The 56,728-nt window shown below is 63.5% G+C and carries 53 protein-coding genes and 1 pseudogene (1 of these 54 cut by a window edge); 26 read left to right on the top strand and 28 right to left on the bottom strand.

The genetic code is table 11. The features are described from left to right. From L0U82_RS32915 to L0U82_RS32885, 7 genes and pseudogenes are all read left to right on the top strand, one after another. Positions 1-235: the 3' end of an RraA family protein gene (locus L0U82_RS32915; RefSeq protein WP_233837688.1), read on the top strand. Its footprint begins 431 nt before the window's first position; 235 of the gene's 666 nt are visible here — the last part of the coding sequence; the start codon falls outside the window, past its left edge; the stop codon is at positions 233-235. Positions 236-240: 5 nt separating this feature from the next. After that, the gene (locus L0U82_RS32910; RefSeq protein WP_233837687.1) at positions 241-891 is read left to right on the top strand and encodes an RraA family protein; all 651 of its coding nucleotides are present in this window, start codon (positions 241-243) and stop codon (positions 889-891) included. 62 nt (positions 892-953) lie between these two features. Beyond that, positions 954-1,955 carry a hypothetical protein gene (locus L0U82_RS32905; protein WP_233837686.1) on the top strand — a complete coding sequence of 334 codons (1,002 nt, stop codon included), beginning with the start codon at positions 954-956 and terminating at the stop codon, positions 1,953-1,955. A 14-nt stretch (positions 1,956-1,969) separates the two neighbouring features. Then, the gene (locus tag L0U82_RS32900; RefSeq protein WP_233837685.1) at positions 1,970-2,914 is read left to right on the top strand and encodes a Gfo/Idh/MocA family oxidoreductase; all 945 of its coding nucleotides are present in this window, start codon (positions 1,970-1,972) and stop codon (positions 2,912-2,914) included. Then, positions 2,911-4,095 carry a Gfo/Idh/MocA family protein gene (locus tag L0U82_RS32895; RefSeq protein WP_233837684.1) on the top strand — a complete coding sequence of 395 codons (1,185 nt, stop codon included), beginning with the start codon at positions 2,911-2,913 and terminating at the stop codon, positions 4,093-4,095. The genes L0U82_RS32900 and L0U82_RS32895 overlap by 4 nt, the downstream gene beginning before the upstream one ends. A gap of 251 nt (positions 4,096-4,346) precedes the next feature. Further along, positions 4,347-4,511: pseudogene (locus tag L0U82_RS32890) on the top strand (4Fe-4S dicluster domain-containing protein); the annotation flags it as partial. A gap of 383 nt (positions 4,512-4,894) precedes the next feature. After that, on the top strand, positions 4,895-5,953 hold the full coding sequence (locus tag L0U82_RS32885) for an LLM class flavin-dependent oxidoreductase (protein ID WP_233837682.1): 1,059 nt from the start codon (positions 4,895-4,897) through the stop codon (positions 5,951-5,953). A 71-nt stretch (positions 5,954-6,024) separates the two neighbouring features. Here the strand turns inward: L0U82_RS32885 and L0U82_RS32880 are convergent, their stop codons facing one another. The 4 genes from L0U82_RS32880 to L0U82_RS32865 are packed head-to-tail and all read right to left on the bottom strand — an operon-like array spanning position 6,025 to position 9,903. Then, entirely contained in the window at positions 6,025-7,266 is a 1,242-nt protein-coding gene (locus L0U82_RS32880) for an acyl-CoA dehydrogenase family protein (RefSeq protein WP_233837680.1), read from the bottom strand. 19 nt (positions 7,267-7,285) lie between these two features. Then, a complete protein-coding gene (locus L0U82_RS32875; RefSeq protein WP_233837678.1) occupies positions 7,286-8,290 on the bottom strand; it encodes an NrtA/SsuA/CpmA family ABC transporter substrate-binding protein in 1,005 nt (334 codons plus the stop codon). 33 nt (positions 8,291-8,323) lie between these two features. Beyond that, on the bottom strand, positions 8,324-9,067 hold the full coding sequence (locus L0U82_RS32870; protein ID WP_233837676.1) for an ABC transporter ATP-binding protein: 744 nt from the start codon (positions 9,065-9,067) through the stop codon (positions 8,324-8,326). Beyond that, positions 9,064-9,903, bottom strand: coding sequence for an ABC transporter permease (locus L0U82_RS32865; RefSeq protein ID WP_233837674.1), 840 nt, complete (start codon positions 9,901-9,903; stop codon positions 9,064-9,066). The genes L0U82_RS32870 and L0U82_RS32865 overlap by 4 nt, the downstream gene beginning before the upstream one ends. A gap of 471 nt (positions 9,904-10,374) precedes the next feature. Here L0U82_RS32865 and L0U82_RS32860 point away from each other — a divergent pair, with 471 nt between their 5' ends. Beyond that, the gene (locus L0U82_RS32860; protein ID WP_233837672.1) at positions 10,375-11,184 is read left to right on the top strand and encodes a class I SAM-dependent methyltransferase; all 810 of its coding nucleotides are present in this window, start codon (positions 10,375-10,377) and stop codon (positions 11,182-11,184) included. A 13-nt stretch (positions 11,185-11,197) separates the two neighbouring features. On the opposite strand, the gene L0U82_RS32855 is transcribed toward L0U82_RS32860, so the two are convergent. Beyond that, positions 11,198-12,142, bottom strand: a complete 945-nt coding sequence (locus L0U82_RS32855) for an AraC family transcriptional regulator (protein WP_233837670.1) — start codon at positions 12,140-12,142, stop codon at positions 11,198-11,200. A gap of 185 nt (positions 12,143-12,327) precedes the next feature. On the opposite strand from L0U82_RS32855, the gene L0U82_RS32850 reads away from it, so the two are divergent. After that, entirely contained in the window at positions 12,328-12,789 is a 462-nt protein-coding gene (locus L0U82_RS32850) for a (2Fe-2S)-binding protein (RefSeq protein ID WP_233837667.1), read from the top strand. A 2-nt stretch (positions 12,790-12,791) separates the two neighbouring features. Next, complete coding sequence (locus tag L0U82_RS32845; protein ID WP_233837665.1) at positions 12,792-15,002, top strand: xanthine dehydrogenase family protein molybdopterin-binding subunit; 2,211 nt, start codon at positions 12,792-12,794, stop codon at positions 15,000-15,002. Positions 15,003-15,150: 148 nt separating this feature from the next. Here L0U82_RS32845 and L0U82_RS32840 read toward each other — a convergent pair whose 3' ends face one another. From L0U82_RS32840 to L0U82_RS32825, 4 genes are all read right to left on the bottom strand, one after another. Then, a complete protein-coding gene (locus L0U82_RS32840) occupies positions 15,151-15,447 on the bottom strand; it encodes a DUF4148 domain-containing protein (RefSeq protein WP_233837664.1) in 297 nt (98 codons plus the stop codon). 176 nt (positions 15,448-15,623) lie between these two features. Next, entirely contained in the window at positions 15,624-16,430 is an 807-nt protein-coding gene (locus tag L0U82_RS32835) for a TauD/TfdA dioxygenase family protein (RefSeq protein ID WP_233837663.1), read from the bottom strand. Positions 16,431-16,495: 65 nt separating this feature from the next. Further along, positions 16,496-17,614 carry an amino acid ABC transporter permease gene (locus L0U82_RS32830; protein WP_233837662.1) on the bottom strand — a complete coding sequence of 373 codons (1,119 nt, stop codon included), beginning with the start codon at positions 17,612-17,614 and terminating at the stop codon, positions 16,496-16,498. A gap of 15 nt (positions 17,615-17,629) precedes the next feature. Further along, positions 17,630-18,496, bottom strand: coding sequence for an ABC transporter substrate-binding protein (locus L0U82_RS32825; protein ID WP_233837661.1), 867 nt, complete (start codon positions 18,494-18,496; stop codon positions 17,630-17,632). Positions 18,497-18,716: 220 nt separating this feature from the next. On the opposite strand from L0U82_RS32825, the gene hutC reads away from it, so the two are divergent. From hutC to L0U82_RS32800, 5 genes are all read left to right on the top strand, one after another. After that, positions 18,717-19,466, top strand: a complete 750-nt coding sequence (gene hutC, locus L0U82_RS32820) for a histidine utilization repressor (RefSeq protein WP_233837660.1) — start codon at positions 18,717-18,719, stop codon at positions 19,464-19,466. 304 nt (positions 19,467-19,770) lie between these two features. Continuing rightward, the gene (locus L0U82_RS32815; RefSeq protein WP_233837659.1) at positions 19,771-21,225 is read left to right on the top strand and encodes an MFS transporter; all 1,455 of its coding nucleotides are present in this window, start codon (positions 19,771-19,773) and stop codon (positions 21,223-21,225) included. A gap of 5 nt (positions 21,226-21,230) precedes the next feature. Then, positions 21,231-23,015, top strand: a complete 1,785-nt coding sequence (locus L0U82_RS32810) for an IlvD/Edd family dehydratase (RefSeq protein ID WP_233837657.1) — start codon at positions 21,231-21,233, stop codon at positions 23,013-23,015. Between the two features lie 114 nt (positions 23,016-23,129). Beyond that, entirely contained in the window at positions 23,130-24,326 is a 1,197-nt protein-coding gene (locus L0U82_RS32805; RefSeq protein WP_233837656.1) for a fumarylacetoacetate hydrolase family protein, read from the top strand. A 59-nt stretch (positions 24,327-24,385) separates the two neighbouring features. Next, positions 24,386-25,828: an aldehyde dehydrogenase family protein gene (locus L0U82_RS32800; RefSeq protein ID WP_233837655.1), complete on the top strand. Its 1,443-nt coding sequence runs from the start codon at positions 24,386-24,388 to the stop codon at positions 25,826-25,828. Positions 25,829-26,001: 173 nt separating this feature from the next. Here the strand turns inward: L0U82_RS32800 and L0U82_RS32795 are convergent, their stop codons facing one another. The 3 genes from L0U82_RS32795 to L0U82_RS32785 all read right to left on the bottom strand — a co-directional run bounded on the left by L0U82_RS32795 (position 26,002) and on the right by L0U82_RS32785 (position 28,084). Further along, positions 26,002-26,271, bottom strand: coding sequence for a DUF4148 domain-containing protein (locus L0U82_RS32795; RefSeq protein ID WP_233837654.1), 270 nt, complete (start codon positions 26,269-26,271; stop codon positions 26,002-26,004). A 215-nt stretch (positions 26,272-26,486) separates the two neighbouring features. Next, a complete protein-coding gene (locus L0U82_RS32790; protein WP_233837653.1) occupies positions 26,487-27,323 on the bottom strand; it encodes a DUF2182 domain-containing protein in 837 nt (278 codons plus the stop codon). Further along, entirely contained in the window at positions 27,323-28,084 is a 762-nt protein-coding gene (locus tag L0U82_RS32785; RefSeq protein WP_233837652.1) for a DUF899 domain-containing protein, read from the bottom strand. Before L0U82_RS32785 ends, L0U82_RS32790 begins: the two co-directional genes overlap by 1 nt. A 213-nt stretch (positions 28,085-28,297) precedes the next feature. Here L0U82_RS32785 and L0U82_RS32780 point away from each other — a divergent pair, with 213 nt between their 5' ends. Continuing rightward, positions 28,298-29,551, top strand: a complete 1,254-nt coding sequence (locus L0U82_RS32780; RefSeq protein ID WP_233837651.1) for a helix-turn-helix domain-containing protein — start codon at positions 28,298-28,300, stop codon at positions 29,549-29,551. Positions 29,552-29,571: 20 nt separating this feature from the next. Beyond that, positions 29,572-30,258, top strand: coding sequence for a Vgb family protein (locus L0U82_RS32775; protein WP_233839286.1), 687 nt, complete (start codon positions 29,572-29,574; stop codon positions 30,256-30,258). Positions 30,259-30,340: 82 nt separating this feature from the next. On the opposite strand, the gene L0U82_RS32770 is transcribed toward L0U82_RS32775, so the two are convergent. Further along, positions 30,341-30,832 carry a molybdopterin-dependent oxidoreductase gene (locus L0U82_RS32770; RefSeq protein WP_233837650.1) on the bottom strand — a complete coding sequence of 164 codons (492 nt, stop codon included), beginning with the start codon at positions 30,830-30,832 and terminating at the stop codon, positions 30,341-30,343. Positions 30,833-31,152: 320 nt separating this feature from the next. On the opposite strand from L0U82_RS32770, the gene L0U82_RS32765 reads away from it, so the two are divergent. Both L0U82_RS32765 and L0U82_RS32760 read left to right on the top strand, forming a co-directional pair. Continuing rightward, a complete protein-coding gene (locus tag L0U82_RS32765; protein WP_233839285.1) occupies positions 31,153-32,028 on the top strand; it encodes an extracellular solute-binding protein in 876 nt (291 codons plus the stop codon). Further along, positions 32,025-33,875, top strand: coding sequence for an ABC transporter ATP-binding protein/permease (locus L0U82_RS32760; RefSeq protein WP_233837649.1), 1,851 nt, complete (start codon positions 32,025-32,027; stop codon positions 33,873-33,875). The genes L0U82_RS32765 and L0U82_RS32760 overlap by 4 nt, the downstream gene beginning before the upstream one ends. Positions 33,876-33,977: 102 nt before the next feature. Here L0U82_RS32760 and L0U82_RS32755 read toward each other — a convergent pair whose 3' ends face one another. Then, a complete protein-coding gene (locus tag L0U82_RS32755; protein ID WP_233837648.1) occupies positions 33,978-34,550 on the bottom strand; it encodes a DinB family protein in 573 nt (190 codons plus the stop codon). A gap of 392 nt (positions 34,551-34,942) precedes the next feature. On the opposite strand from L0U82_RS32755, the gene L0U82_RS32750 reads away from it, so the two are divergent. The 3 genes from L0U82_RS32750 to L0U82_RS32740 all read left to right on the top strand — a co-directional run bounded on the left by L0U82_RS32750 (position 34,943) and on the right by L0U82_RS32740 (position 38,491). Next, positions 34,943-36,544 carry a methyl-accepting chemotaxis protein gene (locus L0U82_RS32750; protein WP_233837647.1) on the top strand — a complete coding sequence of 534 codons (1,602 nt, stop codon included), beginning with the start codon at positions 34,943-34,945 and terminating at the stop codon, positions 36,542-36,544. 103 nt (positions 36,545-36,647) lie between these two features. Further along, positions 36,648-37,856 carry a hypothetical protein gene (locus L0U82_RS32745; protein WP_233837646.1) on the top strand — a complete coding sequence of 403 codons (1,209 nt, stop codon included), beginning with the start codon at positions 36,648-36,650 and terminating at the stop codon, positions 37,854-37,856. 11 nt (positions 37,857-37,867) lie between these two features. Next, complete coding sequence (locus tag L0U82_RS32740) at positions 37,868-38,491, top strand: ABC transporter ATP-binding protein (RefSeq protein WP_233837645.1); 624 nt, start codon at positions 37,868-37,870, stop codon at positions 38,489-38,491. A 97-nt stretch (positions 38,492-38,588) separates the two neighbouring features. Here the strand turns inward: L0U82_RS32740 and L0U82_RS32735 are convergent, their stop codons facing one another. Continuing rightward, positions 38,589-39,353 carry an SDR family oxidoreductase gene (locus L0U82_RS32735; RefSeq protein ID WP_233837642.1) on the bottom strand — a complete coding sequence of 255 codons (765 nt, stop codon included), beginning with the start codon at positions 39,351-39,353 and terminating at the stop codon, positions 38,589-38,591. Between the two features lie 140 nt (positions 39,354-39,493). On the opposite strand from L0U82_RS32735, the gene L0U82_RS32730 reads away from it, so the two are divergent. After that, a complete protein-coding gene (locus tag L0U82_RS32730; protein WP_233837640.1) occupies positions 39,494-40,411 on the top strand; it encodes a LysR family transcriptional regulator in 918 nt (305 codons plus the stop codon). Between the two features lie 93 nt (positions 40,412-40,504). On the opposite strand, the gene L0U82_RS32725 is transcribed toward L0U82_RS32730, so the two are convergent. The 5 genes from L0U82_RS32725 to L0U82_RS32705 all read right to left on the bottom strand — a co-directional run bounded on the left by L0U82_RS32725 (position 40,505) and on the right by L0U82_RS32705 (position 46,596). Next, a complete protein-coding gene (locus tag L0U82_RS32725) occupies positions 40,505-41,569 on the bottom strand; it encodes a sensor domain-containing diguanylate cyclase (protein ID WP_233837639.1) in 1,065 nt (354 codons plus the stop codon). A 73-nt stretch (positions 41,570-41,642) separates the two neighbouring features. Then, positions 41,643-43,013, bottom strand: a complete 1,371-nt coding sequence (locus L0U82_RS32720) for a c-type cytochrome (protein WP_233837638.1) — start codon at positions 43,011-43,013, stop codon at positions 41,643-41,645. A gap of 10 nt (positions 43,014-43,023) precedes the next feature. Continuing rightward, positions 43,024-44,808: a GMC family oxidoreductase gene (locus tag L0U82_RS32715; RefSeq protein ID WP_233837637.1), complete on the bottom strand. Its 1,785-nt coding sequence runs from the start codon at positions 44,806-44,808 to the stop codon at positions 43,024-43,026. A 70-nt stretch (positions 44,809-44,878) separates the two neighbouring features. Beyond that, the gene (locus L0U82_RS32710) at positions 44,879-45,658 is read right to left on the bottom strand and encodes a gluconate 2-dehydrogenase subunit 3 family protein (protein WP_233837636.1); all 780 of its coding nucleotides are present in this window, start codon (positions 45,656-45,658) and stop codon (positions 44,879-44,881) included. A 161-nt stretch (positions 45,659-45,819) separates the two neighbouring features. After that, positions 45,820-46,596: a GlcG/HbpS family heme-binding protein gene (locus tag L0U82_RS32705; protein WP_233837635.1), complete on the bottom strand. Its 777-nt coding sequence runs from the start codon at positions 46,594-46,596 to the stop codon at positions 45,820-45,822. 261 nt (positions 46,597-46,857) lie between these two features. On the opposite strand from L0U82_RS32705, the gene L0U82_RS32700 reads away from it, so the two are divergent. After that, positions 46,858-47,427, top strand: a complete 570-nt coding sequence (locus L0U82_RS32700) for a YdeI/OmpD-associated family protein (protein ID WP_233839282.1) — start codon at positions 46,858-46,860, stop codon at positions 47,425-47,427. Between the two features lie 39 nt (positions 47,428-47,466). On the opposite strand, the gene L0U82_RS32695 is transcribed toward L0U82_RS32700, so the two are convergent. The 7 genes from L0U82_RS32695 to L0U82_RS32665 are packed head-to-tail and all read right to left on the bottom strand — an operon-like array spanning position 47,467 to position 53,019. Continuing rightward, the gene (locus L0U82_RS32695; protein ID WP_233837633.1) at positions 47,467-50,562 is read right to left on the bottom strand and encodes a proton-conducting transporter transmembrane domain-containing protein; all 3,096 of its coding nucleotides are present in this window, start codon (positions 50,560-50,562) and stop codon (positions 47,467-47,469) included. Continuing rightward, the gene (locus tag L0U82_RS32690; RefSeq protein ID WP_233837631.1) at positions 50,556-50,930 is read right to left on the bottom strand and encodes a sodium:proton antiporter; all 375 of its coding nucleotides are present in this window, start codon (positions 50,928-50,930) and stop codon (positions 50,556-50,558) included. Before L0U82_RS32690 ends, L0U82_RS32695 begins: the two co-directional genes overlap by 7 nt. Before the next feature lie 13 nt (positions 50,931-50,943). Beyond that, a complete protein-coding gene (locus L0U82_RS32685) occupies positions 50,944-51,648 on the bottom strand; it encodes a Na(+)/H(+) antiporter subunit B (RefSeq protein ID WP_233837630.1) in 705 nt (234 codons plus the stop codon). Then, entirely contained in the window at positions 51,645-51,989 is a 345-nt protein-coding gene (gene mnhG / locus L0U82_RS32680) for a monovalent cation/H(+) antiporter subunit G (protein WP_233837628.1), read from the bottom strand. Before mnhG ends, L0U82_RS32685 begins: the two co-directional genes overlap by 4 nt. A 3-nt stretch (positions 51,990-51,992) precedes the next feature. Beyond that, positions 51,993-52,235: a hydrogenase subunit MbhD domain-containing protein gene (locus tag L0U82_RS32675; protein ID WP_233837626.1), complete on the bottom strand. Its 243-nt coding sequence runs from the start codon at positions 52,233-52,235 to the stop codon at positions 51,993-51,995. Between the two features lie 3 nt (positions 52,236-52,238). Then, complete coding sequence (locus L0U82_RS32670; RefSeq protein WP_233837624.1) at positions 52,239-52,499, bottom strand: monovalent cation/H+ antiporter complex subunit F; 261 nt, start codon at positions 52,497-52,499, stop codon at positions 52,239-52,241. After that, positions 52,492-53,019: a Na+/H+ antiporter subunit E gene (locus L0U82_RS32665; RefSeq protein ID WP_233837622.1), complete on the bottom strand. Its 528-nt coding sequence runs from the start codon at positions 53,017-53,019 to the stop codon at positions 52,492-52,494. Before L0U82_RS32665 ends, L0U82_RS32670 begins: the two co-directional genes overlap by 8 nt. 615 nt (positions 53,020-53,634) lie before the next feature. Between L0U82_RS32665 and L0U82_RS32660 the strand changes: the two genes are divergently transcribed. Further along, entirely contained in the window at positions 53,635-54,417 is a 783-nt protein-coding gene (locus tag L0U82_RS32660; protein ID WP_233837620.1) for an ABC transporter substrate-binding protein, read from the top strand. 329 nt (positions 54,418-54,746) lie between these two features. Beyond that, positions 54,747-55,109: a DUF190 domain-containing protein gene (locus tag L0U82_RS32655; protein WP_233837618.1), complete on the top strand. Its 363-nt coding sequence runs from the start codon at positions 54,747-54,749 to the stop codon at positions 55,107-55,109. Between the two features lie 33 nt (positions 55,110-55,142). Here L0U82_RS32655 and L0U82_RS32650 read toward each other — a convergent pair whose 3' ends face one another. After that, complete coding sequence (locus L0U82_RS32650) at positions 55,143-56,555, bottom strand: DUF2252 domain-containing protein (protein ID WP_233837616.1); 1,413 nt, start codon at positions 56,553-56,555, stop codon at positions 55,143-55,145. Positions 56,556-56,728 lie beyond the last annotated feature (173 nt).

The raw sequence follows: 56,728 nt of genomic DNA, 5'->3' as shown, positions 1-56,728 counted from the left end.
GGAAGTCGCCTGCGGGGAGCCGGTGGTGATCGGTGGCGTGCGTGTACGTCAGGGGGATCTCGTGCTGGCGGATGGTACCGGCATCGTGTTTATTCCCGCGGCGCGTGCGGAAGAGGTCATCGTCCTGGCCGAACAGTTGGCCGCGCGCGAGCAGGCCATGATGGTAAGGATCAGGAGCGGGGAGGCGGTCAGCGCCGTCATGAACCACCAATACGAAGCAATGCTGCAAGGATAAGAGACATGGAAGCGTTGATGAAACTGGCAATGATGGATACGCCGACCATTTCGGATGCACTGGATAAGCTCGGCATCGCCGGTCAGTGCGTGGGTATCAAGCCGCTCGATCCGAAGTTCCGGATTGCCGGTCCGGCGTTCACGATTCGCTACGTGCCTTGCGGCACCCGGGGCGGTACGGTTGGCGACTACATTGACGACCTGCCCGAAGGCACCGTCGTTGCACTGGACAACCAGGGTTGCATGGATGCCACGGTATGGGGCGACATCCTCACGACGGTCGCGAGCCGCAAGAGGCTGGGCGGCACGATCATCGACGGCGTGTGTCGCGATGCGCCGCGCTCCATCGAACTGGCGTATCCGATCTTCGCACGCAGCAGCCACATGCGTACGGGCAAGGATCGCGTTGCAGTGGACGCAACCCAGTGCAGCATCTCTATTGGCGGCGTGCGCGTGAATCCCGGCGATCTGGTCATCGGCGACTGGGATGGCATCGTAATCGTTCCACGGGAGCGCGCTGAAGAAGTTCTCGTCGTCGCCACGAAAATTCAGGAGGCGGAAGATCGCATTCGCGCGGGGGTCGAGCGTGGCGAGCGGCTGGACGAAGTACGAAAAAATCAGGGCTACCATTCTTTGCAAACGAAGGAAATGGCCTGATAAACCCGCTGCGGTTACGTTGATTTCAGTGCGGCGGCACTTGCTATACGCAAGGAGACATGGTGGCGAAGATCGTTCTTGGAATCGGCACTTCACACACGCCGATGTTTACGCTGGAAGCAAAGGACTGGAAGCATCGCGCTAACGCGGATTACGCAAACACCGCACTCAACATGTCCGATGGCCGCATGCTGAGTTACGCGCAGTTGCTGGCCGAAGTCGGCCCCCGTTACGTGGCGGAATCCACGCCAGAAGCCTTGAAGCAGAAGAGCGATGCGACCGAAGTTGCATTGGACGCGCTCGCTGACGCGCTCGACGCGGCGGCGCCAGATATCGTGCTGATCGTAGGTGATGACCAGGGCGAAATGTATAAGCCCGGCAATCAGCCCGCGATCTCCATCTATCACGCGGACGACCTGATGACGAGCGACGCATTCGGCAAGGACGATTCGCCGGAATGGGAGCGCACGATGGGTCGCGGCTACATGATGGATGAAGTGCACACGGTGCGTGGCTCGGAGAAGTTCGCGCTGGAGTTGATAGATGGCTTGATCGAACGCCATGTGGACGTTGCGACGGTCGCGAGGGTTGAGCACGAGGCTGAAGCGGGGTTGGGTCATGCATACGGTTTCATCGTGAAGCGCCTGTTCCGTGGCCGCGAAATTCCGATTGTTCCGATCATGCTGAACACCTACTATCGTCCGAACGTGCCGACCGCGGCGCGCTGTTTCGACATCGGCGCGGCATTGCGCGACATCGTCGAGAAGTCGTCCAGCGATCTGCGCGTGGCGTTCGTTGCGTCCGGTGGTTTGTCGCATTTCGTGGTGGACGAAGAACTGGATCGCCGCGTGCTCAAAGCCTTCGAGGAAAAGGATGTGGAAACGCTCCGCAGCATTCCGCCGCAGTCGTTGAATTCCGGTTCATCTGAAATCCTGAACTGGGTCATGGTTGCCGGCGTGCTGCAGGATTTCAAGGTGAATTCTTCGGTATATATTCCGATCACGCGTACGTCTGCCGGTACCGGCGTCGGCACGGCGTTTATCACCTGGGTACCGCGGGATTGATATGAGGTAGCACGATGACCGTGAATATATGCGTCGCCGGAATCGGCGCGAACGGCCTCAAGCATCTGGAGGGGATCGCTTCAATCGACGGCATGCATGTTGCCGCCGTTGTGGACGCAGACGTCGGCAAGGCTGAGGCCGTCGCTGCGCGCTTTGGTGCGGCGAGCGTCGAGCCGAATCTCGGTTTGGCGCTCAAGCGCACCGATATCGATGCCGTCATTCTCTGCACACCTACGCCGCTGCACGCGACGCAGGGCCTTGCATGTCTACGCGCCGGCAAACACGTGCAGATCGAAATTCCAATTGCGGATAACCTGGCTGACGTCGAAGCGCTGTTGCACGAACAGAAACGCTCGGGCCTCGTCGGCATGGCGGGTCATACGCGCCGCTTCAACCCTGGCCATCAATGGGTACGTCAGCGTATCCTCGCGGGCGAACTCAGCATTCAACAGATGGACGTTCAGACGTATTTCATGCGTCGCACGAACATTAATGCCTTAGGTGAACCTCGTGGCTGGACGGACCACCTGCTGTGGCATCACGCCTGCCATACGGTCGACCTGTTTCAGTATCAGACCAGTGATGTCGCGACACGTGTCAACGCGATGCAGGGGCCAGTGCACCCCGAGCTTGGCATCGCCATGGACATGTCGATTCAGCTAAAGGCAGAATCCGGTGCGCTTTGCACACTGTCGCTGTCGTTCAACAACGATGGGCCGATCGGTACCGTATTTCGTTACATCTGTGATAACGGTACTTATCTTGTGAATTATGACGATCTGTTTGATGGCGTCGGCAACCGGATCGATGTGTCCGGTGTTGCCGTATCGGCAAACGGTTTCGAGTTGCAGGACAGGGCATTCCTCGCCGCCATTGAATCCGGCGTTGAGCCCGAATCGAGCTTTGAACGGGTCATGCCCGCATACGTTACGCTGGACCGCGCGGAGAAGTTGCTATGACCCGGCCGGTTCGCCTTGGCGTCATCGGCTTGGGTCGCGCATTCACACTGCTATTGCCGACATTCGTGAAGGATCCGCGCATAAAACTCGTGGCGGCGGCAGATGTGATCGAAGCGGCGCGCACGCAATTCACCGCGGATTTCGGCGCGCCGGCGTACGCGTCGATCGAGCAATTGTGTGCGTCACCTGACGTTGACGCGGTCTACATTGCGACACCGCATCAGTTGCACGCCGAGCATGTCTGCCTCGCAGCTTCGTACGGCAAGCATATTCTCGTCGAGAAGCCGATGGCGATTACGCTCGACGAATGCACGCGCATGATCGATGCGGCACGCGAGGCGAACGTGCACCTGATCATCGGGCCGAGTCACAGTTTCGACCTGCCGTACCGGCGCACGCGCGAGATTATCGAAAGCGGCAAATTCGGCGACGTCAGGATGATTACGGCGCAGGATTTTACGGACTTCCTCTATCGGCCGCGTCGTCCGGAAGAGTTGAACACCGCCGAGGGTGGCGGCGTCGTACACAGTCAGGCCGCGCATCAAATGGATGTTGTACGTTTGCTGGGCGGCGGTCTCGTGCGCAGCCTGCGTGCCTATACCGGCGCATGGGATCCTTCGCGGCCAACCGAAGGCGCCTATTCCGCTCTTTTGAGTTTCGAGAACGGCGCGTTTTGCACCGCAACCTATAGCGGCTACGGTCACTACGATAGCAGCGAGTTGCTGGACTGGATTGGTGAATCCGGTCAGCACGTCGATGCTGCTGACTATGGCGTGGCACGCCGACTTCTGCGGGGTGTCAGGTCTTTATGTGAGGAAGCGAAGCTAAAGGCGCTACGTAACTACAGCGGCGCGCTTTCTGTGCGGGTTCTCTCGCGGCTTGCACCGATTGCACATCCGAATTTCGGACAGGTGATCGTCAGTTGCGAGCGTGCAGATCTGAGGCCTACGGCATGTGGTGTCGCGATCTACGGGGATGAGGAGCGACAGTTCGAAACGGTGCCTGTGTCGGATGTGCCGCGTTCGGAACTCATTGACGAACTCTATGCTGCGGTGATCGGGGATCGGGAACCGCTGCATAGCGGGGAATGGGCGCGAGCCACAACCGAAACATGTCTGGCAATTCTCGAATCGGCCCGCACGGCCAAAGACTGTGTGATGAAATATCAATTGGCGGTCTGAGTTAGCGTTCGCCTCTAGTGGTATGTCGAGTGGTCTGCCAGTTCGGTACAACGAGAAACCGTTCCCGGCAGAGCGACTCGAGGATTTTTTCAGGTCGTGCCCTAGCGATCGCAGCCATCCTCTTTCCTTTCGGCACAGCACATTCTCCTGCGGATCTAGCAGGTATGCGTTCGATACTTCGATCCGGTGAGTCGTCGACGTTCGCGGTATTGCTTGACTAGAGGTCGGAGCACGATGACGACCTCGTCGGCCCCGCTGGCGCGTACGAAATCCTCTTCGCGGAGAATGGATCCAACCGGTTGCTGATCGATGCGCACAATTGCGTTCACTGCAAGACGACATCAAAGATCCGAATCAAAATATCGTAGGGGTCACGCCGGAGGGGAGGTGGTGGCCCGGCATACCCCAATATGTGAGCGGGGCAAGGTCACAATCTTTCATATCCTGAGCGCACACAGCATCTCTGTGGGCCCAAGCGAGAGCTAGCGGATTTGACGGGGGCGTCCTGAACGGGAGGTTGTTCATCGTGCCAGGCCGCGTCGGTGTTTCAGCAACTGCGCTACGCCCGCGGTTTCGCAAGCTTGTGCGACCGCGGCGATATATGGCGGATTGAGCGCTGGACCCTGCGGTAGGGGATTTCGCTCGACTCCTGACGGCTTACGCAGCCGATGAATTCGACGCTCGGTCCTCGTCGCTCCAAATGCCGATACGGAAATTCGATATCGACAGAAATTGGATAGCAACGAGCGTATCGGCATTAGCATGGACGTCCTTACTACTCTCCCGGTCGATTGGTTCAATGATGTCCAAATTTCCCCGCTTCGGCGTGTGGGCGCTCGTGCATGGCAGCCGCGCAGCGCTGCAGGATCCCGCCGAGCCCTACGACGCTTCGTGGACGCGCAACAAGGCCCTCGTGCTCGAGGCCGAGCGCCTCGGTTACGACTCGGTGCTCGTCGCGCAGCACACGATCAATCCACACGATCCCTCGCTCGACCAGCTCGAGGCATGGACCGCGTCGGCGGCCCTTGCGGCGCTCACCTCGCGCATCGAGATCATCACCGCGATCAAGCCTTATCTTTACCATCCGGTCGTGCTCGCAAAGATGGCGCAGCAGATCGAGCACATCAGCGGCGGGCGGTTTGCGATCAATCTCGTGAACGCGTGGAATCGTCCTGAACTCGAACGCGCCGGTCTCGGCTTTGGCGAGCATGACGAACGCTATGCGTACGGTCGCGAGTGGATCACGGTTGTCGATGCATTGCTGCGCGGCGAGGCCGTCACGCATCGTGGCGACAACTTCCATATCGACGACTACCAGCTGCGCCCCGCCGATCCGTTTCGCGCGCGTCCGCGCATCTATGTCGGCGGCGAGTCGGAGCCGGCGCGCGCACTGGTGGCGGCGCATGGCGACGTCTGGTTCATCAACGGCCAGTCGCTCGATGACGTTTCCGCGCTGATTGCGGATGTCTCGGCCCGCGCGCGACCGGATGCACGCGAAGCGTTGCGCTTCGGTCTGTCGGCCTTCGTGATTGCACGGGACACGCAAGCGCAGGCAGACGCGCATCTCGAGCATCTGTTCGCACTGGCCGAACTCGACAAGCCGCTGCGCGAGCGGCAAAAGGCCAACATCGATCCACGGGCAGTCATGCACCAGACGTTTGCGCGTTCCCCACGGGTGGGCTCGAACGGCGGCACGGCCGCGGGGCTCGTTGGCGATTACGACACGGTTGCGCGGCGCATCGTCGATTTCCATCGGGCCGGCGTCGAATTGTTCATGCTGCAGTTCCAGCCATTCGAAGCGGACATGCGCAGCTTCGCGCAAGAAGTGGTGCCGCGCGTTCGTCGTTTGCTGGACTGAACACCCGGCGCATCGAGTTCATACGTGCGCTCACCGCGATGCATCGCGTGAGCGCACATTAGCGCATACGCTCAGAAGAACGCGCCAGTGGGCGGCAGTTGGCCGGTCAGCAGGTTTTGTCCGAGCAGGCGCTCCTTGTAGAGGCGCGGATTGTGCGAAGCGATAACCTTGATGTTCCGCCAGTGCCGGTCAAGCGCGCCACCGCGCGAGACGGCCGAGCCCGAGCCGAGATCGATGAGCCAGCTCGCGATCTGCGGGGCGAGATCGTCGATCACGACTTTGGCTTCGGCGGCCGCAAGCGTGGCGGCGAGCGTCGTCTCGTATTCGTCGGGCGTGTCGTAGGTATCCCACGCGCGCTGCAAGGCCTCGACCGCGCGGTCCGCGGTCGCTTCGACGCTCGCCGCGTATGCACGAATACGGCCGAGCAGTGACTGCAGAACGGGTTCGTCGGTGGGATGCGTGGCATCGCCGTGGTAGAAGTTGCGTCCCCGCGCACGCAGCACGTCGACCGCGTCCAACACGATACGCCGTGCGATGCCGGCAATGCAGTTGGTCAGATAGACCTGGTGGAACGTGAAGCCCCAAGGCGGGGCCTCATCGGATCTCGGCGGATCGGTGGGATAAACCTGCGCGGCGGGTACCGTCACGTCGTGAAAGTGCGCCGTGCCGGAAGCGGTCAGCCGCTGACCGAAACCATCCCAGTCATCGCCGTCGCTGACGCCAGTGTCGCGGTCCAGCACGTATTGCACGGTGCGGCTCGCGCGACTCTCCACAGCAAGGCCGATGAATGCGTCGCTATAGAGGTTCCCCGTCGCGTAGACCTTCTTGCCCGAGCCGATGTAGACCTCGCGGGACGCGTCCCATTCGAGCCGGCTCAACACCCTGGTGGGACGCGCACCGGCCGCTGTCACATCGGTTTCGACGAAGCTGAGCCCGACGGTTTTCTTTTGTGCGCAGAGTTCCAGCACACGCGCGTGGAACGGATGTTCGCGCCGCCTGAGCGCGGCTTCGACTTGCCATAAGTGATTGCGAAACACATGGGCGATGTTCGAATCCGCCGCGGCCACATCGCGCGCGACGACGAAGAGTTCGCGCAGCGACAGGCCATGCCCTCCCGCTTCGGCGGGAAGACGCAGCGCGCCGAAACCGTGCGCCTTGAGCTTCGCGATCTCTTCATGTGGCGGGCGATGAGCCAGTTCGCGCTGCGTGGCTGTCGCGGCAATATCCTCGATGATCCGCGCGAAGCCGAGGCGCGCGGACAACGGTGACACGAGCGTCGGTCCGGCGCTCGCGAGGTTCGTGCTATCAGACATGATGGTGACGTTTCTCGAATCAGACCTTGATGCTGTAATCCGCCACCTTGATGCGCGAGTGGATGATCTTACGTTCCGCGAGCCAGTCAGCCGCGCGCTGAAACTGCGCAATGAACGCGGCATCGTCGGGTTCATGGAACTGATTCACGCGCCGCAGGCTCGCCAGATAGTCACGCACCTGGTCCGGGTATTTGGCTTCGCGCTGCGACAGACGTTCGGCTTCGTCGGCGTGCGTGGATTGCCACGCGCCTTCGACGTTGTATGCGTCGATGACCGCGCGGATCAGTTCGGAGTTCTCCTCGGTGAATTTGCGGCGCGTCACGAGCGAACTGTAGTCGATCAGGAAGTCCAGATCGCGGCCTTCGTTGAAAATGTCCTTGGCGTCGTTCGAGAAGCGCGCGATATCGACCCCCGGCGACCACATCGACCACGCGTCGATCTTGCCTTGCGCGAAAGCCGGCGCGGCATCGGGCGGATTCAGATAGACGAACTCGACCTTGTCGCGAGCGACGCGATTCTTCTCCAGTGCCGCGATCAGCAGGAACTCGCCGAGCCCGGAACGATTGACGGCGACTTTACGGCCCGCGAGATCCGCGACCGAATTGATACCGCTCGACTTCTTCACGATGATGGCCGTCGAGCGGGGCGAATAGACGTCGAACGCGTTGAACACAATCGGCGAACCGGCGAGCATTGCCGCCAGCGCGGGCGTCGTCGATCCCCAGAAGCCGAAGTCCGCGCTGCCGCCTACCACGGCCTGAATCGAGGGCGCGTGGTTCGGAAAAGGGCCAACCCATTCGACCTTGATGCCTTTCGCAGCCAGGTCTTTTTCGAACGCGCCGCGTTGTTTGGCGATGTCGGGCAGGCTGCCGTATCCCCAGCCGATGCGCACCGTATCGGTATTGCGCGTGAGCTTGCGCGTCTCGGCCGCTCGCGCCGGGAAGAGGCTATTGGCGGCGACGCCGGCCAGCAGGCCGCCCGCCGCTCGCAATAATTGGCGGCGGCTCAGCGAAGAATCGTTCATCCTTGCAGGTCCTTCTGTTTGTGGGGAAAGCGGTCAGTGAGTTCGAACGCCCAGCTCCGCGAGCAGGGTAGGCCGCAGTGCTTGCGACGGGTGGTTTTTGGGCCGGAATGAAGCCGCGATACGTCCCGCGCGCATGACGAGAATCCTGTCGGCGAGCGTGAGCGCTTCGTCGACGTCGTGCGTGACGATCAGCACGCCGGGTCGATGGAGCGCGACGAGTTCCTTGACGAGTCCGTGCATTCTGATGCGCGTCAGTGCGTCGAGGGCTGCGAACGGCTCGTCGAGCAGCAGCAATACGGGATCGCGCACCAGCGCCCGGGCGAGCGCCACGCGCTGGGCCTGACCGCCCGACAGATTGCGTGGCCAGTCGTCCTCGCGGCCGGCGAGTCCGACCTCGGCGAGCGCACGCGCCGCACCGGTTCTGCCGACGGCATTTTCGTGGCCGAGCGCGACGTTTTCCCACAACGTCGCCCACGGCAACAGGCGATGCTCCTGGAACACGACTGAAGGCCGTTCGGGCGCATCGATCGTCCCCACGTCGGGGAGATCGAGTCCCGCCAGCGCACGCAGCAGCGTGGTCTTGCCGCAGCCGCTTTCACCCAGCAGCGCGACGAATTCACCCTTATGAATGTCGAGGTCCAGTGCGTCGATGACGATCCGGCTGCCATAGCGTCGTTGCAGTCCACGGGCCGAGACGGCCAGTGTCGATGGGACGACACGCTCGGTGTCGCGCGCTCGGGCAACCTGATCGTGGGAAAGAGTGAGGCTTGGCGTCATTTGCGCGCTCCGGTGCCGTAATTTGCGTGCCACGACAGAAAGCGCGCTTCGAGCACGCGCACGAGAGCATCCGCGACGACGCCGATGACTGCGTAGATGATCATGGTGAGCACAATGACATTGGTGTCGAGGAATTCGCGGGCATCCATGGCGAGAAAGCCGATGCCTTTAGTCGTCGCGAGCGTTTCGGCGATGACCAATGCAAGCCACGCGTGGGCGAGTGCATAGCGCACGCCTGTGAGGATCGACGGCATCGCGCCGGGAACAATGATTCGACGCACGATCGCGCCGCGGTTCAGTCCGATCACCGCGGCGAGCTCCATCAGCTTGGGATCGATCTGCCGGATACCGAGCATCGTGTTGACATAGATCGGGAAGAAGACTGCGAGCGCGACGAGAAAGATCTTCGCCACTTCGCCCACGCCGAACCAGACGATCACGAGCGGCAACATCGCAAGGAACGGAATCGCGCGCACCATCTGGATCGGACGGTCGAGGAGTGCCTGCGTAAGCGGCGAAAAGCCGACGGCGATGCCCAGCGCGAGGCCGATCGTTGCGCCGATCGCGAAGCCCGCCGCGGCACGCAGCAGTGAAACGCCGAGATGAACGAAGAGGTCGCCGTTTCTCGCCAGCGTCACGGCGGTTTCGAAAACGCGGCTCGGGGCCGGAAGCACCTGTGGTGCGATCAGGCCGAAACGCGCGGCGGTTTCCCATAGCAGCACGACAATTGCCGGGATGGTCCAGGATAGCCATCTGTACGCTACGTTTTTCGATATGCGCGTGCTGGGCGATCGCGAAGCGACATAGCTGTTGCGGGTAGAAGTCAGTTCGGCCATATCATTTCCGTTTCAGCCGTGAAAAAAGAGCTATTGCAGTCAGGAGTCGCTGAATCACCACTCGGCAACGCGCAATCGCTCCAGCGCAGAACATCTGCAGTCTGGATCCGGTTGAAGCTTCGAGCGGACGTGTCTCGATGAACAGTCGTGTTAATGCGGTGATGCGCCACATGAAACGGCGCTCGGATGTTGTCGGTGCCTTACGACGACGAGTTAGCTATTAAAAGCCGTTAGCCTATGCGGTGACAAACGCTTTTTTGTGCTTTGCTTTTCACTGATTACATGCCGCGTATTCGGTCGTCACCATCGGTCGCGGGAGGGCAACGTATCCGCTATCGTGCGGCATGGCAATAAAGCGCGTATCTTGCGTGCTATCCCCAACTCGTGTCGTTGCCCATGAAATCGAATCATTATCAGAAGAAACATTCGCTATCACGCACCGTTTGCATTGTCACGGCATCAGCCGTGGTGATGATGACTGGCTGTACCACGCAATCACGCACGCCTGCCGCTGATTCGCAGGCCGTGCCGGTCGGCGCGGTGTCGCTCGATGCCGCGGTTGACGGCGCACAACGCGGCGAACGGGCGAAGGCGCGTGACGTGTATCGTCATCCGAAGGAAACGCTACAGTTCTTCCAGCTTGCTCCGACGCAGACTGTGCTGGAGATTGCACCCGGTGGCGGCTGGTACACCGATATCCTGGCGCCATATCTGCGCAACGCCGGACACCTGTACGAGGCGCAATACGTCAGCGTGTCCGCGCAACCGGATGCCGGCGAGCGCGCCGCCGATGCGGCTTTCGCGCACAAGCTCGCCGGCGCGCCTGCGTTCTATGGAAACGTCGTGGTTGGCACACTGCGCGCAGGCGAATTCACCGGCTTCGATGCCAACGAGCGCTTCGACCGCGTGCTGACCTTTCGCAACATCCATAACTGGATCAAGGACGGCCAGCTCGACGAGAATCTGCGCGGGTTCTATCGCGCGCTGAAACCCGGTGGCGAACTCGGCGTCGAAGAGCATCGGGCGCGGCCGGGCACGACCGTGCAGCAGATGATCGATAGCGGCTATGTGACCGAAGCGTTCGTGATCGCGCATGCGCAGGCGGCCGGTTTCGTCTTGGCGGCGCGCAGCGAAATCAATGCGAACCCGCGCGACACGAAGGATTATCCGCACGGCGTGTGGTCATTGCCGCCGACCTACGCAGGTGGCGATGCGGACCGCGCGCGTTATGCCGCGATCGGCGAATCGGATCGCATGACGTTGAGGTTCGTCAAGCCGTAGATATCGCACCGCGCTACTCTTCAAACCCCACCGCGTTCCGGCGCCTTAGCTGCACGACGTCGCGAAGCGGTGGCGCTCCAAACAGCCGGCTATATTCGCGGCTGAACTGCGACGGGCTGTCATACCCAACCCTGATCGCCACCGACCCGACATCACCGTGCTGCCCGAGCAACAATTTGCGAGCCTCGTGCAGCCGCAGTTGCTTCTGATACTGCAGCGGACTCAGCGTCGTGACGGTCTTGAAATGATGATGGAGCGACGACACGCTCATATTTACCTGCTGCGCCAGCAATTCCACCCGCAACAGCTCGGTGTAGTGATTCTGGATCCACTCGATTGCCCGCGCGATCCGGTATGTCTGGCTCCCGTTGACGGCGATCTGCCGCAGTCGCTTTCCCTGTTCGCCCGTCATCAGCCGGTAGAGCAATTCCTTCTCGATGAGGGGCGCGAGAACGGGAATGTCATCTGGAGTATCGAGCAATCGCACGAGCCGCAGCGCCGTATCGAAAACCGGTGCCGACAGCAAGCCTACGGCGATGCCTTCGCCCGCCGACACGGTATCCGGTTCCGGCAGATGCATTTGCGTCGCCAGTTCGACGATGCGCTGCGGATCGAGCGTGAATTTCACACAGAGGTAAGGCGCGTCGGGCGACGCCCGTGTCACCCGCGACATCACCGGCAAGTCGACGGACGTCACGAGACAATGCTGATGGTCGTACTCGTACGCCTGCCCCGCGACCACGACCCGCTTGGCGCCTTGCGCCGCGAACACGAACGCGGGGCTCGTCACGCCGCAGCCGAGATCCGTGGGGGCCGCGTACCGGTAGAAGCTCAGCGAAGGAATCGCCGTCTGATGCGCGCCGTCCCCCGGCGCAAAGCGGCTGATGAGCGCGGCGAGTTCGCGGCGTGCCGTTTCGCGCGACGCCGAAGGATCGAGCCTGGAAGAATTCGCTTTCATATGCATTGAACCCCGTTGACGGAATCGAGCATACCCAGCCGCTACCGGGTAGCCACCGCTGGCCTGTTCGATTTGCAGGATTGTTCAATAATTTTGCAGGATTGTGTAAGCGCAACGGCAGGCGGTCGGTCACACTGCCGCGTACACCCGGCGCCAAGTTCGGGCTTTCCCCACGGAGAGGTTCCATGTCCACATCGTTTGTCCTCAACGGCAAGAACATTACGCTCGATGCCGATCCTACTACGCCGCTGCTCTGGGCGATCCGCGAGAACGCCGGCCTGCACGGCACGAAGTTCGGCTGCGGCATGGCCCAATGCGGCGCCTGCACGGTTCATCTGGAAGGCGAAGCCACCCGTTCGTGCGTGCTGCCGCTCGCTGCCATCGCGGGCAAGCGCATCACGACCATCGAAGGCATCGAAAGCCGGCCCGCCAAAGCGGTTCAGGCCGCGTGGGTCAAACTGCAGGTCCCGCAGTGCGGCTACTGTCAGTCCGGACAGATCATGTCCGCGACGGCCTTGCTCGAACACAACGCCACGCCCACCGACGCCGACATCGACGCGGCAATGAACGGCAATCTCTGCCGCTGTGCGACCTATGTCCGCATTCGCGCAGCCATCCACGAAGCCGCCGCCACGCTGAAGGCCTGACCATGACGACCGATCTCGATCTTACGGATGCGGTACGCCCATCCCGCCGGACCTTTCTGAAAGCAGCCGGCTCCATCGCGGCAGTCGGGCTCATCGTCGGCTTCGAGTGGGCGGGCAGCGAGCGCCGCGCGCTTGCTGCGACGATGCCCGAGGCGACATTCGCACCCAATGCATTCCTGCGCGTCGCACCCGACAACAGCGTCACGGTCATCGCCAAGCATGTCGAGATGGGCCAGGGCGCGTACACCGGCATCGCGACGATCGTCGCGGAAGAGCTGGATGCGAACTGGCAGGACGTGCGTGTCGAAAGCGCGCCCGCCGATGCGAAGCGCTACGCGAATCTCGCGTTCGGCACGATTCAGGGCACGGGCGGCAGTTCGGCGATGGCCAACTCGTGGATGCAATTGCGCGATGCCGGCGCGAAAGCGCGCGCGATGCTGGTCTCGGCCGCCGCTACGCAGTGGAAGGTGCCGGCGTCCGAACTGACGACGCGTGACGGCAGCGTTCATCACGCGGCCACGAACCGGACCGCGACCTACGGCTCGCTCGCGTCGGCCGCCGCCCGCTTGCCGGTGCCGGATAAGGTCGCACTCAAATCGCCGAAAGATTTTCGTTTGATCGGCCATCCGTTGCCGCGTGTCGACGTGCCGCCGAAAACCAACGGCACAGCGCAGTTCACGCTCGACGTGACTTTTCCGGGCATGCTGGTCGCGCTGCTGCAGCGTCCGCCGCTCTTCGGTGCGACCGTCAAGTCATTCGATGCGTCGGCCGCGAAAGCCGTGCCGGGCGTCGTCTCGGTCGTGCAGGTACCGGGCGGTGTCGCGGTGGTCGCGAAAGGCTTCTGGGCGGCGAAGCAGGGTCGCGATGCGCTGAAGGTCGAATGGGACGATTCGAAGGCCGAAAAGCGCAGCTCCGACGCGATCATGACCGAGTACCGGCAACTCGCCGAGCAGTCCGGTGCATCTGCCCGCAAGGAAGGCGATGCGGCACAGGCGCTCGCGGGGGCGGCGAAAAAGGTTTCCGCTACTTACGCGTTCCCGTATCTCGCTCATGCGCCGATGGAGCCGCTCGACGCCGTCGTCAAGCTCACGGCTGACAGCTGCGAGATCTGGGCGGGCGACCAGTTCCAGACGGTCGATCAGGGCAACGCCGCGCACACGGCCGGGCTCGATCCGCAGCAGGTGAAGATTCACACGCTGTATGCGGGCGGCAGCTTCGGGCGGCGCGCGAATACGCAGTCGGACTATATCGTCGAGGCCGTGTCGATCGCGAAGGCGCTGGGTGCGAACGGCACACCGGTCAAGCTGCAGTGGACACGCGAGGACGATATCCACGGCGGCCTCTATCGGCCGATGTATTTCCACAAGCTCGACGCGGGTCTGAGCGCCGACGGCAAGCTCGTTGCCTGGCGACATCACATCGTCGGTCAGTCGATCCTTGCGGGCACACCGTTCGCCAGCGTGATGGTCAAAAACGGCATCGATGGGACGTCCGTCGAGGGGGCTGCTAACGTGGCCTATGCGATTCCGAACATCTCGGTCGAACTGACGACCACGCAGACCGGCGTGCCTGTGTTGTGGTGGCGGGTAGTGGGCAGCTCGCACACGGCATTCGCGGTCGAGGCATTCATCGACGAAGCCGCGCACGCCGCGGGCAAGGATCCGTTCGTCTTCCGCCGCGATCTGCTCGCCCACGAACCGCGCATGCGCGCCGTGCTCGAACTCGCCGCGGAGAAAGCGGGCTGGGATCCGGCCAAACCGTTGCCGCCAGGCCGCGGGCGCGGCATCGCGGTGGCCGAGGCGTTCAAGACGTTCGTCGCGCAGGTCGCGGAAGTGTCCGTCGACAAGGACGGTAACGTGAAAGTGGAACGCGTCGTTTGTGCGGTGGATTGCGGCACACCGATCAACCCCGACGTGATCGCCGCGCAGATGGAAGGCGGCATCGGCTTCGGTCTCGGCGCGGCGTTGCACAGCGCGATCACGCTGAAGGACGGCAAGGTCGAGCAGAACAACTTCGACAGCTACCAGGTGCTGCGGATTGCCGAAATGCCAAAGGTCGAAGTGCATATCGTGCAGTCCGGCGAAGCGCCTACCGGTGTCGGCGAGCCGGGGGTCGCGCCGGTCGGGCCGGCGGTCGCGAACGCGATTTTCGCAGCCACGGGCAAGCGGATTCATAGCTTGCCGTTTCCGGATGCGGCGGAAAAGAGCGCCTGACGGTCGTTTCTTCGGGATTGTTTGATGTGCGCCGTCCCCCGGCGGGGGACGGCGGCTTTAGTCGAGCGTTCTCAGACTGTTCAAAAACGGGCTACCTAAGTCCGAGAGAACCGTAGTTGCTTCGCGGGCTTCTCGTCGGGGTTTGAGACTACTTGCACTCCGTTTCGAACCAATGGTCGACCTGGCGCTGCGCCGCGTGTAAATCCTCTGGGTAGTCCGGGTCGTCGTGCCAGGGTGACGGGTTGTAGCCCGCTTTGCTCAGAGCCGAAAGCTCGCTTCGGCGTTGTGACTTCGTCCGAGGCGCGTTGCTTTTAGTTTCGGCCAGATCACGGCACTCGGTTTGGGTCAGATGTGGCCCGCTATGTGGCGTGCCGGCAGCGGCATATCCGGTCAGCAGAAGCGCCAACGCAGCAAGCGTCGAGCAGTTTTTCGTCAGCTTTTTCATAGCGCATCTCCAAGCGTCCGATTGGCGCAACGCAAGCGACGCGATGCCGCCGGCCGCGCATAACTTCCTTGACTATTTTGCCTTAGTCCTTCGGTCGATTTCACTCTGCGCCGAAGGCCGCTGCGCCCCGAATCGATCTCAACGCATGACGCTTCACGCCCCCGACGTTCCAGCCGCTACGTCTCGATCGTCACGCGATGCATCTCGCGCCGTTCACCGTGATAGTCGTTGATCGGCAGATGCTGCGTGCTGCGGTTGTCCCAGAACGTGACGGTGCCGGGTGCCCAGCGCACCCGGCACGTGAACGCGGCTTGCGTTGCGTGCTCGCATAGATAATCGATCAGCGGACGGCTTTCTTCCGGCGTCATGCCCTTGAAGTGCGTCACGTAAGTCGTATTCAGATACAGCAGTTTGCGGCCGGTCTCCGGATGCGTGAACAACACTGGATGCTCGCCGCGTTTGTTGACGAGCCGCATCGGTTCGAGCGGCCGGCCCGTCGCCGGATCGACTTCCGGCACGGGTGTTTCGTGGATCGCGGTCAGCGGCTCGAGCATCGCTTTCATGCCGTCGGACAGCGTCTCGTACGCCATATACATGTTCGCGAACAGCGTGTCGCCGCCCTTGCTCGGCGTCTCGATCGCGTAGAGAACGGAACCCAACACGGGCCGTTCGAGAAACGTCACGTCCGAATGCCACTTCTCGCCGAACACGCGGCGATCGTCCTTTTCCTTGACCACGCGCAGCACCTCGGGATGGCCGTCGAGCGGTTTCGCGAGGATGTATGGATGCACGTGCAACGGTCCGAATTGCCGCGCGAACTGTTTGTGCTGATCGAGCGTGAGCTTCTGGTCGCGAAACACGATCACCTGATAGTCGAACAGCGCGCGGCGTACCGCGGCGAGCGTGTCGGGCGGCAGCGGCGCCGATATGTCGATGTCGAGCAGTTCGGCGCCCAGCGCGCCGATAAGCGGTTTAATTTGCATCATTCGACTCCAGTACCGGGCCGTTCCGCCGTGTTGTCGAGACCGATATCGGCGGCATACGTTTGTCAGGTTCCAGCCGCAAGACGGCGGCGTTCGATCAGCCGATCGACGAAACGCGCTTGCGGAATCGTGATCGCGATGAAGATCACCGCCACCGTCGTCACGGTCGACAGGTTGAAATGGTTGCTCGCGATGATCTTTGCCTGATTGAACGCGTCCATCGAGCCGATCACGTTGACGAGCGCGGTGTCTTTCTGCAGGCTGATGAACTGGCTCAGCAGCGGCGGAATCATGCGGCGCACCGCTTGCGGTACGACGATAAAGCGCAGCGTCTGCAGATACGACAGACCGAGCGAGCGCGCGGCCGCGGTCTGGCTCCAGTGAATGCTCTCGATGCCGGCGCGATAGATTTCGGCGACATACGCGCTCGACGTCAGCGTCAGCGCGATGATCGCGAAAGACTCCGGCGACAGGTCCTTCAGCACCGGCAGTCCCGTCAGCGAAATGCCGAAACCGACCAGATAGATCGTGATGATCGCGGGCAGACCGCGGAACACGTCGATATACGTGACGGCCAGCACGCGGATCGGTCGCCAGGCGGAATCCGGCGCAATGCGCGCGATCGCCGCGATGAGTCCGACGATGAGCGCCAGCACTTCGGCGACCATGAAGATACGGATGTTGATCAGGAATGCCTTGCCGACCAGCGGGAACGTCTCCGACATCAGCGGCACCAGGAAGAACGTGCGGCTAACAGCCAGATCGTTGGCAATCAGAAACTGGATCAAACCGACCACGACCAGCAGCGACAGCGCGAGGCCGATCGACACCCAACGTTGATTGCGCGACGCCGAAGCGGCGGTGCGTGCGGCACCGAGATTGCCGGCGGCAACGTCGCGGCGCGACTGACGTGCGAGGAGCAGGCCACGTATGCCGGGCACGGCCGGATAAAGCGCAATGATGCCGAGCACTACTAGCAGCGCGTTGATGCCGGCGCTTTTGACGTCGACTGACGCGAGCGTCGCCTGCAGGTCGATCAGCGTGCGCCAGCTGCACGCCGCGACGGCAAGTGCGAAGACGAGCGTGACCCCCGCGCCTCGCGTAGAGTCCTTCGGCGGGGCGCGGAAATGCCAGAATCGCTCTTCACCTGCGGCTTCAAGCGCGAGGGGTTGCACTTGTTGCATGCGGCGATGTGTCCTTTATGGCTTGAAATAGGGGACTTTCGTCGGATCCTGGCCCCACGCGGCCGCGAGATATTTCTGGGCCAGCATCTTCAGCGTACCGTCATCCGTCATCGCCTGGATGATCTTGTTGAGGTTCGCTTCGTTAGATGAACCTTTAGGATAGATCGCACCGTATTTCTCGCCGGTCGAATATTGGCCGACCACTTTCATCGTGCCATGCGAATTGGCGGCCTGGCCAAGCGAATAGGCGGTGTCGGTCAGCACGACGTCGATCTGATTGGCGGCAAGTGCGGTGAACATGCCGGACGTGTCGGGGAATACCTTGACCGGTGTCGACGGCTTCAGCACGTTGGAGGCGAAAGTCTCTCCCGTCGTGCCCTGATGCACGCCGATCCGCATCGTGCGGATATTGCTGGCGGTAACCGGGTTCGAGGTCTTGACCAGCGCGCCGATGTCGGAATCGAAATAGGGCGTCGAGAAGTCGACCACCTTGGCGCGTTCCGGCGTGATCGATGCTTCGGATAACGCCAGGTCGTAGTCCTTGGTCTGGCCGGCAATCAGCGCATCCCACGACACGTTGCGCACGACGACCTTGTCGAGACCCGCACGCCATGCGATGTTGGCAGCCATGCAGTATTCGTAGCCGTCTTTCATCGATTCCGGTGTGTCGCCGTTCCACCAGCCTGGCGCGGGTAGCGAGACTTCCACGGTCAGCTGGCCGGGAATCGCCGGCTTGAGCGGCATCGAGCCTTTCTTGCCGGTCACGGCACAATTGCCATACGTCTGCGCATTGGCAGGCAATGCGGCGCACGCGAATGCCGTGCATGCGGCGAGCGCAACAAGCATCGAGGCCGTGCGCTGGCGACAACGATTATTCGGCATACTGGTCTCCTCCTTCGGTTGCCTCTGGACAACTTCCTGAATTGAACTAAGCGGTTTCAATCGTGGCGCTGCGGTTACGTCAAGTAGCATAGGAAGCGCAAAATCCAGCGGCCATTGGGAGTATTACTTATGTATAGACATTACGTTCAGCGATGCAATGATGGCGATAATGTGACCGTGAATACAGAGCTCATTCAAATGGACGTTGGAGCCAACTGGAATGAAGAGCGAGGTATCCCTACACCAGCGCATACGGGCCAACATCGAGCAGCGCATCCTGTCTGGCGAATGGGGACCTGGCTATCGTATTCCTTTCGAACATGAGTTGATGGTCGAATATGACTGCGCGCGGATGACGGTCAACAAGGCGTTATTCGCGCTGACACAGGCGGGCCTGATCGAGCGGCGCCGCCGCGTCGGCAGCTTCGTGCGCCGGCCGGCCGCACAATCCGCGGTTATCGCGATTCCGGATATCGAAGCCGAAATCGTCGCGCGCGGACAGCAATATCGCTACGAACTGCTCGCGAAGCGCAGGCGCCGCGCCACTAAACAGGACCGGGAACTGATGCGACTCGATGCCCGTGCCACGGTGCTCGCTGTGACATGCCTGCATTACGCGGATGCACGGCCCGCCGCACTCGAAGACCGGCGGATCGTGCTCGACGAAGTGCCGGCCGCGGAGCAGGTCGATTTTTCGGTCGTGCCTCCCGGGGGCTGGTTGCTGCGGCATATCCCGTGGCACGTTGCCGAGAATCAGATCACTGCGCTCAACGCACCCGACGACATCGCGACATTGCTCCAGATCGAGACGGGCAGCGCGTGTCTCGTCGTCGACCGGAAAACGTGGCGCATGGAAGCGCCAATCACCAGCGTGCGGCTGTGGTTCCCCGGCGATCTGCAGCGCCTGTTCGCGCGTTTCACGCCGGCCGGTGCGGCACCGCGCGCGCCCGGTTTCGATCAGGCCGGATAGTGCCCGGCGCGAACTCCCACAGCGATTGAAAGCTGCGCACCAATTCGATGCGCAGGGGCTGCCTAACGTCGCTAGGCTACAAAAAGGGAAGCAGCTAACTCGAAAGCTAGAGTTTTGTGCTTTCCGTACCCACGGCTCCCCATCCCAGGGATATCCCTTGGTTGTTCCGGCGGTAAGCCGCGCGTAACATCCACAGCCAGAAATGTTACCGGTAACTTGTATCGGCGAAGTTCGTCGGCGCGCGTGGAGGCGCATCGGCGCGCAACGGCATTTCCCACGAAAAAATACGCCGATGGAGATACGAATGACCGCTGTACCGTCCGCAAAAACGACCACCGCCACAACCACCGCGCGGTCCAACGAGTTCGAAGACCAGACCTACCGCAAGGTCGTGCGCCGGCTGCTGCCGATACTGCTGCTGTGCTATGTGGTCGCCTATCTGGATCGCGTGAACGTGGGCTTTGCAAAGTTGCAGATGCTCGACGATCTCGGCCTGTCCGACACGATGTACGCAATCGGCGCGAGCGTGTTTTTCTGGGGCTATTTCATCTTCGAAGTGCCCAGTAACGTGTTCCTGCATCGCTATGGCGCACGCTTCTGGATCGCGCGGATCATGTTTACGTGGGGGCTCGTTTCGATGGCGCTCGCGTTCGTCGAACCGCTCGCGCGCGTTGCGCACGTCGAGACCGCGACGATGTTCTACCTGCTGCGCTTCCTGCTCGGTATCTGCGAAGCGGGCTTTTTCCCCGGCGTGATTCTGTATCTGAACTACTGGTTTCCCGCGCAGCGGCAAAGCCGGGTGATGTCGGGTTTTCTGATCGCGATGCCGGTCAGCCTGATGCTCGGCGGCGTCGTGTCGGGCTGGCTGATGGACCATACATCCGGTCTGTTCGGCTACCAGGGCTGGCAGTGGATGCTGTTGATCGAAGGCGTGCCGTCGCTGTTGACCGCATTCGTCGTGTACTTTTCGCTCGATGACGGCATCGAAAAGGCGCGCTGGCTTACGCCGCAGGAGAAGAACCTGCTCGCGTCCAACCTGCAGCGTGAAAGCGTGCAAAAGACAAGGCGTTTCGCCTCGGCCGTGCGTGATCCGCGCGTATGGCTGCTGGTCGCGATCCTGCTCACCTTCAACACCGGCTTCTACGGCCTCGCGTTCTGGCTGCCGTCGATCATCAAGGCGACCGGCGTGCAGGACCCGCTGCATATCGGCCTGTTGACCGCGATTCCTTACGGCGTCGCCATCATCGCGACGCTCGCGAACGCCGCGCATTCGAAGAAAACCGGCGAGCGGCGCCTGCACGCGGCGATTCCTGCGTTGATTGGCGGAATCGGCCTGATCATGAGCGCGGCATTGGCGCATCATGTGGTATTGGCGATCACGTTTCTGACGATCGCGACCGCCGGCATCCTTGCATTGATGCCGATTTACTGGACGTTCCCCGGACAACTGCTGTCCGGCGCCGCGGCCGCGGCCGGTATCGCGATGATCAACGCGATCGGCAATCTGTCCGGCTTCACCGGTTCGATGATTACCGCGGTGGCGAAAAATCTGACCGGCGACATCAACAACGGTACGTACGCACTCGGTGCGTGTCTGCTGGTCAGTTGCGTGCTGATCCTGCTGGTGCCGCGCTCGATGCTGACGCGCAGCGTGTCGACTGACGCCGCGACGCCCGGTGCAGAGACCGCGCATGCAAAGCAGGACACCAGCAAGCACGCCGGGCACGCCAACGAAACCCTCACCACGACGGAGAGATAAGCATCATGTCAGCATCCACCCCGCGCCGGCTGCGCAGCCAGGAATGGTTCGACGATCCATCGCACGCGGATATGACGGCGCTGTACGTCGAGCGTTTCATGAACTACGGTCTGACGCGCGAAGAGCTGCAGTCGGGCCGGCCGATCATCGGCATCGCGCAGACGGGCAGCGACCTCGCGCCCTGCAACCGGCATCACATCGAACTCGCGGCGCGCACCAAGGCCGGTATTCGCGATGCGGGTGGTATTCCGATGGAGTTTCCGGTTCATCCGCTCGCCGAACAGAGCCGTCGGCCGACCGCCGCGCTCGACCGCAATCTAGCCTATCTCGGGCTCGTCGAAATTCTGCACGGCTTTCCGCTCGACGGCGTGGTGCTGACCACCGGCTGCGACAAGACCACGCCCGCCTGCCTGATGGCCGCGGCCACCGTCGATATGCCGGCGATCGTGCTGTCCGGCGGTCCGATGCTGGACGGCTGGCACGACGGCAAGCGAGTCGGCTCGGGCACGGTGATCTGGCATGCACGCAATCTGCTCGCGGCCGGCGAGATCGACTACGAAGGTTTCATGGAGCTGACTACGGCGTCGTCGCCGTCGATCGGCCACTGCAACACGATGGGTACCGCGCTGTCGATGAACAGCCTCGCCGAAGCGCTCGGCATGTCGCTGCCCGGCTGCGCGAGCATTCCTGCGGCCTATCGCGAGCGCGGCCAGATGGCGTACGCGACCGGTAAGCGCATCGTCGATCTGGTGCGCGAGGATGTGCGGCCGTCGAAGATCATGACGAAGGAAGCGTTTGAAAACGCGATCGTCGTCGCGTCGGCGCTCGGCGCATCGACCAATTGCCCGCCGCATCTGATTGCGATTGCGCGGCATATGGGCGTCGAGTTGAGTCTCGCCGACTGGCAGCGCGTCGGCGAAGCGGTGCCGCTGATCGTCAACTGCATGCCGGCGGGCGAATATCTCGGCGAGAGTTTTCACCGCGCGGGCGGCGTGCCGGCGGTGATGCGCGAACTGGCGAAAGGCGGTCTCGTGCATGAGCAATGCTTGACCGTGTCGGGCCGCACGATGGGCGAAATCGCAGCCGATGCACCCAAGCCGGATCGCGAAGTGATCAAGACGACCGACGATCCGCTCAAGCACGGCGCCGGTTTCATGGTGCTGTCGGGCAACTTCTTCGATAGCGCGATCATGAAGATGTCGGTGGTCGGCGAAGCATTCCGCAAGACCTACCTGAGCGAGCCCGGCGCGGAAAACACCTTCGAGGCACGCGCGATCGTGTTCGATGGTCCGGAGGACTATCACGCGCGCATCAACGATCCGTCGCTCGAAATCGACGAGCATTGCATTCTGGTGATTCGCGGCACCGGCACGGTCGGCTATCCGGGCAGCGCCGAGGTCGTCAACATGGCGCCGCCCGCGGCATTGGTGCGCCAGGGCATCACGTCGCTGCCGACGCTCGGTGACGGCCGCCAGAGCGGCACGTCCGCGAGTCCGTCGATTCTGAACATGTCGCCGGAAGCGGCGGTGGGTGGTGGCCTCGCATTGCTGCGCACGAACGACCGCATTCGGGTCGATCTGAATGCGCGCAGCGTCAACGTGCTGGTCGATGAAGCGGAACTCGAACGGCGCCGCGAGACCGTGCACTTCGAGATTCCGCCTGCGCAAACGCCATGGCAGGAGCTGTATCGCAAGACGGTTGGGCAGCTTTCGACCGGTGGCTGTCTCGAACCGGCGACGCTTTATCTGAAGGTGATTGCCGAGCGCGGCAATCCACGGCATTCGCACTGATATGCGCTGATTTGCACTGATACGCAGAAAGCAAGGCCGGGTTTCGCGAGTGGTGATACTCGACGCGAAGCCCGGCCTTTCCCGTTTCCCTAACTTCCCCAGAGAGCCATCTCCATGTCCGCAACTTCTCCATCCAGTTTCCTTCCGGACGACCTCGACCGCGCGCTGCTCGTCGGCCGCGTGTGGCGCAAGACCGAGCAGCACGAGGGGCCGTGCGTGGTCGCCGTGCGCAACGGCGAAGTGTTCGACATCACCGCGAGCGTGCCGACCACCGCCGACCTGTTCGAACGCGACGATGCCGCGCAGCTCGCGCGCACCGCGCCGGGCGTGTCGCTCGGGTCGGTTGCGCAACTGATCGAAGCGAACCTGCCGGCGTCGGTTGCGGCGGCGGCGCCGGCTGTGCGTCTGCTCGCGCCGTGCGACGTGCAGGCGATCAAGGCCTGCGGCGTCACGTTCGCGGTGAGCCTGATCGAGCGTGTGATCGAGGAACAGGCGGGCGGCGATCCGGCGAAGGCGAAGGAAGTACGCGAGACGATCGCATCGACGATCGGCACCGATCTGTCGAAGATCAAGCCGGGCTCGGAAGAGGCGATGAAGCTGAAGGCGGAACTCGAACGGCGCGATGCGTGGTCGCAATACATGGAAGTCGGCATTGGCCCGGACGCCGAAGTATTTTCGAAGTCGCAGCCGATGTCGGCGGTCGGCTTCGGCGCGGACGTCGGCCTGCTCGCCGCGTCGGTGTGGAACAACCCGGAGCCGGAGATCGTGCTCGCGGTGAATAGCCGCGGCGGCATCGTCGGCGCGACGCTCGGCAACGACGTGAATCTGCGCGATATCGAAGGCCGCTCGGCGCTGCTGCTCGGCAAGTGCAAGGACAACAACGGCTCGTGCGCGATCGGCCCGTTCGTGCGGCTGTTCGACGATACGTTCTCGCTCGATTCGGTGCGTAGCGCGAGCGTGGCGCTGCGCGTCGAAGGCGCCGACGACGACTTCGTGCTCGACGGCGTCAGTCACATGAGCGAGATCAGCCGCGACCCGGCCGACCTCGTCGCGCAAACCTGCGGCCGGCATCATCAGTACCCGGACGGCTTCATGCTGTTCCTCGGCACGATGTTCTCGCCGATCAAAGATCGCGACGCACCCGGCGGCGGCTTCACGCACCATCTCGGCGACCGCGTGACGATCTCGACGCCGCAGCTCGGCGCGCTGACCAACACCGTGCGTCTGTCCACTGAAATCGAACCGTGGACGTTCGGCGTGCGCGCGCTGTACCGCAACCTCGCCGCGCGTGGTCTGCTGGTTGCTGGGTAACAGTGGTGGTGTGGCCGCCTCGTATCGACCGCGATGAAATTTGATTGGAGAAACAGCACATGAGCCAGTTTGCAAACTACATCGACGGACAGTGGGTGGACGGCGCAAGCGTCTCCCGCAACGTCAATCCTTCGAATCTCGACGACGTGGTCGGCGAATTCGCACAGGCCGATGCCGAGCAGACGCAACGCGCGATCAGCGCGGCGCGTAAAGCGTTCGCGCAGTGGTCGTTGTCGACACCGCAACAGCGTTTCGACGTGCTCGACCAGGCGGCCACCACGATCCTCGCGCGCAAGGCCGAGCTTGGCCGGCTGCTCGCGCGTGAAGAGGGCAAGACGCTGCCGGAGGCGATCGGCGAAGTCGGCCGCGCCGGGCAGATCTTCAAGTTCTTCGCCGGTGAAGCACTGCGGCTTGGTGGCGAAAGCGTGCCGTCGGTGCGGCCGGGCATGACCGTCGAAATGACGCGCGAGCCGATTGGCGTGGTCGGCCTGATTACGCCGTGGAATTTCCCGATCGCGATTCCGGCGTGGAAGATCGCGCCGGCACTCGCGTACGGCAACACGGTCGTGATCAAGCCGGCCGATCTGGTGCCGGCGAGTACGTGGGAGCTGGTCAAGATCATCGCCGACGCGGGCGCGCCGGCGGGCGTCATCAATCTCGTGATGGGACGCGGTTCGGTGGTCGGCGAGGCGCTGGTGAATTCGCCGGACGTCGACGCGGTGAGCTTCACCGGATCGGTCTCGACTGGCCGCGCGATCGGCGCGAAATGCTTTGCGTCGGGCAAGAAGTTTCAGCTGGAGATGGGCGGCAAGAACCCGATGGTCGTGCTCGACGACGCCGACCTCGACGTCGCGATCGAAGCGTGCCTCAACGGTGCGTTCTATTCGACGGGCCAGCGTTGTACGGCGTCGAGCCGGCTGATCGTGACCGAAGGGATTTACGACCGCTTCATCGACGGGATGAAGGCGCGCATGCGGGCGCTGAAGATCGGCGATGCGCTCGCGGACGGCACGCACATCGGCCCGGTCGTTGACGACAAGCAGTTGCAGCAGGACGAGCGTTATCTCGCGATTGCGCGGGAAGAAGGCGGCACGGTGTTCGGCGGCGAGCGCGTCGAGGGCGCGACACAGGGTTACTTCCTCGCGCCGGCATTGGTCACGGACACGACGCCGGCCATGCGTATCAATCGCGAAGAAGTGTTCGGCCCGGTGGCCTCGGTGATCAAGGTCAAGGATTACCACGAGGCGCTCGCGGTCGCCAACGATACTGAGTTCGGTTTGTCGGCCGGTATCTGCACGACGTCGCTGAATTACGCGAGCCATTTCCGCCGTCATGCGCAGGCCGGCATGGTGATGGTCAACACCGCGACGGCGGGCGTCGATTATCACGTGCCGTTCGGCGGCCGCAAGGGTTCGAGCTACGGTCCGCGCGAGCAGGGCAGCTACGCACGCGAGTTCTATACGACGGTGAAGACCGCGTATATCAACGCGGGCGCGGTTTGATCAGGTGACGCCGTAAACGGAACTGGCCCGCCATCGCAATCAACCGCGGTGGCAGGCCAGAAGGGGAAGCTGCTGAAGCACTACGGCAGGAGTGCCCCAGCAGGTACAGCTACAACAACAGCAACTTCTTGCTACTTTCCAACCCACTTCTAACTACCAACTAACCCGACAGCTTATTCAGCTGCGTGACCTTCTTGCGACGAACCGCTGGTGACACCGCCGACTGCGCTGTTTTGCGCCGCGATGCGAGCTTCGGCAGCCTGGATGTTGCCCGGATATTCATTCGGGTTCGAACGCGCCGGGTTGTAACCGGCCTTTTCCACCTGGATCAGCTCTGCGCGCACTTGCGCGCGGGTCAACGGCTGGTTCGATTGTTGGGCGAAAACAGCAACCGGAGCGGCAAGGGTAGCAGCGATAACGACGGCTTGAATGAGCGATTTCATGATTACTACCTCCAGATTTTGTCTTGTTTGGCTGCGAATTCGTTTGTCTGCAGCAGTGATGACAGTCTAGGGGGCACGAGAACTAGGGTAAATACCTAATTAACGAAATCACTGTTTCTGAAACTAAAACAATATTGAGATAGGCCGCGCGTGACGTGTTGTTTTTGGCAGCGATCGGCGATGCTGCCGGCGACGTTGCATAGGGTGCACGTGGATCATCCGGCCGCAGAGAAGCAGGCCTGAACGATCAGCAGCAAACCGCCGCCAAGGGCCGCGGCGCCGACCATCCGGGCAATGCGCGCGCCGTTCGGTGAAAACCGCTCGGCGGTGATCGCGGCCGTCACGACGGCCATCATCCGCAGGTCCATCATGCCGACGACCAGCAACATCGCCGTCAATCCCGCGCAGCAGCAGCCACAGTGGATGCCGATGCGCACGCCGTGTCGCCACGCGGCGGCGGCGTTTGCGGCGACGCGCGGCGTTGCCCGGCAGCAGGCAAGGTGACGCGCTTTCCACGCGCTCAACTGAAGCGCGCCGGCCAGCAGCACGACCACACCGGCCGCGAGCGGAACCGCGCGCGCAAGCGCTTGCGATCGCAACTCGAACGTCGTGAGCGCGGCGCCCAGCGCGAAGACCGCGACGCCGCCCGCGATCCATACGACCCAATACCCGAGCGCAACCCGCAACGTCAGCAACGCGAGTTGCGTCGAGTGCACTTGCGAGCCGACCGCGTCGCGATAGCGCGCCAGCATCTGCGTGAGCGACGGCAGCATCATCGCCGCCATCATCACGATCCACATGCCGGCAAACGATAGCGCCACGCGCGCCCAGCTTCGCCCGCAGGTCGGCATCCAGAGCATCGACATCGACCAGCCGCCGGGCATCGGCAGCTCGCCCATTGCCGACATCGACAGGCTTTGCGCGAGTGTCGCCGCGACGCTCGCGGCGAACAGCACCATGCAGATGCCGGCAAACGCCAGCCCGGAAACGCTTGCGCGCCGTGGGGCTGCCGGTTTGCCGCCCGCGCGGACGGCCCGTGCGAGCGCGTTCATCACCGCTCGTACTCGTCGTGACGGCGCCACCAGATGCCCGTCTCGTTGCGCCCCTTCGGCGCGCGATCGAGCCACTGATACATGCCCCACAGCCCGTCCACGCCGCGCGCATAGGTCGAATACGTGTGATAGACGACGCCGTCTTCGATCACGAACGCGCTCATGCCGGGGCGATCGCGCGAATAGGTGGCCGCGTCGGTGCCGCAGGTCGCCGCGAACTGCGCGACGGGCTCCGGCGCGGGCGTCACGTCCATCGCGTGGCTATTGCGCGCGTAGTTGTATTCGATGTCGCCGTTGCGCTGCTGTTCTTCGCTGAACGACACGTTGAAGTCGAAGTTGAAGTCGCCGTCCGCCGACGATGCCCACGGAAACGTCCATCCCATCCGCTGTCTGTACGCCTGCAGCTTCGCGAGTGGCGCGCGCGACACCGCCATCAGCATCACGTCGTGCTGCGCGAGATGCACGGCGAAGCCGTCGAAGCCATCCGCGAGCGCGGAGCACGACGGGCAGCCCGCCTTGTAGTCGGGGCCGAACATGAAGTGATAGACGAGCAGTTGCGAGCGTCCGCGAAACAGGTCGGCGAGCGTCGCGCCGCCTGCTTCGGTATCGAAGCGATAGGTCTTGTCCACGCGCACCCACGGCAGTGCCTGACGTTGCTGCGCGAGCTCGTCGCCGCGTCGCGTGTAGGCCTTTTCGGCGTCGAGCAGTGCACGTCGCGCGGCGAGCCACTCGTCGCGTGTTCCGGTCGTATGTGTCGTCATTTCGGGTCCCTCCAGGGAGTTGTCCGTGCCGCTTAACGTACGGCTGCTACGGCGCCGGATGCGGTTGATGGTCGTGCTAGATTAGTGCTGGGCATCGGACGGGCGGGAGTGACAAGTGTGGCGGGATTCGCTGGACGGAGTGACGTGTCGCCTGATGACGCGCAACGCAACGGCGCGCGCTTTGCGGCTGCGTCGTGCGAGGAATCGCACGCGATGGACGCTTTGATCGCCGCGGCGGCGCGCGCACTTTCAGCGGGCGATCCGCTCGGCGCGCTCGATCGCGTCGCGTTGCGCGCCGACGCGCCGGCGCTCGCGTTGCGTGGCATTGCGATGGCGCAACTCGGCGATTTCGTGCGCGCGAAGGCGCTGGTGCGTGACGCCGCGAGCGCGTTCGGCGCAAAGGAGCCGGTGGCGCGCGCAAGGTGCGTGGTTGCCGAGGCCGAGATTGCGCTGGCGTCGCGCGATCTCGCGTGGCCGGCCAGGGCGCTCGATGCCGCGATCGCCGTGCTCGATGCGCATGGCGACCGCGTCAACGCCGCGCATGCGCGCTATCTGCAGGTGCGGCGTCTGTTGCTGGTCGGCCGTCTCGACGACGCCGAGCGACGGCTTGCCGCGCTCGGTCCTCTGCCGTTGCCGCCCGCGTTGCGGGCTGCGCACGAACTGGTCGTCGCGGGCGTCGCGTTGCGGCGTCTGCGCAGCAAAGCCGCGCGCGCCGCGCTGGCGCGGGCCGAACGCGCGGCACGCGAAGCGGCAATTCCGGCGTTGATCGCGGAGATCGAAAGCGCGTTGCTCGTGCTCGACAAGCCGGCGGCGCGCGTCATCGCGCATGGCGAGGAAAGGCTGATCGTGCTCGACGAAGTCGAGAAGCTACTCGCATCAAACTCCACATCGAAGCCGGCATCGAATCTGGCTCAAAGTCTGCTGATCGTCGATGCGTGCCGCTACGCGATCCGCGATACCCATGCGACGGTGGCGCTCGCGAGCCGGCCTGTTCTTTTCACACTCGCCCGCATGCTCGGCGAGGCCTGGCCCGACGACGTGCCGCGCGACACCCTGGTCGCGCGCGCGTTCCGCGCCAAACATGCGGACGAATCGCATCGCGCGCGCCTGCGGGTCGAAATCGGGCGCCTGCGCAGCGCGCTCGGCACACTGGCCGGCATCGGCGCGACGAAGCGCGGCTTTGCACTGGAGCCGCGTCACGCGCGCGACGTGATCGTGCTGGCGCCGCCTGTCGAAGGCGAGCATGCGGCGCTGCTCGCGTTTCTCGCCGACGGCGAATCGTGGTCTAGTTCGGCGCTGGCGCTCGTGCTCGGCGCGAGCCAGCGCACGGTGCAGCGTTCGCTCGACGCACTCGCCGCCGCGGGCAAGGTGCAGCCGGTCGGCCAGGGCCGCGCGCGTCGCTGGATGACGCCGCCGGTCGCCGGATTCGCGACGGCATTGTTACTCCCCGCTCCGTTCCCCCCATGATTAGGATGGCAACCATGAACATGAACCGATCAGCCGCCAGAATCATCCGCGAATATGGGCCCTTTACGGGTGTCGACAAAGTGCATGGCGTCACGTACGACGGCCGCCACGTGTGGATCGCGACCGGCGAGCGGCTGGACGCGATCGATCCGGCCAGTGGCGAGACGCTGCGCTCGATCGCCGTGCCGGCCGACGCGGGCACGGCCTTCGACGGCCAGCACCTGTTCCAGATCGCGCACGGGCGCATCCAGAAGATTGATCCGGCGAGCGGCCGCGTTCTGTCGACGATCCCCGCGCCTGGCAATGGCGGCGACTCGGGCCTCACATGGGCCGAAGGCTCGCTGTGGGTCGGCCAATATCCGGAGCGCAAGATCTATCAGGTCGATCCCGCCACCGGCGCGGTGCTGCGCACGATCGAATCCAATCGCTTCGTGACCGGTATTACGTGGGTCGACGGCGAACTATGGCATGGCACCTGGGAAAAGGACGAGAGCGAGCTAAGGCACATCGACCCGCGCACCGGCGACGTGCTCGAAAGTGTCGAGATGCCGGCGGGGACCGGCATCTCCGGGCTCGAATCCAACGGCGCGGATCTGTTTTTCTGCGGAGGCGGCGGCAGCGGTCTGGTTAGGGCCGTCGAGCGGCCCGCACGAGCGGCCGGGCAGCGCAGCGGATCGGAGTCACCGGTCGGCTCGACGAGCGAGTGAACCGGCGCGCGGGGTGAATGAAAGACGAGTGGCAGATGAGCGGCGGATAAGCTGAAGCTCGGCGTCCGCGGCGTTCAGGCGCTCACACGCCGAGCACCCGCGTATCGATCTTCGCAATCCGTTTCACGTGGCGGGCCGCGGAAAAAATGTCGGCCCCCGAGTAAAGGATCGGCGCGCCGTCGGCCGCGCTCAACGGCTCGCCGCCGCACTCGTAGGCAACAATCGCCTGTTCGCCGATGGGCGTATTGAACAGTTCGCGCCACGAGAAGGTGACCGCGTAACCATCGTGCGCACTCGCGACGAAGATCGTGCGCTTGAAATCTCCGGTGGCGGCGTTGCGCAGGCCGGCCGCCGTGATCAATTCCTTCAGCAGCACGCCACGGTAGCCGGCGACCGTGCGAATCAAACGCCGCGTCGTAAAACAGCGCAGATCGAACGGATCGACGAGCACGCTGCCGAGCTGCTCGAGATCGTCGAGCGACACGGACATCGGCCGCAACACCTCGCCGGTCAGTAAAACCGCGCCGTCATGTTGCGCTTCGCGCGCAATGCTCACCACCTGACTCAACCCCATTTCCGTCCTCCCGCTTCGAGCGTCAGCGATTGCCGCTTCGCTGTAGTCGCGTGTATATTACGCCGCGATTGCCTGCCCAAGCACGCAGTTCCCTTCGATATCGCTCATATCGTTCCGCTTATTCGCGCGCCGGCACGTCCGGGATGAGCCGATGCAAGGGATTTCCACTCAGTGCGCGGCGTTGCGGTCGACGGCGCGCGCAACCGCCTGTATGTGATCGATCGTGCGGGCGAGGGTGCGGGTGTGAGCGCGGTGCGCCAATTTGTGCTGCATTCGCCGCGCTCGTAATATATCGACCTTTATAACCGACGGGGAACATGATGTTTCGCAAAATCCTGGTATCGATTGCGGTATTGGCGGGTGTGACGGGCGCGCAGGTGTGCGCGGCGGACGAAGGAACGGTCAACGTGCTGTACGCCGGATCGCTCGTCAATCTGATGGAGCGCAGCGTCGGGCCGGCGTTCGAGAAGGAAACCGGCTTGCACTTCCAGGGCTATGCTGCCGGCTCGAACAAGATCGCCAACGAGATCAAGGGCAAACTGCGCCGCGGTGACGTGTTCATCAGCGCGAGCCCGAGCGTCAATACGAGCCTGATGGGCGCGGCCAATGGCGATCACGTCACGTGGTACGTGAACTTTGCCGAATCGCCGCTGATGATCGGCTATAACCCGCAAAGCCGCTTCGCCAAGGATTTCAAGACGAAACGCTGGGATCAGGTGTTGCAGGAGCCGGGCATCCGCGTCGGCCGTACCGATCCGAAGCTCGATCCGAAGGGCGCATTCACGGTCGAGATGGTGACCACGGCCGCGAACCTGTATCACCAGCCGGATCTGGTCGAGAAAACCTTGGGTGCCGTCGACAATCCCGCCCAGGTGTTGCCCGAGGAAACGCTGGTGGGCCGGCTGCAATCGGGTCAGCTCGATGCCGGCTTCTTCTACTCGACCGAAACCTCGGACCTGAAGATTCCGGCGCTGCGTCCAGCGCCCGAATTGCAGGCGAAGGCGAGCTACACGCTGACGATCCTGCAGGACGCGCCGAATGCGACTGGCGCGACCCGCTTCGTCGACTTTCTGCTGAGCGCCAAGGGTCGTGAACTGCTGAAGGAACATGGCGTCGACGTGGTCAAGCCGACGGTCACCGGCAACGGACAGGCGATCCCGTCCTCGGTACAGGCCGTGCTCGACGCCGCGCAATGAAGCGTCAAGCGGCCCGGCCACTGACCGGGCTTGCACTGCTTCTCGCGGTCTACCTGTGCGCGCCGTTCATCGCGAGTATTCCGGAGATCGGCCGCGCGGATTGGGCGGGTGTCGACTGGCATACGGCGGCGTCCGCGGTCGGCGTCTCCGTTGCCAGCGCGAGCGTCGCCTCGCTGATCATTCTGCTCGGCGGCGTGCCGCTCGGTTACTGCCTCGCGCGGTCGTCCTCGCGCGGACTCGCGGTGCTCGGGTTCATCGTGCAGTTGCCGCTCGCGCTGCCGCCGCTCACGAGCGGCGTGCTGCTGCTGTTTCTGTTCGGACCGTACAGCGGGATCGGCAGCGTGATCGGCGGACTCACCGACAGCTTCACCGGCATCGTGCTTGCCGAAACCTTCGTGGCCGCGCCGTTCCTCGTCGTCGCGGCGCGTTCGGCCTTCGCCGCCGCCGATCCGGTCTTCGAAGACGTCGCGGCGACGCTCGGCCATCACGCCGGCAGCCGCTTTTTCAGGGTCGCGTTGCCCGGCGCCTGGCCAACGATTCGCGCCGGCCTCGTGCTCGCCTGGCTGCGCGCTTTCGGCGAATTCGGCGCGACCGTGATGGTCGCGTATCACCCATACTCGCTACCGGTCTACACCTATGTGGTGTTCGGCGGCCAGGGGCTGCCGGCGATGATGCCGCTGCTGCTGCCGACGCTCGCAATCGCCGTGGCCTGCGCCGCGTTGTCGGCCTACCGCCGTGGCGCCACCGAACCGCTGAGCGCCGCGCTCGCTGACTCCGCCGACGAGCCGCTGGTGATCGCCGCGCGCCCCGTTTCCGCGCCGGCCGCTGAAGACCCGCGTCTGGTTTTCCGGCTCGCACGCCGCCTCGGCGCGTTCAGTCTCGATATCGCGTGGGCGCCTGCTACGCGGCGTCTCGCGATCATCGGTCCGTCGGGGTCGGGCAAATCGCTGGCGCTGCGGCTGATCGCGGGTCTCGAAACCAATGAGGCCGGCGGCGTGACACTCGGCGCGACGGACCTCGGCGCGTTGCCGCCCGAAGCGCGTCAGATCGGCTACATGCCGCAGGACTATGGGCTTTTTCCGCACATGACGGTCGCGCAGCAACTGGCGTTTCCGGTCCATGCGGATGCCGCGGCCGCGCGTTACTGGGTTGGTCATCTCGGGCTGGGTGCGCTCGAAAATCATCTGCCGAAGCAGCTGTCGTTCGGCCAGCGACAGCGCGTGGCGCTCGCTCGCGCGCTTACGCGTCACAGTCACCTGCTGCTATTCGACGAGCCCTTCTCCGCGCTCGATACGCCGCGCCGCCGGCGGCTTCAGCAATCGCTGCGCGAGCTGCAACGCGAGATCGACGCTGTGACGATCATCGTCACGCATGATCCCGATGAAGCCGCGCTGCTCGCGGACGAGATACTCGTCGTCGATCAGGGCCGGGTCTTGCAGGCCGGCGGCATCGACGAGGTGTTCGCCCGGCCGGCGACGCTGCGCGCGGCCGAACTGCTCGGGCTATCGAATGTCGGCTGCGGCGTCGTGCACGCGGCACGGCGCATCGAGCTTGCGCCCGGATGGATCGTGGAAGCGGATTGTGCCGAGTTGCCGATCGGCACGCCGGTGATGTGGCGGCTTGCCACGCACGCGATCGTGCTGACGCCTGACGGTCCGCATGAGGCCCGCGTCGCCGCGATCGAATTGCGTCGCGGCGAGCGGTTCGCGCGTCTCGATGTGGGCGGCGCGAGGGTCGATGTCGCGCTCAACGGCACGCGACTCGACGAGGGGCAGCAGTGCCGGTTCTCGGTGGACGCCGCGGGTGTGTCGGCGTGGCCGGGCTCGCTGCGCACGGTGTGTGCGTAGTCATAGTCAGTTGGCGGAGGCCGGCGATTGCCCGCTACTGCCCGCTGCAATGACATCCGCGGATCGGCTTCAACGCGCAAGCACCGACAACGGCCGCGCCGCTCACGATCTGCGATACGCGTCGCGCAGGAATACCGGCAGATCGTTGGCCGGCGACGCCGCCCCCGCCTGAAACAGCATGTCGGCAACGAAGCCGCGGTGATAGGTGCCGTGGTTCACGATATGCAGCAGCATTTCCTCGCGCGTCATCGCACCGTCGCCACCGCCGACGAACTCGAAATGGATCAGCTCGCCGAGATCGCGTTCGGTCAGCGCATCGGCATAGTCGATATACCAGGCGTCCATCGCCTGGACTGATCGCCACAAGTCTTCCAGTGGCGGCGTGTCCTTCGTGTTTCTCGCGGTGTAGCCGTGCTTCGTACCCTGCAGATGGGCCTTGAAGATGTCGTCGATCACATAGACGTGGTTCAGCGTGTGGACCATGTTGCCGAAACGGGTCTGTCTTGGGCGTAATGCCTCGCCGTCCGGCAACGCGCGCACCGCGGTATAGGTAATGCCATTCGCCCAGGCCTTGTAGCGCGCGAACATGCGCAAGGATGCCAGCGGCGACGCCGGCGATACGCCGGCCGGCGCGTGCGTGAGTTCGTGTTCCGGGCGATCGTTCAGCAAAGTCATCTCTTTTCCTTCTCGGGTTGCGGGGGGCGCGCGATGGTTTGGGCCGGCGTTTGAGCGTCGACGATCCACGCACTTGATGTCGAACGTCACGGCAGTGAGCGCCTGCCGGCTATCAGCTCTGAAGCATACCTGCCGCTCGCCTGGAGCGTCGTGCAGGCGGGCGGTCAGGCGAGCACTCGATTCGCGTCGGCCATCGGTCGGCGCTTCTCACCCGATGCCTCTGGTCTCCATCCCGCAGTTCGCCGCTAGCGCGTCAGCAAAACGCGCGGCCTCCGATCCCTTCGGGACGAATCGAATCCCTCGGGGATTCCCTCCCTCAAATTCACCCGATACCTGCCGTTATTCTTTCTTATTCTTCCTATGGACATAAGTTTCGTATATGGAACAAAAATATGACTGAGACATCTGCGGCCCTGACAATCGGCGTGGAAGAGATCCTGATTTCGCGCACGGACCTGAAGGGCAATGTGGCGTATGTCAGCGATTCGTTGGCCCGTGTGCTCGGCTACGAGGTCGCGGAATTGATCGGGCAGCCGTATGCGAAGCTCGTGCCTCCGGAAAGCCCGCGCGCGGCGTTCATGGACGTGCGTCAGACGATCGATGCCGGCAAGCGCTGGGAGGGCGTCGCGGTCAATCTTTGCCGCGACGGCCGGCGTCTGTGGACGATCACGAGCGTCGCGCCCCGCTGGCTCAACGGCAAGCTGATCGGCTTCACGTCGGTGCGTACCAGCGCGCCCACGGCGATGATCGAGCAGACCCGGCGCATGTTCGACACGCTCAACGGCGCGGACGGCGACAGGTATTTCATCGAGCAGGGGCGTCTGGTCAGGAGAGGCGTGCTGGCCCGCGGCGGGCGCAAATTAGCCGGCATGCTCGGACACGCCAGACGATGGGCGGCACTGTTTGCGATCGCGGTCTGTTTTGCCGTGGCGCTGGCCGCGCTGACGCCGGGCCTCGTGCCATCGCTGGGCGGACCAGCGGTGGGCGAGCCGGCCTCAGCCGCGCAACTGACGTTTGCGTGGAGCGCGTTCGTCTGCGCGCTGATTGTGATCGTGCTGCATGGACGGTCGATCGAGCGCAAGTTCGTTGCACCCTTGTCGCACGTGACGAATTACCTGTACCGGATTGCGTCCGGCGATTTGCTCGCGCGCTTCGATTGGCGCGTCGCCGGCGTCTTCGTGCCGTTGGTGCGCGCGCTCAACATGACGCGCGCGAGCCTCGTGCAGATCGTTTCCAATATCGATCGCGGTACGCGCGAACTGGCTTCCGCCACCGCGCAGGTCGCAACGGGCAACGATGACCTGTCGCAGCGCACCGAGAAAACCGCGTTCGCGCTGCAGTCGACGGCGGCCGAGTTGCGCGCGCTGACCGACGCGGTCGCGACCAACACCGCGCTCGGTCACGACGCGCGGCAAATCTCCAACGAGACGGCGAGCCTCGTGCGTGACGGCGGCAAACAGATGGCCGATGCGGTCGCGACGATCCGCTCCGCCGCCGACAGCTCGGCGAAAATCGCCGAGATTTCCAACCTGATCAACAGCATTGCCGCGCAGACCAATATCCTCGCGATCAATGCCGCGATCGAGGCGGCGCGCGCCGGTGAGCTGGGACGAGGCTTCGCCGTCGTCGCGGGCGAGGTGCGGGTGCTGTCGCAGCGCACCGCGGCGGCCGCGCGCGAGATCGCCGGGCTGATTGCGCACGCGGCGTCGCAGGCCGACGAGGGGCGCACGCGGGTCGAGCAGGTGGGGGAAGCGACTCAGTCGATCGTGCAGTCGGTCGAGCGCGTCAATACGCTGATCTTGAGCATTACCGATGCATCGGCGGCGCAGAACAGCAGCCTGCAACGTATCAATGAGGCCCTCGGCGCGATGGATGCCGATGTGCAGCAGAACGCGGCGCTGGTGGAGCAAGCCGCGGCGGCCGGGCAATCGTTGAGCGAACAGTCGCTGATTCTTCAAGCGACGGTGGAGATCTTCGATCTGGCGAAGCAGTGAATTCGGCGGTCGGGGGGAGCGTAGTTGTTGCACACGATGCCAGCATGGCAGGATAGCGCTTCGATCAAAAGGGTCCGCACGCTTGTGTGACGGGGATGCGAACATGTTGCTGTCGTGGCGATTACGTTGGTACGTACTGACGACGGCCCGTGCGCTCTACCGGCACTGGCAGGCTTTGTTGCTGGCCGTGCTGCTGTTGCTGCCCGCCATGCCCGTGTTTGCCGAATCCCGCCTGCTCGGCGCGCCCGTACTCGCGCCTTTGGCCCCCGCGCATGGTCTCGAATGGCGGTTCTTGTGGGTGCATGCGCTCGAAGCGGTCGCGATGCTTTGGGTACTGATCCAACGCACAGCGATCAGCGGTGGTCCGTTCGCTGTCTTCGTCAAATCGTTGCCGGTCTCCAATCGACATCGCCGCGCCGTGGATGCGGCGCTCGTGCTGATCGCCAGTACGCCACTTCTATTGCCTGTCATCGCGGCGGCGATTGCGCTGGTATTCCTGCCAGATAAGGTCTCCAACTATCTGTACGTTGTCGATCTCGCGCTGATTACGCTCGGATGGCAATTGATGGTGTTGTCGCGCGGCGTGAGTAACAGGTCTGCGTTGATGATCGCCAATTTCATTCTGATCGGCGCGTTGCAGGCCGATCACGCGATGCGAACGGCACTGCTCGTCGCGTCGTTGCTCGTTGCCGCGTTCGCATTGGCCCATGCGCCGCCTGCGCGTCCAGCGCGAGCAAAACGGAAATGGCACGGTCCATCATGGCGCCGCGCATTCCGTTTGCTGACCCTCGACGGCACAGTCGGGTTGCCGCCTTTCGTCAAACTTCAACTCGGCATCCTGGCATTTCACGCGACGGCGACCGCCAGCCGTTGCGTACTGATGGCTGCAATCGTTGTTTCCACGTACCAGTTGACAAGCCGTTGGGGTTTCGACGCGCGCGCGTTGCCGCTGACGCTGATCGCCCAGGCCGCCATCGCGCTGATTGCCGCACCCACGTATCGCGATTTGGGCGCGAGTCATGCGCGTGCCGCGCACTTTGTGCGATCGCTTCCGTTTGCGTCGCCGGTACAGATTCGCGCGGACGTGCTGACCGTCGTCGCGCTCGCCTTGCCCTTCGCGATTGCTACGCCGCTGCTGCTGGTGGCGCACGACGTGCTGCCGGTGCGTGTCGCGGTAGCGATCGTACTGGCGTGGGCACCACTGGTTGCGCTGCTGCGTCTGCCGCAACGATATGCGTCGAGAGATTCCGTGTTGCTCGGCGCCATGCTCGCGGCGATCTGGATCGTCGCAGCATGGCAAATCTTCGTCTGATGGACTGCACAATGCTTCGAATCGAAAACATCAGTAAGCGCTATGGCGAGCGCATCATCTTTCAGGGCTTGCGAAGCAGGTTCCCGGCGGGATGCGTGGCACTTTGCGATGAAAACGGCAGCGGCAAATCGACGTTGCTGGGCATCCTCGCCGGGACCATCGATGCCGATGAAGGGGATGTCTGGATCAACGGCCATTCGTTACGTGACGCGCCGCTGAAGGCGAAATCCGCGCTCGCGTATGTGCCGGACGACTGCATCGCGTATCCGTTCCAGACGGGGCGCGAATTTCTCGAACTCGTCGCCGCGACCAAAAGGACGGCGGTTGATAAGCACACGCTGGAACTTGCGGATCGTTTCGGGCTGACGCCGCATCTCGACAAACGCTTCGAGCAGATGTCGCTCGGCACGCGCAAGAAGATCTTCCTGAGCGCGACGAGCCTGGGCGAGGCCTCGGTCGTCATTGCGGACGAACCCGGCAACGGGCTCGACGCCGCCGCGCGCGGCGTCCTGATCGATCTGTTCAGCACGTTGTCTAAAGACCGGATGGTCTTCTTTTCCAGTCACGATCGCGAACTGATGCAGGGCTGTGGCGCAACGACGATCAGGTTCGCCGACCTCGAAATCGATGAATAACGTGCATGACGCGTGAGGCTGGCGCCCCAACACGCCAGCTTCAACACAACCCTGAAGCCACGCGTCCCGCACGCCAGCCCGCTACCACCAGCAACATTTACGTCCGCGTAATCGACGCACCGCCATCGACCAGCGAAGCCGTACCGGTCACGAACGACGAGTCATCGGACGCAAGATACAGCACCGAACGCGCGAGTTCTTCCGGTCGCGCGACCCGCTTCAGCGCATGCAGGCCGGTAACGAACGCTTGCGATTCGGCGGTGTCGTTCATGCCGCGATACATCGGCGTATCGACCGCGCCAGGCAGAATCGCGTTCACGCGGACGCCTTGCGGTCCATATTCGGCGGCGAGCGCCTGAGTCAGCCCGATCAGTCCGGCCTTGCTCGCCGCATAGGCGGCGGTGCCCGGAAAAGCGAACGAATAACCGACGAAAGTCGACGTGAAGATGATCGAGCCACCGCCTTGCTTGAGCATTTCGGGGATCTGATGCTTCGCACCCAGGAAAGCGCTGGTCAGATTGGTTGCCAATGCAGCCGACCAGCCCGCCTCCGATACCTCCGTGGTCGGCCCCATTTCGCCCAACGTGCCCGCGTTGTTATACGCGATGTCGAGACGGCCGAAGCGGCTGACCGCGAGTGCCACCAACGCTTTCGCGAACTCCTCGGATTGCACGTCGCCGGCCAGAAACGCGACCTCGCCACCCTCGCTAACGATTTCGGCGGCGAGCGTTTCAAGTTCGGCTTCGCGGCGCGCCGCGATCACCACTTTGGCGCCTTCGGCGGCAAACAGTTTCGCGGTGGCCCGGCCAATTCCCGCGCTGGCACCGGTGACGATGGCGACTTTTCCTGTCAAGCGTTGCATGTTCGATCTCCTGCTGCAGTTTGGTGGCCAGTGCCCAATGCGCTGGCCGGTGACAGGTAATGTAGGCTTCAGCCGCGAATGTAGAAAGGCAAAAAACGTGCGTATATCATTCAGCTTTTGTGAATGTTCGCGGGGGCGACATGGACCGGCTGCGCGCCTATGAAGTGTTCGTGACCGTGGTGAAGCGCGGCAGCTTCACGCGCGCGGCCGATGCGCTCGACACGTCGCCCGCCAACGTGACCCGCTACGTGAACGAGCTGGAAGCCCATCTCGGCGCACGGCTGCTGAATCGCACGTCGCGCAAACTGTCCCTGACCGGCAGCGGCGAGACGCTGTATGCCCGCTGCAAATCGATCCTCGACGACGTCGCGGAAACCGAGGGACTCGTGTCATCCGCGTCGGTCGAACCGCGCGGCCGGCTGCGAATCAATGCGCCTGTGAGCTTCGGGATTCTGCATCTGGCGCCGCTGTGGCCGGAATTCATGCGCCGGTATCCGCAGGTGGAACTCGATGTCGCGCTGATCGATCGCGTCGTCGATATCGTCGATGAGGGTTACGACCTCGCGATTCGCATCTCACGCGCCGGCTCGGCCAATCAGGCGGCGCGCAAGCTGGCGACATCGACCAACATCCTGTGCGCGTCGCCGGACTATCTGGCGCGCCGCGGCTATCCGGTGGCGCCGGCCGATCTGATCGACCATCAATGCATCGGCTACTCGTATGCCGCGACCGGCGACGAATGGCAACTGATCGACGGCAAGGGCAAGGCTCACGTGGTGAAGGTCAACTGCGCGATGCGCAGCAACAATGGCGATACGGCTCGTGCGGCGGCGCTTGCCGGGCAAGGCGTGATCTGGCAACCGACTTTTCTGGTCGGCGACGATCTGCGGGCCGGCAAGCTCGTCCGGATATTGCCGAAGTATCGCTTGCCGGATATCGACGTACTCGCGTTGTATCCGAGTCGCCGACACCTGAGTGCGAAGACGCGCGCGATGATCGATTTCCTCGTCGATGCATTCGGCGGCGTGCCGCCGTGGGAGCGGGCCGGCGAAGCTTGAGGTCGACGGAACTTAAGAGCGACCCGCGCCGGCTGCGAATCGGGCGCGGTACTCGCATCTGCCGCGTAAACGCGGGCTGGCTTTCTAGTGCTTCTAGCGCGAATGCGTCTTGAACGCTTCGCCTTGCATGCCCGCGCGATCGACCGCGGCGATCCGGTTGCGGCCGTTGTCTTTCGCGTGATAAAGCTGCGCGTCGACGAGATTGACGAACGCGGTCCGATCGCCACGCTCGGCCGGAATCACCGTGCCGACACCGAAGCTCGCGGTCACGCATTGATTGTGAGGCGAGCGCACATGAGCAATCGCTTCGTGCGCGAGCAAGGTTCGGCAGTTCTCCGCGATCTTCACGGCCGCGTCGTGCCCGGTGTCCGGCAACACGAGCATGAATTCCTCGCCGCCGAATCGGGCCAGAAACGCGTTGTTGCCCGCCGCCCGGCTGAGCACGCGCGCGACGGACTTCAGGCATTCGTCGCCCTGCAAATGACCGTAGTAGTCGTTGTAGGCCTTGAAGAAATCGATGTCGATCAGGATCAACGACATCGCCGATCCCGATGTGCACCCGGCCGCCCATGCACGCTCGAATTCGGCATCGAACAGGCGCCGATTGCCGGCGCCGGTCAGGCTGTCACGATAGGACAGACGTTCGAGCTCCTTCTGCAACTGCGCGAGTTTCTCTTCCGTCTGCTTCCGTTCGGTGATGTCGAACATGAAGCCGATCAGGCTTTCGACACCGCCATCCGCTGAGCGCACCACATGCACGACGTCGCGGATCCACACGTAGCCGCCGTCACGCGTCAGTGCGCGGTAGTCCGCCTCGTGATCCGTGCCGGCCTGCGATTGCGACACGCAGAAGTTGACGACCGCTTCCCGATCGTCCGGGTGCATGCGCTCGACCCAATCGTTGACCGTTTTCCACGACGACGCGGCCCAGCCGAGCAGGGTTTCTATCTGCGGGCCGATGTAGGTGAACGCCATGCTGGCCCAGTCGATTTTCCACGGGATCGCTTTGGTCGATTCGAGCAAGGTCCGATACACGGCGCTGTCGTCCTCGCCGAACAACGGCGTCGTGGGCGCCGTCGTGTTTTCGTGGCGCAGAAAGGCGGCTTGCAAAAGGGGCTCGGGCGAGGCGTTGTCGTTGTCTTTGTCGTTCTGGGTCATGGCGGCGGCGTCTTTTTACGGTTGTTTGTCCGGGGCGGGCTAGCGCCTAGCATCGGATATTACCTTGCCCCGGCTAGCGCGCCGCGCTGACCGCCGTCGCGCGCACGTTGCGGACCTGCTCGGCGCTGACCGCCGGCGCGTGATTGCCCCAGCTGTTGCGCACGAATGTCAGCAGGTCGGCGATCTGCTGGTCGTTCAGGCGCCAGTCGAAGTTCGGCATCGCGAGCGGGGTCGGTGCGGTCGTGGTCGATGGCATGTGCGAGCCGCTGAGCACGATGTGGATCAGCGAACTCGGATCGCCGTCGCCGACGAGCGCATTGCCGGACAGTTTCGGGAACGCCGGCACCGCGCCGGTGCCGTCCAAGCGATGGCACGCGCTGCAGTTGTTCAGATACAGCAGCGCCCCGGTGCTGCTTACGTGACCCGCGCGCAGCGCGACCGCGGTCGCATCCGCCGCGCCTGCCGACGCCACAGGCTTCGCGCTGAATTGCGTGCGCAGCGGCGGCGACGTCAGATACGTCGCGATCGCGTTCACGTCGGCGTCGCTCAGGTACTGCAGGCTGTGGTCGACGACTTCGGTCATCGGTCCGAACGCCGCGCCATCGGCCGAACGTCCGCTACGCAGATAGCCGACGAGTCCGGCTTTCACCGCGGCGGCGCTCGCACCGTCCGGATGCTGGCGCAGGCTCGGCGCGTACCAGCCGGCGAGCGTGCCGCCGGACAGGAAGGCCGTGTTGCCGTTCGCGTCGAACGCCTGTTCCTGGCCGAACACGCCGTGCGGCGTATGGCACGCGCTGCAGTGCCCGAGACCTTCGACGAGATACGCACCGCGATTCCATTCGACGCTCTGATGCGGATCGTTCTGATACACGCCCTTCGGCAGATACATCGTGTCCCACACCGTCATCAGCGCGCGCACGTTGTACGGAAAGCGCAGGCCGTCCGCGCGATTGTCTTGCGCGACCGCTGGAACGCCGTGCATGAAGTAGTGATACAGCGCGCGCATGTCCGCGTTGCTGACCTTCGCATACGACGGGAACGGCATCGCCGGATAGAGCCGGTGACCATCCTTCGCGACGCCTTCGCGCAGCGCGCGCGCAAAATCCTCGTACGTGTAGCCGCCGATGCCGCTGTTCGCATCCGGCGTGATGTTGGTCGAATAGAGCGTGCCGAACGGCGTATCGAGCGGCAAGCCGCCGGCAAACGGCTTGCCGTGCGGCGCGGTGTGGCAGGCCGCGCAATCGCCGACGCGCGCGAGATACGCGCCGTGCGCGAGCTGCTCGTCGACGGCCGTGCCGGTGTTGTTGCCGTTGCCGGCGGCGAACGCGCCCGGCGCTGCGAGCGCGCATACCGCCAGCGCGGCGCATGCTGCGATCGATCTGACTGCGTCGAGGGCCGCGGCGTTTTTCAAGCGCGGGCGCGCGATGTTCCGGATTGGGGTCATCGTGCGCTCCTTACGCCTGCACCAGCGGGCCGGGTTGTTTCAGATACGTCTCCCTGATCGCGTGCGCGGAGAAATAGGTCATCGCGCCGAGCGTGTCGGTCGGGTTGATGCCGAAGTTCTGCGGGAACATCGAAGCGCCGGTGACGAATACGTTCGGCACGTCCCAGCTTTGCAGGTACTTGTTGACCACGCTGTTATCGGGCCGGTCGCCGAGAATCGCGCCGCCGGTCGTGTGCGTGCTCTGGTATGGGCCCATGTCGAAACGGTCGCCCGGCCTGCCCGCGTTGATCTGTACCGTATGCGGCGTAGGCTTCATCGCGCGCATCACGTCTGCGGCTTTCTGGCTGACGAATTGCGTCATATGGCCTTCGTTGTCTTTCCAGTCGAACGTCATGCGCAGCAGCGGCAGGCCGTAGGCGTCCTTGTAGGTCGGATCGAGGTCGAGATAGTTGTCGCGGTAGGCCATCACCGAGCCTTGTGTCGCGATCGCGAACGCATGCAGGTAGTTGTCCTTGACCGCCTTCTTCCAGCCCGAGCCCCACTTCGGCGTGCCGGGCGGCGTCAGCGCCTGGGCGATCGGCCGGCCGCCCGTCACCGTTGCGAACGTGATCGCGCCGCCGACGAAACCGAGCGGCCCGTGATCGAAGTTGTCCGCGTTGAAATCGTCGTACACCTGGCCGCCGGAACCGGAGCCGATGAACGGATTGATCATCACGTCGTCGCTGAAAAAGCCCTGAATCTTGCTGTTGCGCTGATACGCGTAGTTCTTGCCGACCGTGCCGCGGCCGGTGGCCGGATCGTAGGGCGTGCCGATGCCCGACAGCAGCAGCAACCGCACGTTGTGCATCTGGTACGCGCATAGCGCGACGATCTCGGCCGGCTGCTCGACGCTGCGGCCCTGCGCGTCCATGTAGGTGACGCCGGTCGCGCGCTTGCCGGTCGAGTCGAGATTGACCTTGACCACGTACGCGCGCTCGCGCAGCTCGAAGTTCGGCTTCTTCATCAGCGCGGGCAGGATGCACGCCTGCGGCGAGCCCTTCGAGTACATGTAGCAGCCGAACAGCTCGCAGTAGCCGCAGAAGTTGCACGGCCCCATCTGCATTCCATACGGATTCGTGTACGCGCGCGATGCGATCGACGCGGGCGTCGGATACGGGTGATAGCCAAGCTCGCGCGCGGCCCGCTCGAACAGTTGCGACGGATATGCGTTCGCGAGCGGCGGCAACGCGTAGTCGCGCGAACGCGGCGCTTCGAACGGATTGCCGCCGTCGATGAGCTTGCCGTTGATATTGCCGGCGCGCCCCGATGTGCCGGCAACATATTCGAAGCGGTCGTAGAACGGTTCGAGCTCGTCGGCGGTGACCGGCCAGTCCTGGATGATCATGTCCTGCGGGATGAACGACTTGCCGTAGCGTGCTTCGTAGTGGCTGCGCAACTGCAGCTCGGCGGGCGGCGCGCGATACGTGAAGCCGTTCCAGTGCACGCCCGAGCCGCCGACGCCGTCGCCGAACAGGAACGGGCCGTACTGGCGCAGCGGCAGCGCGGACTCCTGCTGGTTGCGGCGAATCGTGACGGTTTCGCGCGACAGGCTCTGCATCAGCTTGTAGCGCTGCGCGTAGGTCAGTTCGTCGGCGACGCGCGGGTACGCGAAGTCCGGCACCGTGTCGCGCGGTTCGCCGCGCTCCAGCCCGACGACCTTGAGTCCCGCTTCGGCGAGTTCCATGCTCATGATCGCGCCGGTCCAGCCCATGCCGACGACCACTGCGTCGACCGGGGGCATTTTGATATCCGCCATGTGGCGTGTCTCCGTGGTGTTGTTATCAGCGGTTGCTATAAGCGGTTGTTTTCAGCGCCGGCAGCGCCGCTCAGCTTGTCGGGTTGCCGGCGATCGTGGCCGGGCCGAGCGGATAGCGCTTGCCCGGCTGATCGACCCAATCGGCGAAGTCGGCGCGCGCGCCGGGGAAGCCGATCATCTTCCAGCTGCCGGCTCCCTTGTTGCCGCCGTGGATCGGGTCGGCGAAATAGCCTTCCTTGACGTTCTGCCAGAGCAGCGACACGAAGCGCGTCGCCGAGGTCTGCTCGAACTTGATCGCGCCGGTGTCCATGCCGTGCAGCAGCTTGTCCTGATCGGCGGGCGGCAGCGCGGCGAACTCGCGGCCGGCGAAATTCGCGCGGCAGTGCGCGTCGAGCGCGGCGAGGCCGGTGCGGTAGACATCGCGCGGCGTCATCCGGCTCTGCATGCCTGATAGCGGCGGGACGTCGTGCGGAAACGGGCCGCGCATGTACAGGTCCGCCGCGTAGCCGAAGCCGCCGTTCATCTGTTTATCGATGAAGACCGGTACGTCGAGGTCGAGCGCGCCGGGGCCTTCGGCGTCGTGCGGGATCATGCGGTCGGCCGCGGCTTGCAGACAGCGCCACTCGTCGGGCTTGAAGAAGACCGGCTGATACGGTCCCGCGCTCGCGCCGTCCGCTGCCGCGGCTGCCGATGCGTTCGTGCTGGCCGCGCCGCTGCGGACCTCGCAGCCGGCCAGCGCGCCGGCCGCGGGCAGCGCGGCGATCGTCGTGATCAGGAAGCGTCGGCGCGACGGCGTCGGCGGGGCGTCGGGCGCCGCGCCGGCGCGCTCGCCGTCAGGCTGCTGGCTCATGGGGTTGTCTCCGGCTTTTTTATTTCGAGTTGTCTCGGGCTGTCGGTTGGCGTGGCCGAACGCGTTGTTTGTGTTCTTGCCGCGCCTTTGCGATGGGCATCCGATGTGTGCGCGATGTGTTCGCGCAAATAGCCGGCCGCGAGTGCGCGGCCGGCATGGACTTACTTCAGCGCGTCGACGCCTGCCTGGCAGATGTCCGCGTCCTGGTCACCGGTGCCGCCGCTGCAACCGATCGCGCCGACGATATGGCCGCCGACCACCAGCGGCAGGCCGCCCGGCGACGCGGCGAGGCCCGGATCGAGCGTGCCCGGATAGGCGTTGCCGTGCGAATAGCTGTTGAAGAACGTGCGCGTGTCGCGGCGGAAGCCGGCGGCGGTGCGAGCCTTGCGCAGCGCGATGTCGGGCGACGCGTTCTGCGTGTCGTCCATCTTCGCGAACGAGACCAGCCCGCCGTCCGGATTGACCACGGCGATGGCCTCGGGCCAGCCGTGTTTCGCGGCCTCGGCTTCGGCGGCGGCAATCGCGCGGTTCGCGTCGCGCAGGCTGAGCGGCATGCCGTAGGGGATATCGAACGGCGAGTGCGCCGGCAGTTCGGCCGGCGCGCTGGCTTGAGTACCGGCTTGAGGGGCCGAGGTCTGGGCGTGAGTCGGGACCGAGACGACCGTGAGCAAGGCGGCCGACGCCAGCACGCTGGCGAGAGAGTTACGCATGACAGTTTTCCTGTTGTTGTGATCGGGCGTGGAGCAGAGCGCGCGGGCGCTCAACGTGAACGGCACGCGACGCGTGGTTCGTGCGGCGGAGCTGGGCCGATCCGGACCATCTCCGCGCGGCGAGTGTACGGCGGGGACCGTCAGGTCGCGAAGGTGCGCGAGCGCATCATCGGCGCGTGCGCCCGGATGATCGGGCAATGCGGGTTCGACAAGCGCGGCGTCGCGCATGGGGACCTGTCTCCTGGTGAACGGCTCGCTCAGGTGAGCCGGCCGGACTTCGTCGTTGGATTTGCGGCGTAGGTCGTTCGTAAGCTGATCTCGGATCGCGACAGTGTTGTGTTTAACATATTGTCGACAATACGCATAATTATCGTGACATGGGGAGATGGAGCTTGTCAATCGTCCCAAAATCCGGACAACCCGATAAGCTGCGAACTTTCAGTGAACGCTAACCCCTCGTCGATTGAGTTCGACGATTCGGATCGCTCCATGACTGAACCTCGTCTGACATTCGTCGACCAGAATGAGTGGGAAAACTGGCTGGCGCAAAACGGCGGCGCGTCGACCGGGATATGGCTGCGCCTCGCCAAAAAGGGCGCCGCGCGGCGAACCTTGAGCTACGAACAGGCACTGGAAAGTGCGCTATGCCATGGCTGGATCGACGGTCAGAAACGGACGGAGAGCGAAACGTACTGGCTGCAGCGCTTCACTCGCCGTTCCGCCAAAAGCATCTGGTCAAAGCTCAACAAAGACCGGGCCGAAGCGCTGATCGCCGCCGGCAGAATGCTGCCGGCGGGCATGCAGGAGATCGAGAAAGCGAAACAGGATGGCCGCTGGGACGCTGCCTACGCGTCGTCCAGCAACTCGGTCGTGCCGGACGATCTTCAGGCCGCGCTGGATGCCAATCCCAAAGCTCGCGCATTCTTTGCGACGCTGAACGCTCGCAACCGCTACGCGATCCTGTTTCGCGTGCAGAACGCAAAAATGCCGGCAACACGGCTGCGCAAGATCGACGAGTTCATCACCATGCTGGAGCGCGGCGAAACCATTCATCCATAGAGCCGTTTCCGCCAACCACCGCCGCGCGACACACGTGGCTCACCGCAAGCCGCCCCCGCCCAACCCGGTGCTCGCGAAATAGATCGCCAGAAAATACAGCAGCACATACATCGCATAGGTCTGGCCATTGCCGGTGTACACGCGCCGTATCCCCGCCGCCGCCGCGAGCGCGAAGTGCGACGTGCCGCGCCAGAACATTTGCGCGACCGGCGGCACCGTGCGGCTCAGGATCGGCCGATAGAAGTGGTAGAGGTCCGGCCGGTTTTTCGCGTTGCCGCGCCGGCTGCGATAGAACAGCACGCCAAGCCCGAACAGCACCGCCGCGACGATCAGTACGACGATCACGACCGGTGTCGGATTCCAGAACCCGTAGATGCTTTCGAGCGACATGCCGCCCCACACCAGCGTCGCCGCGAATTGCGGATCGATCGCAGCCGACACCGGCTCGATCAGCAGCTTCGGGAAGAACGACAGGATCACGATGCCGATCACCAGCAGGAACTGCGGCACCAGCAGCGCGATCGGCGCCTCGCGCACCACCGGCCGTTGCGGTGGCCGCGCGCCGAGGAAGAGGCCGTTCAGCAGACGCACCATGTACAGAAAGCCGACGCAGGTCGCGATCAGCCCGCACACGACGAGCCCATACCAGCCCTTGTCGGTCATCGCGCTCAGCAGCAGCCACTTGCCGCCGAAGCCCATCAGCGGGGGCAGGCCCGACATCGACACGAGCGCGATCACGACCATCGCGAACGTGAACGGCATCTCGCGCGCGAGGCCACCGACGTCGGCGAAATTGCGCGTGCCGGTGCGCAGGATCACACCGGCGAGCGCGAGAAACAGAATGCCCTTCACGAACATATGATTGGCGACCAGATACAGCGCGGTGACCCAGCCGAGATGGCTCATCAGGCCGATCGCGGTCACGATGTAGCCGATCTGACTCATGCTCGATAACGCGAGCAGACGTTTGAAGTCGTTCTGGCGGAACGCCATCAGCGCGCCGACGAGAGTCGTCAGCATGCCGATCCACGTCATCGCGTGCGCGAGTTCGAGGCCGACTTCCGAGCGTATCGTCAGATAGGTGCCGACCAGCAGCCCGAACATCGCGACCTTGCTGACCACCGACGACAGCATCGCGGTCACGTCGTCTTCCGCCTCGGTGTACGCGCCCGGCAGCCACACATGTACGCCGATCGCGCCCGCCTTGATCAGGAAGCCGGTCGCGAGCAGCACGAACGCGCGATTCGCTTCCGGTCCGGCATGGATCAGCGCGGACAGTTGGATCGTGCCGTCGATCGCCGCGACGTTCGTGAAGCCCGCGAGCAGGAAAAACGCCGACAGCAGCGAGAACAGCAGGAACGTCAGCACGTGCGGCCCCGCGCTCCGGCATTTGGCGATCAGGAAGCACGACGACAGCGTGATGATTTCCCAGCTATAGAAGAATTCGAGCGAGGTCGACGCGCGCAGCAGCGCCGGAATCGATAGCGACAGCACGACCAGCATCGGATAGAAACCGGTGCGCTCATCGTCGCGGTAGAGCGTCGCCGCGGTGATCACGAGCGTGCCGGCCAGCAGCAGCCAGGCGAACAGCCTGGAGATGCCGATCGTCTCTTCGACGAGCAGCGTGCCGATCAGCGCGATCACGAGCAGCGCGAGCACGCCCTTCACGCGTCCGGGCAGACGATCCGCCACGTAGAACAGCGCGCCGGCCAGGAGCGGCGAGAACAGCCACAACGACGCGACGCCCGACATCGTGGCCGCGACATAGCCCGCGCCGATCAGCAGAATCGCGACGCCGAATAGCGGCAGCAGCGCGAAGAAGTCCGGCCGGGATTCGGGCTCGGCATCCGATGGGCTCAACGCACGCACGAACCAGTGGAACATATACGCCGCTTCGAGCAGCGAGCCCGTGAGAATCAGCAGGATCCAGTACGGCTTGCCGGCGGCGGTCAGGCGCATCAGCAGCTCCCACTTCGCCCAGAAGCCGGGGAACGGCGGCAGCCCCGCGATCGCCACCATAAAGAGCCCGAGCAACGCGATCAGCAGCGGACTGCGCGACAGCACCGCGCGCGCGTCTTTGCCGTGCCGCGCCACGATGCCGGTGAGCCAGAACAGGCCCGCCTTCGCCAGCAGATGGTTGATGAAGAGGCCGCCGACCACCAGCGGAATCGATGCATCCGCACCGGCCTGCCGCAATAGCGACAGCGACAGCATCAGCAACCCCATCTGCCCGATCGACGAATAGCCGAGCACGCGCTGCGGTTTCGTCTGCTTCAGCGCGAGTAGGTTCGAGAACAGGAAGGTCACGCCACCCGAGACAGCCAGCAATGTGAGTTGGCCGTCGAACAGCGGCAGCAGCTTCAGCAGCGCGAAAAACACCCCTGCCGATACGCCGACCGACACCATCGCGGCAATGCCGCTCGGCATCGTTTCATAGACGTCGAGCCCCCAGCCGTTGGCTGGGAACGGCTTCAATTCGATCACGAGGCTCGAGAACACCAGCAGTATCGCGAGCGTGCCGATCGGGCCGCCGAGCTGATCGCGCATCGACAGCAATTCGTCGATGTTCAGCGTGCCGCTGACGTAGTACAGCAGCACCGCGCCGAGCAGGAACAACGTCGACGCGATGACGGTCGCGATGATGTACTTGAACGCGGCGGCGAGCGCGGCCGGCGTGCGGTCGAGTCCGAACAGGCCATACGTTGCGATCGACACGATCTCGAGAAACACGAACAGGTTGAACAGGTCGCGGGTCATCACCATCCCGTCGATGCCCATCACCAGAATCAGATACAGCAGCAACGCCGCGTAATTGCCGCGCAGCCGATCCCATAGATGAAGCGCGCCGAGCAGCGCGACGAGGTTCACGCTGAACGAGAAGAAGCCTTCCCACACGCCGAAGCGCAGATTGATCGAGACCGGCGGCAGCGAGCCCGCGGTCAGTACCTCGATCGTGTTGCCGCCGTCGAGCAGCCCATACAGCGACACGCCGCTCACCAGCACGATGCCGCACAGCGCGATAAAGAAGCCGAGCGTGAGCCACGGTTTGCCGAGCCGGTACAGCAGCGGAATGACGAAGCCGCCGCCGAGGCCGAGAATGAAGATATGCAGCGGATGAAAGAGCGCGGCTACCATTTCGACTCGGTGAACGCGTCGATGGAAAGCGTTTTTTTGGCTGCGTACAGACGGATCGCGAAGGCCAGCATGACGGCGGTGACCGACAGCCCGATCACGATCGCGGTGACGACGAGCGCCGAAGGAATCGGATCGATCGCGCGATGCGCGGCTTCGGCCTTGCTGAGCGCGGCGTCGATGATCGGCGCGGTGCCGCCGGTGATGTAGCCGGTCGCGACCATCACGATATGCAGCCCCGTGTCGATCACCGCGAAGCCGATGATGATGCGCAGAATGTTGCGGTGGGTCAGCATGCCCCACAGGCCGATCAGCGACAGGCAGCAGCCGGTGATCAGCAGGATGGTCGAAACCGGCAAGCCCATGCTCATGCGCTCTCCTCGTTCAGCTTCTGAACCGGTCGATGATGACGCTCAGTTCCGCGCCGACCTTGATACCGAGCAACGCGGAAATCAGCGGAATGGCACCGGCGCTGAAGAACGCGCCGAATTCGCCGCGCGGCAGAAAGCGCGCGTCGAGAAAACCGCCCGCGAATACGAGGCCCAGGAGGCCGATACATACGTAAAACACGCCGGCAAACGATTCGACGACGCTCAGCAGCGCGACGTTCAGCGTCGAGCGCGGCCGCGCGAGCAGCATCAGCATCACGGCGGAAGCGACGATCGCGCCGCCCTGGAAACCGCCGCCCGCCGATAGGTGCCCGTTGACGATCACGTAGGCGCCGAACGTGAAGATCATCGGCAGCAGCAACTGCTTGCCGGTGTGCACGATTTCACCGGCGGCGCGGCGCGGGGGCGTCGGCTCGTCTGTTGCTGTTTCCGGCGCGACATTGCTTTCTTCCTTCAGCAGCAGGCCGACGCTCGCGGCGACCATGAACAGCACGGCGACTTCGCCGAGCGTATCGAAGCCGCGGTAGGTAATCAGGATGCCGGTCACGATGTTCGGCGCGCCGAGTTCGAGCGGCCCTCTGACGACGTAATACTCGGCGAGCGGGCGCAGCGCCTGCAATTGCACATAGCCGCCGATGAGACGCCAGAACACGATCGCGAACAGCGCGACGATTAGCGCGGCGACCACGCGACGCATCATGATTGCGCCTCTTCCCTGACGAGTTTGCCGTCGTCGGCGAGCGCGTCGGTGACCGTGGATGAAGTCATCGGCGTGCGGATCAACCACGCCGCGCGCGAGAGCGCATGCGACGACACCGGGTTGGTCACCAACACGAAGTAGATCAGCAGGATCAGCCGGAAGGTCCAGCTCGGGTGATAGAACGCAAGGCCGATCAGCACCAGCATATTGCCGAGCGTCGATGCCTTGGTGCCGGCCTGAATACGCGTATACGCGTCCGGCATGCGCAGCAGACCGAGGCCCGCGGAGAACAGAAAGACCGCGCCCGCGAGGATAAACACGCTGCCGATCAGTTCGAACATGCGCTAGCCTTTTTGATAGCCGGTTTTACGGATCGCGTACAGAAAGATGAAGGTCGCGAGCCCGGAGCCGATCGCGGCTTCGGCCATCGCGACGTCGGGCGCGGCGAGCAGCAGGAAGGCCACCGCGGCGAACAGGCTCGCGAGCCCCGAACTCACCATCGCGGCGATCAGGTTCTTCAGGCAGACAGCGAGCGCGCCGCTGACGAGAATGCTCGCGCACATCAGCAGCAGGAGCAGTTCGAGCATGACTCACAGCCCCCTTTCCAGAAAGCGCGCGATCGCGAGCACGGCGAGAAAGCTGAGCAGCGCGTAGACGAGCGCGACATCGATATAGACGAAGCGGCCCGAGTTCTGCGCGTACAGCGCGATCAGCGAGATCGAGATGACCGTCAGCATGTCGATCGCGACCACCCGGTCGATCACGGTCTTGCCGATCACGAGACGGATCACGCCGAACAGGATCGCGAGGAAGATCAGCACGGCGGCGATCCGCAGCATGATCTCAGCCAAAGACTTTCTCCAGATGCCTTTCGAAAGGCGCGACGAGTGCTTCGGTGGCGGCGTCGATGTCGGTCGTCTTCACGTCGAGCCAGTGAATGAACAGGATATCGTCGCGAATATCCATCACCAGCGAGCCGGGCGTCAGTGCAATCGAATTGGCCAGCGCGAGGCGGCCGAGCGGCGTTTGCAGGCGCGTGCGCACCTTGACGATGCCGGGCTTGATGTCGATACGCGGCGAGTACACGTACGCCATCATGTTGAAATTGGCGCGCGTGAGTTCGACGAGGAAGGTTCCGCTAAACGCGATGAAGTGATAAAGCGCGCGCGGTGTCGGACGAAGACGTTGCCATGCTTCGCTCGACGACGCGAACGCGTGCGCGATGACGAAGGTAATGGCGAGGCCGACGAGGGCGGGTTCGATCGCGAGCGAGGCATTCGCGATCATCCAGATGACGAACAGAATGATCCAGAGACCAGGCATCCCGGGAGGAACCAACGACGACACCGGTTTTCCGTTGTTCGAAGCCACGTCATCAGTTCCTGAAAAAGGACCCTGCGGAAAATTCTAGGTGACTATGTCTGGCAACGCAACAGCGGCGGGGTGGGGTGGATGCGTGTTCACAGTGGGCGCCGCGGGCGTGTAAATGGCCGACTCGAATACAGAGAAATCTGTGTGAATAGGGTGGTGTCTTGCGATTCGCTTCAAGTGTGAGTCGGATGCGATGCGTGAATGAGGTGCGCGGCGCGGCTACCGGCTATTGATGAATGGACGCAAATTTATTCGAATATCGTGGGCCAACGAGTGACACGAGAATCGGCATTTATTTAGGCTATTTCTTTGCGAAAATATCGGGCGTTGCGCGATTTGCGGAAGTGATTTCTGGTGATTTTGTATTGCAATACCGCGCGGGTTCAAAGGTTTGACAATCGCGATTCCAGCCTCCCGATGAATGTATTTAACCATTTGAACGCGCGGCCGCTTCCCGTAGATCTATGCGCGTGCCGCATGAATTGATTTTTTTAATGAATTTGTGCGGGTGGCCGGATCACGGTCGAATGTCGGGTTTCGCGCGCCAGCGCGCCCGAATTCATCGAATCGCGCCGCCCGTCCGTATTTTTCAGAAGAGTGATAAAGGAGCAAAAAATGAAAGCCATGCTTGCAACCCTGACGATTGCGTTGCTCGCCGTATCGTCCGGCAGCGCAATCGCCAAGGAGTGGTCGACCGTGCGGTTCGGCGTCGACGCGAGCTATCCGCCGTTCGAATCGAAAGCGGCCGACGGCAAGCTCGTCGGCTTCGACATCGATCTCGGCAACGAGATTTGCCGCCGTCTGAACGCGAAATGCGTATGGGTCGAAAACTCGTTCGACGGGATGATTCCGGCGCTCAAGGGTCGCAAGTTCGACGGTGTGCTGTCGACGATGTCGATGACGCCCGCGCGTCAGGCGCAGATCGCGTTCTCGTCGAAGGTGTTCCGGATCCCGACGCGTCTGGTCGCGAAGAAGGGCTCCGGGCTCGAGCCGACGCCGGAAGCGATGAAGGGCAAGCGTATCGGCGTCGAGCAGGGCACGATCCAGGAGACCTATGCGAAGACCTATTGGGAACCGGCGGGCGCCGTGATCGTGCCTTATCAGGATCAGGATCTGGTCTATTCGGATCTGCTTTCAGGCCGTATCGACGCGTCATTGCAAAACGCGGTGCAAGCCGATTCCGGCTTTTTGCGCACGCCGCGCGGCAAGGACTTCGCATTTGCCGGCAGTGCGCTTTACGACGCGAAAACGCTCGGCAGTGGCACCGCAATTGGCCTGCGTAAAGAAGATACCGACCTGCAGGCGCAAATCGACAAGGCGATTGCCGATATGCGCGCGGATGGCACATACGACCGCATTGCGAAGAAGTATTTCGATTTCGACGTGTACGGTCAGTAATTCCGGCCATGAAAACAGCGGGGTTTTGCGGTGTGACGCGAGACCCCGCGGCTTCACCGCGCGAGCGCAAGCGCGGGCGGCGGCAGCGGCCTGGCACTCGCGCGGCGCGACACCTACACTAATCTCATATCTGTCCTGAAACGGGACGCGGCTGGGCGACCTATTCACCCCGCCGACGTTCGAACCGGGCGGCTTCTTCTTACCAAAGCAGGCAGCCGCGGCGGCGCGGCCCAGAAGCCCGTTTCGGTCACAGGGTCACAGGCGTGGCGCCCGTATCTTGCCACCCGGCGATTTGCCGCCCGGCGCCGCCCGTATCGAGGAGGCCCGCCATGCACGGCTATCAGGTCACCTTCTTCACCCAGCAGGCGCGCAGCCATCACGGCAAACCGCTCGCCGACTGGCTGGTTCATCTCGCGGGCGAACTCGGCCTGCGCGGCGCCACCGTGATTCCGGCTTGCGAAGGGATCGGCCACCATCATCGGATTCATTCGGCACACTTCTTCGAACTGGCCGACCAACCGTTGTCGGTCGTGATGGCGATGACGCGCGACGAAGCCGATCGACTATTCGACAGGCTGCGCGCGGAAGGGCTGCATCTGTTCTATGTGAAGACGCCGGTTGAGTTCGGCGTGACCGGTGAAGAGGACCAGGACGGCAAAAACGGCGAAGGCGCGCCGAAGCCTCGCGCGTGATCCCGCCGCCGAGCCGAGGCTTCGCGCGCGCGTCTACGCGACGAAATCGGCCGCCATGTCCACATCGGTGCGCGCTTCCAGCCGGCCACTGCGGCACGCGTTGCGGAATCGCTCGTAGTCCTTCTCCACCTGGTCCGCGTACGCGCGCGAATAAAGCACCAGCGCTTGCGTCATCTGATCGCCATTGCCGAGATAGCCGTCGACTTCGATCGCGACGCCTCCCGCTTTCGCGTGGGCACGCGCGAGCACCCAGCCGCACATGCTCGCGTACTGACGGAAGGTATCTTTCGCAAATAGTTCGAGCGTCGCCGAGATTTTCATGTCGCGCAGCTGGCGGCCGTATATCGGACGCCCGAACGGCCCCGAGGTCCAGCCGAGAAACGGGTCGCTCGCGCCTTGCATCAGCTGTTGTCCGTCGACGACGCGCTGTCCCTGATGCTTCGGCCCCGGCGCCTTGAAGTAGCGCGCGATGACCGAGGTGGACGCTTCCTTGAACTGGATGAAAAGCGGTTTCTCGTGCTGATCGACCATCAGCAGGATCAGGCAACGCGTGCCGACGCTGCCGACGCCGACGACCTTGAACGCCATGTCGTGCATCGTGAAGTGATCGAGCAGCGTGCGGCGCACCGTGCCGAGCGACTTCAGGTAGTGCTCGTAGATCGGCTGCATCAGCGTGCGCCAGTCGCCGAGGCCAAGCCAATCTTCGTCTTGTGTGAACAGCGTGTTCTTGCCGTGCACGTGGAAGATCGTCGGCGGCACGTCTCGTATCTGCCAGATGCCTTCGCGGCGACTCGCGAGCTTCGGCAGAATCGTTTCGTGCGTGCGGCGCGAGGCTTTCGCGATGCTGTTGCGGATGCGTTGCCGCGCGTCCTCGGTCGGCGAAATCTCCTCGAGCCGCGCGAACGTGATCAGTTCGCACCACAGTTCCAGCGGGCTCATCGCCGCGTATTCCGAGGTCCAGTGCTGGTAGCTTTGCACGCAGGCTGCAACCACGTCATCGGCGAGGCTATCGCCGTGGCCGAGGTGTCTGACCGCGATGTACAGGCTCGCGACGAGGCGTTTCAGGTCCCACTCCCAGGGGCCGACCGCCGTTTCGTCGAAGTCGTTGATGTCGAACACGAGCGCGCGCTCGGGCGTCGCGAAGCCGCCGAAATTCATCAGATGGCAGTCGCCGCAAATCTGGAAGTGAAAGCCGCTGTTCGCGGTGCCCGACAGGTCGTGGGCCTGGATGATCGCGCTGCCCCGATAGAACGTGAACGGCGATGCGAGCATGCGCCCGTAGCGCAGCGGCACAAGCGCGTCGACACGGCCGCGGCTGCTTTCGCGCAGCAGACGCACCGGATCGCGATCGATCTTGCCTATCTCGGAGTGAGCGCTGCGCGGGGTGTTCTTGCGTGCATTGCGGCCGAATGCACGGCGCTCTGCGAAGGTTTCGGGTGGCGCCATCGTTTGCCCCTTGGAGATGCGGTGTTGTTCAATTCGTTTTGCACACGACGAAAAACCTGACCTGCACTCTTTTTGTTGCCGAACTTCGCGTGGACGCTTTTGCGTCGTTCATGCTTTCGTGCCGCTCATGCGCTGCGCCTGCTTCGGTCTGGCATGGCGGGCGAACCTGACGA

The organism is Paraburkholderia sp. ZP32-5 (assembly GCF_021390495.1).
GTDB lineage: Bacteria > Pseudomonadota > Gammaproteobacteria > Burkholderiales > Burkholderiaceae > Paraburkholderia.
This window is presented reverse-complemented; position numbering and strand designations above follow the sequence as displayed.

Bases quoted from the DNA above. Each gene is read 5' to 3' on its own strand.
- L0U82_RS32705 (WP_233837635.1), bottom strand. From the start codon at position 46,596: ATGCGCGACGCCGCGCTTGTCGAACCCGCATTGCCCGATCATCCGGGC.
- L0U82_RS32845 (WP_233837665.1), top strand. From the start codon at position 12,792: ATGACGACCGATCTCGATCTTACGGATGCGGTACGCCCATCCCGCCGG.
- L0U82_RS32730 (WP_233837640.1), top strand. From the start codon at position 39,494: ATGGACCGGCTGCGCGCCTATGAAGTGTTCGTGACCGTGGTGAAGCGC.
- mnhG (WP_233837628.1), bottom strand. From the start codon at position 51,989: ATGTTCGAACTGATCGGCAGCGTGTTTATCCTCGCGGGCGCGGTCTTT.
- L0U82_RS32885 (WP_233837682.1), top strand. From the start codon at position 4,895: ATGATGTCCAAATTTCCCCGCTTCGGCGTGTGGGCGCTCGTGCATGGC.
- L0U82_RS32855 (WP_233837670.1), bottom strand. From the start codon at position 12,142: ATGAAAGCGAATTCTTCCAGGCTCGATCCTTCGGCGTCGCGCGAAACG.
- L0U82_RS32675 (WP_233837626.1), bottom strand. From the start codon at position 52,235: ATGCTCGAACTGCTCCTGCTGCTGATGTGCGCGAGCATTCTCGTCAGC.
- L0U82_RS32910 (WP_233837687.1), top strand. From the start codon at position 241: ATGGAAGCGTTGATGAAACTGGCAATGATGGATACGCCGACCATTTCG.
- L0U82_RS32715 (WP_233837637.1), bottom strand. From the start codon at position 44,808: ATGGCGGATATCAAAATGCCCCCGGTCGACGCAGTGGTCGTCGGCATG.
- L0U82_RS32875 (WP_233837678.1), bottom strand. From the start codon at position 8,290: ATGAACGATTCTTCGCTGAGCCGCCGCCAATTATTGCGAGCGGCGGGC.
- L0U82_RS32790 (WP_233837653.1), bottom strand. From the start codon at position 27,323: ATGAACGCGCTCGCACGGGCCGTCCGCGCGGGCGGCAAACCGGCAGCC.
- L0U82_RS32690 (WP_233837631.1), bottom strand. From the start codon at position 50,930: ATGAGCATGGGCTTGCCGGTTTCGACCATCCTGCTGATCACCGGCTGC.
- L0U82_RS32860 (WP_233837672.1), top strand. From the start codon at position 10,375: ATGATGACTGGCTGTACCACGCAATCACGCACGCCTGCCGCTGATTCG.
- L0U82_RS32765 (WP_233839285.1), top strand. From the start codon at position 31,153: ATGTTTCGCAAAATCCTGGTATCGATTGCGGTATTGGCGGGTGTGACG.
- L0U82_RS32760 (WP_233837649.1), top strand. From the start codon at position 32,025: ATGAAGCGTCAAGCGGCCCGGCCACTGACCGGGCTTGCACTGCTTCTC.
- L0U82_RS32655 (WP_233837618.1), top strand. From the start codon at position 54,747: ATGCACGGCTATCAGGTCACCTTCTTCACCCAGCAGGCGCGCAGCCAT.
- L0U82_RS32830 (WP_233837662.1), bottom strand. From the start codon at position 17,614: ATGCAACAAGTGCAACCCCTCGCGCTTGAAGCCGCAGGTGAAGAGCGA.
- L0U82_RS32735 (WP_233837642.1), bottom strand. From the start codon at position 39,353: ATGCAACGCTTGACAGGAAAAGTCGCCATCGTCACCGGTGCCAGCGCG.
- L0U82_RS32650 (WP_233837616.1), bottom strand. From the start codon at position 56,555: ATGGCGCCACCCGAAACCTTCGCAGAGCGCCGTGCATTCGGCCGCAAT.
- L0U82_RS32865 (WP_233837674.1), bottom strand. From the start codon at position 9,903: ATGGCCGAACTGACTTCTACCCGCAACAGCTATGTCGCTTCGCGATCG.
- L0U82_RS32695 (WP_233837633.1), bottom strand. From the start codon at position 50,562: ATGGTAGCCGCGCTCTTTCATCCGCTGCATATCTTCATTCTCGGCCTC.
- L0U82_RS32710 (WP_233837636.1), bottom strand. From the start codon at position 45,658: ATGAGCCAGCAGCCTGACGGCGAGCGCGCCGGCGCGGCGCCCGACGCC.
- L0U82_RS32725 (WP_233837639.1), bottom strand. From the start codon at position 41,569: ATGACCCAGAACGACAAAGACAACGACAACGCCTCGCCCGAGCCCCTT.
- L0U82_RS32775 (WP_233839286.1), top strand. From the start codon at position 29,572: ATGAACCGATCAGCCGCCAGAATCATCCGCGAATATGGGCCCTTTACG.
- L0U82_RS32780 (WP_233837651.1), top strand. From the start codon at position 28,298: ATGGACGCTTTGATCGCCGCGGCGGCGCGCGCACTTTCAGCGGGCGAT.
- L0U82_RS32840 (WP_233837664.1), bottom strand. From the start codon at position 15,447: ATGAAAAAGCTGACGAAAAACTGCTCGACGCTTGCTGCGTTGGCGCTT.
- L0U82_RS32825 (WP_233837661.1), bottom strand. From the start codon at position 18,496: ATGCCGAATAATCGTTGTCGCCAGCGCACGGCCTCGATGCTTGTTGCG.
- L0U82_RS32870 (WP_233837676.1), bottom strand. From the start codon at position 9,067: ATGACGCCAAGCCTCACTCTTTCCCACGATCAGGTTGCCCGAGCGCGC.
- L0U82_RS32660 (WP_233837620.1), top strand. From the start codon at position 53,635: ATGAAAGCCATGCTTGCAACCCTGACGATTGCGTTGCTCGCCGTATCG.
- L0U82_RS32700 (WP_233839282.1), top strand. From the start codon at position 46,858: ATGACTGAACCTCGTCTGACATTCGTCGACCAGAATGAGTGGGAAAAC.
- L0U82_RS32745 (WP_233837646.1), top strand. From the start codon at position 36,648: ATGTTGCTGTCGTGGCGATTACGTTGGTACGTACTGACGACGGCCCGT.
- L0U82_RS32805 (WP_233837656.1), top strand. From the start codon at position 23,130: ATGTCCGCAACTTCTCCATCCAGTTTCCTTCCGGACGACCTCGACCGC.
- L0U82_RS32750 (WP_233837647.1), top strand. From the start codon at position 34,943: ATGACTGAGACATCTGCGGCCCTGACAATCGGCGTGGAAGAGATCCTG.
- L0U82_RS32740 (WP_233837645.1), top strand. From the start codon at position 37,868: ATGCTTCGAATCGAAAACATCAGTAAGCGCTATGGCGAGCGCATCATC.
- L0U82_RS32810 (WP_233837657.1), top strand. From the start codon at position 21,231: ATGTCAGCATCCACCCCGCGCCGGCTGCGCAGCCAGGAATGGTTCGAC.
- L0U82_RS32900 (WP_233837685.1), top strand. From the start codon at position 1,970: ATGACCGTGAATATATGCGTCGCCGGAATCGGCGCGAACGGCCTCAAG.
- L0U82_RS32785 (WP_233837652.1), bottom strand. From the start codon at position 28,084: ATGACGACACATACGACCGGAACACGCGACGAGTGGCTCGCCGCGCGA.
- L0U82_RS32880 (WP_233837680.1), bottom strand. From the start codon at position 7,266: ATGTCTGATAGCACGAACCTCGCGAGCGCCGGACCGACGCTCGTGTCA.
- L0U82_RS32720 (WP_233837638.1), bottom strand. From the start codon at position 43,013: ATGACCCCAATCCGGAACATCGCGCGCCCGCGCTTGAAAAACGCCGCG.
- hutC (WP_233837660.1), top strand. From the start codon at position 18,717: ATGAAGAGCGAGGTATCCCTACACCAGCGCATACGGGCCAACATCGAG.
- L0U82_RS32685 (WP_233837630.1), bottom strand. From the start codon at position 51,648: ATGATGCGTCGCGTGGTCGCCGCGCTAATCGTCGCGCTGTTCGCGATC.
- L0U82_RS32895 (WP_233837684.1), top strand. From the start codon at position 2,911: ATGACCCGGCCGGTTCGCCTTGGCGTCATCGGCTTGGGTCGCGCATTC.
- L0U82_RS32815 (WP_233837659.1), top strand. From the start codon at position 19,771: ATGACCGCTGTACCGTCCGCAAAAACGACCACCGCCACAACCACCGCG.
- L0U82_RS32800 (WP_233837655.1), top strand. From the start codon at position 24,386: ATGAGCCAGTTTGCAAACTACATCGACGGACAGTGGGTGGACGGCGCA.
- L0U82_RS32835 (WP_233837663.1), bottom strand. From the start codon at position 16,430: ATGCAAATTAAACCGCTTATCGGCGCGCTGGGCGCCGAACTGCTCGAC.
- L0U82_RS32850 (WP_233837667.1), top strand. From the start codon at position 12,328: ATGTCCACATCGTTTGTCCTCAACGGCAAGAACATTACGCTCGATGCC.
- L0U82_RS32795 (WP_233837654.1), bottom strand. From the start codon at position 26,271: ATGAAATCGCTCATTCAAGCCGTCGTTATCGCTGCTACCCTTGCCGCT.
- L0U82_RS32755 (WP_233837648.1), bottom strand. From the start codon at position 34,550: ATGACTTTGCTGAACGATCGCCCGGAACACGAACTCACGCACGCGCCG.
- L0U82_RS32770 (WP_233837650.1), bottom strand. From the start codon at position 30,832: ATGGGGTTGAGTCAGGTGGTGAGCATTGCGCGCGAAGCGCAACATGAC.